A 54,922-nucleotide genomic window follows, 5' to 3' on the forward strand; every position below is an offset into this window, starting at 1 on the left:
CCAGCACGAGGATGACGCCGAGGCCGGCCAGCAGCAGTGCGGACGGCGTCCGCCACAGCAGGCCGTAGGTGGCGTAGTAGGCGACGAGGCCGATCGCGGCCGTGACCAGGGCCGCCTTGAGGACCGATCGGTTGCGCAGACCGGAGATCACCGCGGTGGCGCCGACGGCGGCGGCCAGGCCGATGACCAGCTGCACGACCGGGCCCATCTGCGGATGCCGCCAGAAGTCGACGGCGAACAGCACCCAGCCGGCGAGCAGGATGAACGCGGCGGTGGCGCCGAACGTGAAGGCGCGCCGCCTGAGGTCGCCCGCCATGACGGCCTGCAGGACCAGGCCCGCGAGGACGGCGACCCCGATGAGGAGGGGCCAGTTCAGCTCGGGGCTGCGGATCCAGTCGTTGAACCGGATCCCCATGTACTCCTTCAGGAGCACGGCCGCCCAGAACACGGGCAGCGAGAAGAAGAGGAAGATCAGGAACGTGACCACGTAGTCGAGGCCGGAGTACTGGCGGATCGCGGTGACGATGCCGATCGCGATGCCGATGATGATCGCCAGGACGGTCGCGAGCACCACGAGGCGCAGCGTGGAGGCCGCGGCGTTGCTCAGCAGGTCGGCGACGGACTGACCGTTCCGGCTGAGGCCGAGGTCGCACTGACCGGTGACGCAGCCGCCGATGCCCTGGAGCCAGTCCCAGTACCGGGCGTACCAGGGCTGGTCCAGCCCCATGAATTCGGTGCGGGCGGCGATGAGTGTCTCGCGGTTGGGGTTCTGTGACTCTCGCAGGTCCTGGAGGGGGTCACCCGAGTGGGCCACGAGGAAGAAGAGCAGGATCGACGCGCCGAACAGCACCAGGAGGGAGCTGCCGAGGCGCTTGAGGATGAATTTCAGCACAACAGGGGGTGACCTTCCGTGCGAGTGCAAGGGAAAGGGAGGGGTGCGGGTTCGCCGCGGTTCACGGCCAGAGCCCGGCCGGTGCCCGGCCGGGCTCTGTCCTCGATCCCGACGCCGGCGGTCCGCGGGAGGCGGACCGCCGGGTCAGAGGTCAGCGGGGTGTCACTCCTGGACGCGGACCCACTGCTCCACGTTCCACAGCGCACCCGACTGGGCGGCGGTGTCGCGCACGTTGGCGACGTCGGCCTTGTGGCCGACCAGACCCGGGTGCGCGTACAGCGGGATGGCCTGGAAGTCCTCCCACAGCAGCTTCTCGATGGTCTTGACCTGCTCGAGCTGCTCATTCTCGTCCAGCGAGGTGGCGAGCTTGTCCCAGGCCGCGTCCACCTCGGGGTTGTTGTAGCTCTGCTGGTTCTGGGCGCCGTCCGACTGGTAGATGTTCGCGCCGGAGGCCTTCTGGCCCGAGCCGGCCCAGGCGTAGAGGGCCGCGTCGTAGTCACCGGCCGGCATGACCTCCTTGAAGAACACCGGCGAGTTGGCGTCCTGCACGTCGAAGCCGGCCTGGTCGCAGGAGCTCTTGATGAGCGCGACGGTCTCGGTGCGACGCTGGTTGCCGGCCTGGTAGCCGAGGCGGACCGTGGGCGTGGAGACGCCCGACTCCTCGACGAGCTCCTTGGCCCGCTCGATGTCCGGCTGGTCCAGCTCCGTCGGGTAGGCCGCGTCCACGACCTCCTGGTACTTGTCCTGGAAGGGGAAGACCTCGCGCAGGTTCATGACCTGGGCGTCCGCGTAGATCGGCTTGATCAGGTTGTCCACGATCTGCTGGCGGGGCAGGCACAGGGCGAAGGCCTCGCGCAGCTCCGGGGAGTCCGCGAAGACCGAGCCCTCGCCGCGGTTGTAGTCCACGTGCTCCCAGGTCAGCTGGTCGCCGGTCTGGACGTTGACGGAGTCGCCGAGGCCCTCGAGCTGCTGGAGGGTGTCCACGGTGGCCTGCGGCTCGATGACGTCGAGGTCGCCGTTCTGCAGGGCCTGCACGTGGGTCTTCGGGTCGGCGAAGCGGAGGACGAGCTCCTTGGTGGCCGCCGGGGTGCCCCAGTACTCGGGGTTGGCCTCGAGGGTGATGGACTGGCCGGCCTGCCAGCCACCGTCCTTGAACTTGTAGGGGCCCATGGAGGGCACCAGCGAGGCGTCCGGCAGCTCGCCTGGGCTGAAGTCCCAGCCGTCGTTCCAGAACTCGGCCGCCGGGGTGAGCGCCTCGACGTCCTTCTCCTTCGCGGCGGTGACGAGCTCCTCGAAGCTCATGCCCGCCTCCTCGGCGATGACGTGCGCCGGCAGCGCGGTGCTGATGAGGATCTCCCAGTCCGCGTAGGGCTCCGCGTAGGTGACGGTGAACTCCTTGCCGTCGGCCTCACCCTCGGGCGCCTCCGGGATGTACTTGCCCTGCTCGAAGGAGATCGAGTCGAACAGCGGGGTCTCGGAACCCTCGGCCTTGACCGTGTCGTTGTTCGCAGCCCAGTGCACGATGAAGTCGCCGGCGGTGACGGGGGTGCCGTCGGACCACTTGGCGTCGTCGCTAATGGTGTACTTCACGGTCAGCGGGTCGTCCGAGGTCTTCTCGTACGTGCCGAAGTCCTCGTTCGGGATGATCGAGCCGTCGGTGCCGAAGTACCAGAAGGACGAGAACATGCGGTCCGCGACGGCCGAGTTGTACGTGGTGTACGTGTTCGACTGCAGGCCGTTGTAGGACAGGAAGTCGTCGGCGCCCACCGAGTAGGCGATGGAGCCGTCCTGGGTCTTGACGTCGCCCAGGTCGGCCTTCCCCGGCCCGGAGGCCTCGGCGGTGAGCTTCTGGCCCTTGTCCCCTTCGATGACGTTGCCGGCGCCCGAGTCGCCGCCCTGGCTGGCGCCGGAGCCGTTGCTGGATTCGCCTGCGTTGCCGCCGCCCGGGGCGCACGCGGAGAGGATGAGGGCCGAGCCGGCGGCCAGGGCCGCGGCAGCGGAGAGCTTCGTGTACTTCATGGAAGGTGCTTCCGTTCATGAGAGGTGCAAGGACGTCGCGCGCCCGCATCCCTGTGGGGATCCGATGGTGCGAGACGACCCCCGGGCCGTTCCGCCGAGACGGGACGTTCCGTGAGATGGACCACACTGTAGCGGGCACATTCCGATTCGCGAAAGTCCGGATCCGGATCCGTCTCAGCCGTGTCGCACAGCGGTCGCCGACACCCCGGCAGGCCCCGGCCCGGCGCCGCTGCACCCGGGCGCCGGCGCGGTCAGCGACGACGGTCCGCCAGCAGCGTCCGCACGGCCCACGCCCCGCCCATGCCATGGACGCCGGCGCCCGGCGGGGTGGAGGCGGAGGCCAGATACAGCCCGGTCCGACCCGCCCGGTGCGGCCGGGGCGACGCAGTGGGGCGCAGGAGCGCGCGCGCTCCCGCGAGCGATCCCCCCGCGATGTCGCCGCCCACGAGGTTCGGGTTCCACGCCTCCAGATCGGCCGGGCGCATCGCGACCGCGGCCTGGATCCGGTCCCGGGAACCGGGTGCGTGCCGCTCCACCTCCGCCTCGATCAGCGGACGGACGTCGCCGGGGTGGCCGTGGGGCACATGGGCGTAGGACCAGACGACCGTGTGCCCCCGGGCGGGCCCGGTGGCCCGTGAGGGGTCTGCCGCCTGCTGCTGACAGAGCATGACGAAGGGCCGCGCCGGCATCCGGCCGGCCGCGACGTCGTCCTCGGCCCGCCGGATCTCGGTGGCGGTCCCGCCCAGGTGCACCGTCCCCGCGCCCGCCAGCCGGGCGTCGCGCCACGGGATCGGCCCGTCGAGCAGGAAGTCGACCTTGGACACGGACGGCCCGGGGCGCCACCGGCGCAGGGCCGCGGCGTAGCGCGGCGGCAGGCCCGTGCCGGCGACGCGCAGCACCTGGCGCGGGGTCAGGTCCAGCACGACGGCGTCCGCGGCGGGCAGCGCGCGCAGGTCCGTGACCTCGTGACCCAGGTGCAGGCGCCCGCCGTGCGCCCGCAGCACCGCCACGAGCGCGTCGACGATCGCCCCCGACCCGCCGCGCGCCACCGGCCAGCCCGAGCTCATCCCGAGCGCGCCGAAGAGCGCACCGAACGCCGCCGTCAGGGGCCGGCTCGAGGGCAGGATCGCGTGGGCCGCCGAGCCCGTGAACAGGGCGCGGGCGGCCTCCGTGCGGAACATCGCCCGGCCCAGCAGATCGGCCGGCCACGGGGCGCGCAGGCCGAAGCGGGCCATCGCCACCGGATGGGGCGGGGGTCGCAGCACCGGGCCGAGCGCGCCCGCCAGGATCTCGTCGACGTGCGCGACCAGGGCCCCGTGCACGGCCCGCCAGGCCCGCGCGTCGACGCCGAGACCCGCGGCGGTGGCCTCGAGGTCCCGGTGCAGGAGGGCGGCCGGCCCGTCCGGCAGCGGATGTCCCATCGGCATGGCCGGGTGCAGCCAGGCGAGCCCGTGGTCCGTCAGCCCCAGCTCCCGGAACACGGGGCTGGCGACGCCGAACGGATGGCCCGCCGCCCCGAGGTCCACCACGGTCCCCTCCCCCAGCACCGGCGCGGACGCGCACGCGCCGCCGGGCACCGGGGCCCGCTCGAACACGTCCACCTCCCAGCCCTCGCGGGCCAGCAGGGCGGCGGCGGTCAGGCCGTTGGGGCCGGCGCCCACGACGACGGCGCGGCCCGGCTCGACGCCCCGGGGCAGGGCGAATCCGGGGCCGGTGGCGGTGTCGGTCATGGTCTCCTCCTGTGGTCCCTAGGATGGTCGCACCCCGCCCGCCGCCCGTCAGGAGGCCCTCCCCCGTGGACCCGTTCTGGACCGCGCTCGCTCTCACGACGTTCGCCGGGCTGGCCACGGTGCTGGGCGGCGTCCTGGCGATCGTCGGACGCGCGCCCTCGGGCCGCGGGCTGGGGGCCGCCCTCGGCCTCGCCGCGGGCGTCATGCTCGCGGTCTCCTTCCTGGAGATGCTGCCGGCCGCCGTCGAGGGGCTGGGCGGGGCGGTCGGCCCCGCGGCGACCGCCGTCGCGGTGGCCGCCCTGATCCTCGGCGCAGGCTCCTACGTGCTGCTCGAGCGCGCCGTCCCCGACCCCGTCTCGGAGATGCCGGGCGACGTCGACGACCCGGCCGGCCTGGACCGGCGGCGGATGCTGCGCCTGGGCACGGTGACGGCCCTGGCGATCGGCCTGCACAATCTGCCGGAGGGCTTCGTCACCTTCGCCGGCACCCTGCAGGATCCGTCGGTGGGCCTCGCGCTGGCCGTCGCGATGGCCGTGCACAACGTTCCCGAGGGCGTGGCCGTGGCCGTGCCCGTGCGGCAGGCCACCGGATCGCGGCGCAAGGCCTTCGCGTGGGCCGCGTTCACGGGGATCGCGGAGCCGCTGGGCGCGCTGATCGGCTGGCTGCTGCTGGCCCCGTTCCTCACACCCGCGCTCCTGGCCGCCGTCTTCGCGGCCGTGGCGGGCGTGATGGTGACCGTGAGCCTCGACGCGCTGCTGCCCGCCGCCCGGGCGGCCGGGGGCCGCGCCGCGGCGCTGGGCGGCGTGCTGCTGGGCGTGGCCGCGATGGCCCTCTCACTGGACCTGCTCTCCTGAGCGCCGGGGGGCCGGTCAGTTCACGAGGGCCGGCTGCAGGACCGCCTCGGCCTCGCGCACCTCGCCGTCGGCGGTGCGCCACTGGACGGTGATCCGGTCCCCCACGTTGTGGTCGTTGACCAGGCGGGACATCCGGGAGGCGTCGTCGCCGACGGCCCGCCCCTCGATCTCGAGGATGACATCGCCCTCGACCAGGCCGATCTGCTCGGCGGCGGAGCCCGCGTCCACCTGCATGACCACGACGCCGACGTCGGGATCCGCGCCGACCATGATGCCCAGGGCGCCGTCCGCGCCGATGCTCACGGTGTCCGTCTCCTCGCCCGTCAGGACCTGGTCCGCCACGTCGAAGGCCACCTCCAGCGGGATCGCGAAGCCGTCCACCTCGTCTGCGGTGGTCCCGTCGCTGGCTGCCACGGTCACGCCGACCACCTGGCCGGCGTCGTCCACCACCGGGCCGCCGGAGTAGCCGGGCACGACGTCCGCGTCCGTCTGGATCAGGCCGGACAGGCGCGCGTACTGATCGGTGCCCTCGGCCGCGGCCATGATCGAGCGGTCCGTGCCGAGCACGGTGCCGCGCACGGCCGTCAGATAACCCTGGCCTCCGCCGTTGCCGACGGCGGCCACCTGGTCCCCGCGCCGCACCGGGTCCAGCGAGACGCTGGCCACCGGCAGGTCTGAGACGCCCTCGACGTCGAGCACCGCGATGTCGTGCTCGGCATCGCGCCCGAGCACCGTGGCCGTGTGCCGCGCGCCGGTGTCCGCGACCACCACGTGCACCTCCGAGGAGTCCTCGACCACGTGGTAGTTGGTCACCGCCAGCCCGTCCGGGGAGAGCACCATGCCCGTCCCCGTGCCGGTGCGGGCGCCGAGGGCGGTCTCCACGAGGAGGATGCCCGGGGCGTCCGCGACCGGCTGGCCGGGGTCCAGGGACGATCCGTCGTGGGCCGATGCGGACCAGTCCACCGCCACACCGTCGTGGATGTGGGTCAGGCCCGCCGCGAGCTCGCCCGCCTCCCGGGCGGGGGCCTCGGCGGCGGGCACGGTCGGGGCGGAGTCCGCGGCGACGTCGACCATCCGGCCGGCGAGGAGGGCGGTGAGGCCCCCGGCCAGGACCAGCGCGCCGAGCACGCCGAACAGCGCGATGACGAACGCCAGGGGCGAGCGTCGTGCGCGCGGCGGCCAGCCCGGCGGCGTCACGCTCAGCCCCGGGCGGCCGCCAGGGCGGCCTCGTAGTCCGGCTCCTCGGAGATCTCGGGGACGAGCTGGGCATGACGGACCACGCCGTCGGCATCGACCACGACGACGGCGCGGGCCAGCAGGCCCTCGAGCGGACCGTCGGTCATGCGCACGCCGTAGTCGTCGCCGAACGACGAGCGGAACACAGAGCCGCTGCGGACGTGGTCGATGCCCTCGACCGAGCAGAAGCGCGCGGCGGCGAACGGCAGGTCCGCGGACACGGCCACGACGGTGGTGTCCCCGAGGTCCGCGACGCGGGAGTCGAACTCGCGGACGGAGGCGGCGCACACGCCGGTGTCCAGGGACGGGAAGATGTTCAGGATCACGCGACGGCCGCGCAGCTCCCGCAGGGTCACCGGGGACAGGTCCGCCCCGGTGAGGGTGAAGTCGGGGGCGGGGGCACCCACCTGGGGCAGCCCACCGACGGTGTGGACGGGGGTGCTCTTCATGTGGGTCGTCGCCATGGGGACAGCCTAGGATGGGCGCGGCCGGACGGGAGCGCCCCGCGCCCTGCTCGGCGGACGGCGAACACGGAGGGACCGACCATGACCGAGCCCATGACGTCCAACGTCACCGACACGGCGCTGCTGTTCGAGGGCGGGGGGATGCGCGCCGCGCTCACCTCGGCCGTGGTGGCGGAGCTGCTGCGCGAGCGGATCCACGTGGACTTCGTGGCCGGCATCTCGGCGGGCTCGTCCAACGCCGTGAACTACCTGTCCCGCGACCCGGCCCGTGCGCGGCGCTCGTTCGTGGACTTCGCCGACGATCCTCGGTTCGGCAACTGGCTGAGCTTCCTGCGCGGCAAGGGCCTGTTCAACGCCGAGTACATCTACGAGCACGCCGGCCTGCCCGAGGCGGACCTGCCCTACGACTTCGCCACGTTCCGCGCGAACCCCGCCCGGCTCGTCCTGGGCGGGTTCGACGCCGCGAGCGGCGAGACCCGCTGGTGGGACCGCTCCGACATGACCACCCTGACCGACCTGATGGTCCGCGTCCGCGCGTCGTCCACGATGCCGGTCCTCATGCCCCCCGTGCACGCCGAGGGCACCGTGTTCGTGGACGGCGCCCTCGGCGTGGACGGTGGGATCCCGCTGACCGCGGCGGAGGACGCGGGGTTCGAGAAGGTCCTCGTGGTCCTGACCCGGGAGCGCGGGTACGTGAAGCGGCCCGAGCGGTTCCCCTCGTTCTACCAGCGCACCTTCCGGCGCTACCCCGCCGTCGCGGACGGCCTGCTCACGCGCTGGCGCCGGTACAACGCGACCCGCGAGCGCCTGTTCGAGATGGAGCGGCAGGGCCGGGCCTATCTGTTCGTGCCCGAGACCATGCCCATCTCCAACGGCGAGCGGTCCGTGGCCAAGCTGGCCGCCGCCCACGAGCTCGGCCTGGACCAGGTGCGCCGCGAGATGCCCGCGATCCGCGCGTTCCTGGGGCTGCCGGCGTCCCGCTGAGCCGCGCCTGCTCCGAGCGGCGGGTCAGGCCTCGGCGCGGGCGGCCGAGTCCGGCAGGCCGAACACCGAGTCGAACGCATAGGCGTACACCGCGGCGTAGACGAGGAAGAACACGAGCAGGCCGGCCTCGATGAGGAACGCCTCCCCCAGCCCGATGCCGAGGATCAGCGCCACCGCGGGCACGAGGAACACGATCAGCCCGCCCTCGAAGCCGACGGCGTGGGCCACGCGCACCCACCAGGGCCGGCCCGTGATCCCGAGGCGGCGTTCGAGGGTCTCGAACACGGAGTTGAACACGATGTTCCACAGCAGGGCCACGGTCGAGGACACGACCGCCACGGCGAGCGAGGGCCCGCCGCCGTTGCCGAGCGCCGCCAGGATCACGGTGGTGAAGAGGATGGCGAGCAGCTCGAAGACCACCGCGTAGACCACGCGGCGCAGCAGGGGCGTCCGGAACACGCGGCGGCGCACGAGCGCGTCCCGGCCTCCCGGTCCTCGCGGCGCGTCGGAGGGCGGCGTCGACACGGGGTCGACGCCCGGGCGGGCGTGGTGGGTCTCGGACACGGCGCCCAGCCTAGGGCCGGGGCCGCGGGGCGCCGAATCCGGCGGGACCGGCCGCCCGCCGTCGTCGTGCCCCGATGACGGGGCGGGCGCGCCTTCACCGCGCCCCGGTCGCCTGCCTAGAGTTCGAGGCATGAAGCTCACCGATGACCTGCTGCAGAAGTTCAACGACCAGATCACCCTCGAGTTCGAGGCGTCCATGGTCTACCGCCAGCTCGCGATCGCCGCCGACGACCTGGACCTGTCCGGGATGGCCGCGTGGCTGCGGCACCAGGCGGACGAGGAGATCGTCCACGCGAACAAGTTCATCGACCACGTCGCCGACCGGGACAGCTTTCCGACGATCGGTGCCATCCCGGCCCCGCCCGTGCAGGCCAGCGTGTCGGCCCTGGAGATCTTCCGGGCCGCGCTCGCTCACGAGCAGAAGGTCTCCGAGGCGATCCGCGAGCTGTACCGGGCCACCGAGTCCGCGGGTGACCTCAACTCGCGCCCGCTGCTGAACTGGTTCCTGGACGAGCAGATCGAGGAGGAGGCCACCGTCTCCGAGATCGTGGGCCAGCTCGAGCTCGTGGGCGACGACGGCTCGGGCCTGCTCCGCATCGACGGCCGCCTGGGCTCCCGTCCCGTGGAGACCACCGAGAACGACGCCTGAGCCCACCGGCGGCTACGTCGGCCGCGCATGCACCGGCCCGGTCCCCCGCGGGACCGGGCCGGTGCGTGTCCGTCCTCGCCGCTATGCTCGACCTGCGCCCTGCCCGCGCACCGGCGTGCCCGTCGGCCCCACCCCAGGAGGAACCATGGTCGGACTCGTAGCCCTGCTCGACGACGTCGCCGCCCTCGCCCGCCTCGCCGCCGCGAGCGTGGACGACGTGGCCGCCGGAGCGGGACGCGCCGCGGCCAAGGCGGCGGGCGTGGTGGTCGACGACGCCGCGGTGACCCCGCAGTACATGGCCGGCGCGGCCGCGGCCCGCGAGCTGCCGATGATCTGGCGGATCACCAAGGGCTCCCTGCGCAACAAGCTCGTGATCATCCTGCCCGCGCTGCTGCTGCTCGACTGGCTCGCCCCCTGGATCCTGCCGTGGCTGCTGCTGGCCGGCGGCACCTACCTGTCCTACGAGGGCGCGCACAAGGTGTGGGGCAAGCTCACCGGCCACGGGCATGCCGACGATGCGGAGCCCGCCGTCGAGCGGGGCCCGGAGGCCGAGGACACCGTGGTGCGCGGGGCCATCACCACGGACTTCATCCTGTCCCTGGAGATCATGGTCATCTCCATGAACGAGGTGACCGACCTGGGCTTCTGGATGCAGACGGCGGTCCTGGCGGTGGTGGCCGTCCTCATCACCGTGGGCGTGTACGGGGCGGTGGGGCTGATCGTGAAGATGGACGACGTCGGCCTGCACCTGCACCAGAACGCCTCGACCTCCGGCGGCCGCTCGTTCGGCGCCGGGCTGGTCAAGGCCATGCCGCACGTGCTGCGCGTGGTGACCGTCATCGGCACCGTGGCGATGCTCTGGGTGGGCGGCCACATCGCCCTCGTGGAGCTGGACGCGCTGGGCGTGCCGTGGCCCTACGCCGTGCAGCACGGGATCGTCGAGCCCGTCACGCACGCCGCCGGCGCGTTCCTCGGCTGGCTCACGGAGACCGCGACGTCGGCCGTGTGGGGCCTGCTCTGGGGCTCGGTCGCGCTCGGGGTGGTCCTGCTCGTCGGACGCCTGCGCGGGAAGAAGGCCGCGCCCGCCCACTGACGCGGCGGCCGACGGGTCCATTCCCACCCACGCCCGACGCCGAGGCCCGCAGACGCGCCGCTACGCACGGAATGTAGCGGCGCGTCTGCGGGCCTCGGCGCTGGGTCCGTCTCCCGGCGGGCCCCGTCAGTCGGCGGTGAGGAAGGTGCGCACCGCGGAGACGAAGGCCTCGGGCTGGTCGGCGTGCAGCCAGTGGCCGGCGTCGCGGACGGTCACGCGCACGACGCGCGGGAACAGCTCCTTCATCCGCGGCACGTCCTCGTCCTGGACGTAGTCCGACTCGGCGCCGGCCAGCCACAGGACCGGATGGTCGAACACGCGCTCCGGGTCCTCGGGGACCACCGGGTCCGGGAACGAGCCGATCTCCCGCAGGTGCTCGAAGAGCATGGCCACGTTGGGCTGCCACACGAAGTGCCCGGCCGTGCGTCGCAGGTTCTGCAGCAGGAAGCCGCGCACCCGCGCGTCGTGGACGTGCTCGGCCATGGCGGCGTCGGCCTCGGCCCGCGTCTCGTACGCGTCCAGGTCCATGCGCAGCATGGTGCCCAGCAGGTGGACGAACTCGTCCGTGGCCTGCGGCGAGACCCGCGGGGAGATGTCCTCCACGATCAGCCGGTCCACGAGGTCCGGGTGCCGCAGGGCGAGCACCATCGCGACCTTGCCCCCCATCGAGTGGCCCAGCAGATGGACCGGCCCGTCGGCGGCGAGGCCGGCGCGCAGGTGGGCGGCCACCCGGTCCGCGATCTCGCGGTAGTCCACCCGGTCCGTCCAGGGCGAGGCGCCGTGGTCCGGCAGATCGATCAGCTCCACCGTGAAGTCGTCGCCCAGCTCCTTGGCCGGGCCGGTGAAGTTCCGGCCCCGGCCCATGAGGCCGTGCAGGAACGCGACGCGGCGCGGGCCCTCCCCGATGCGGGTGGAGGCCAGGGGGGCGTCGGACGGGTCGGAGGCGGCGGCGGTCGTGTTCACCCGACTCAGGCTAGCGCGGGACCGCGCCGGCGCCTCCCCCGCCTTACAGTCATCTCGACCCTCTGAGATGGGCGCGAACAGTGTCATACTGACCAGAACAGCCCCGCCAGTCCGCCCCGGGAGGTCCCATGCCGGTCGCTGAGGCCCGCGTCAGCGTGGCCGTGTCCACGGCCGTCTTCGGCGTGCGCCCGGACCCGCACGGCGTGCCCCGCCTCTGTGTCGCCCTCGTCCCGCGGATGCGCGAGCCGTTCCTGGACCGGTGGGCGCTGCCGGGCGCGTGGCTCGGCGCGGACGAGGAGCTGGCCGACGTCGCCGCACGCGTGGCCGCCGAGTGCGTGCCCGGTCCCGTCCGTCGCCTCGAGCAGCTGGCGGCGTTCGGCGCCGTGGACCGTTCCCCCACCGGACGCGTCCTCACGGTGGCCCACTGGGCGCTCAGCCCCGCCCTGGACGACGACGGCGCCGCCCCGGCGTCCAGCCCGGACCCGGACGTGGCCGGGCTGCCCATCGGGGTCCATGTGCGCTGGCACCGGGCCGACGCGCCGCCCGCGCTGGCGTTCGACCACGCGCAGATCCTGGCGGCGGCCGTGGCGCGCCTGCGCGCGGACCTGCCGCGAGCCGGCGTCGGGCACGCGCTGCTGGGGCCCTCCTTCACCCTCGCCGAGCTGCGCGCCGTGCACGAGGCCGTCCTCGGCCGCGGCCTCGACGCCGCCAACTTCCGCCGCGCCACCCTCGCCGCCGGGACCCTCGAGGAGACCGGCGAGGTCCGCGGCGGCACCCCGCACCGCCCGCCCAAGCTCTACCGGTACCGGCCCGCCGGGCCCGGGACCGACCCCGATCCCGCCGGGCCGGACGCCCGCCGCTGACCCACCAGCCCCGACCCAGGAGTCACCCATGACCACCCCGACCGGGACCACCGCCTCGGTGGCCCGCACCCTGACCCTGATCGACAAGGACGCCGCGCGCGGCTCCTCGTGCTCCCCCGACCTGACCCGCGGCCCCTGGGCGTTCGACGCCGGCCTGCCCGCCTACGGCCCCGGCGCATCGCAGGACGACGTCGTCCCGGCCGACGCCCCCGTGCAGGGCCGCATCCCCGAGGAGTACCAGCGGGCCTCCGACGAGGAGCTCCACGCCCGGATCAGCGCGGCGCGGCAGACGCTCGGCGAACGCGTCGTCGTGCTGGGCCACTTCTACCAGCGCGACGAGGTCGTCCAGCACGCCGACTTCGTGGGCGACTCCTTCCAGCTCGCGCGCGCCTCCCAGGGCCGGCCCGAGGCGGAGGCGATCGTGTTCTGCGGCGTGCACTTCATGGCGGAGACCGCGGACCTGCTCTCCACCCCGGACCAGGCCGTCATCCTGCCCAACCTCGCCGCCGGCTGCTCCATGGCGGACATGGCCGACCTGGACTCGGTCGAGGACGCGTGGGAGCAGCTCGAGGCGGTCTACGGCACCGAGCCGGACGACGACGGGCGCGTGCCCCTGCTGCCCGTGACCTACATGAACTCCTCCGCGGCCCTCAAGGGCTTCGTCGGCGAGCGCGGCGGCATCGTGTGCACGTCCTCCAACGCCTCGGCCGTGCTGGACTGGGCGTTCGAGCGTGCCCAGCGCGTCCTGTTCTTCCCGGACCAGCACCTGGGCCGGAACACGGGCCGCGCCAGGGGGATCCCACTCGAGCAGATGCCGACGTGGAATCCCCGCCTGCCGCTGGGCGGGAACTCCGAGGACGCCCTGCGGGACGCGAAGGTCCTGCTGTGGCACGGCTTCTGCTCGGTGCACCGCCGCTTCACGGTCGCGCAGATCGAGCAGGCCCGCGCCGAGCACCCGGACGTCCAGGTGATCGTGCACCCCGAGTGCCCCCTGCCCGTGGTGGAGGCCGCGGACTCCTCCGGGTCCACCGACTTCATCGTCAAGGCCATCCAGGCGGCGCCGGCCGGCTCGACCTTCGCGATCGGCACCGAGATCAACCTCGTGCAGCGCCTGGCCGCCCAGCACCCCGAGCACACGATCTTCTGCCTCGACCCCGTGATCTGCCCGTGCTCCACGATGTACCGCATCCACCCCGGCTACCTCGCGTGGGTGCTCGAGGAGCTCGTGGCCGGCCGCGTGGTCAACCGGATCACCGTGCCCGCGTCCGTGGCCGACCCGGCCCGCACCGCGCTCGAGCGGATGCTGGCCGTCGCGCCGAAGCAGTCGGCCGCGCAGTCCGCCGGGGCCGGGACGTGACCCCGGCCGACCGCGCCCCGGCGACGCCGGCCCCGCAGCCGGACGTGGAGCGGATCGTGACCGCCGCGCTCGCCGAGGACGCGCCCTGGGGTGATGTCTCCTCGGAGGCCTTCGTCCCGGAGCAGGCCCGGATCACCGCGCGCGTGGTGGCCCGCGAGCCCGGGGTGCTCTCCGGCACGAACGCCCTCGAGGCCGCCTTCCGGCTCGTCGACCCGGCCGTGTCCGTCACCCTGCACCTGACCGACGGCGCCGACCTGTCCCCCGGCGCCGTCGTCGCCGAGGTCGCGGGCCCCGCCCGCTCGGTGCTGCGCGCCGAGCGCGTGGCGCTGAACCTCGTCCAACGGCTGTCCGGGATCGCCACGACGACGGCCGCCCACGTGGCCGCCGCGCGCGCCGGCGGCGGGCACGCGCGGGTGGTGGACACCCGCAAGACCACCCCGGGTCTGCGCGTGCTCGAGCGGCAGGCGGTGCGGGACGGCGGCGGGCACAACCACCGCTCCAGCCTCTCAGATGCCGTGATGCTCAAGGACAACCACCTGGCCGCGCTGGGGTTCGGCGGCGCCGGCGACCCGGGCGAGGCCCTCACCGCGGCCCTGCGCGCCGGGATGGCACGCCTGCCGCACACCACCCACGTGGAGGTGGAGGTCGACCGGCTCGAGCAGATCCCGGCGGTGCTCGCCGCCGGGGTCGGCACGATCATGCTGGACAACTTCTCGCCGGCCGAGCTGCGGGCCGGCGTCGAGCTCGTGGCGGGCCGGGCCGTCGTCGAGGCCTCCGGCGGGGTGAGCCTGGAGACGATCGGGGCGATCGCGGCCACGGGCGTGGACGTGATCTCGGTGGGGGCGCTGACCCATACCGTCCGGTCCCTGGACCTGGGCCTGGACGCCGTGGTCGAGGAGGGCTCGCCGCGCCGATGAGCACCACCCTCGACCTGGACCACGCGGCCACCGCGCCCGTCCGGCGCAGCGCGCTGGAGGCGATGTGGCCCGCGCTCACCGGCGTCTACGGCAACCCGTCCTCGGCGCACGAGGCCGGCCGGGCGGCGGCGGCCCTGCTCGAGGACGCCCGCGCGCGGGTGGCCCGCCTGATCGGCGCCCGGGCCGGGCAGGTCGTGTTCACCTCGGGCGGCACGGAGGCCGACGCGCTCGCCGTGCTCGGCACGGTGCGCGCCCGGATCCTCGCCGGCCGCCCGGCGGGCCACGTGCTGACCACGGGGATCGAGCACAGCGCGGTGCGGCAGTCCTGTGACCAGCTGGCCCGGCTGCACGGCGTCGAGGTCGAGCACCTCGCGCTGGACCGGGACGGCCTGACCTCGGCGGACGACCTCGCCGCCCGCCTGCGCCCGGACACCGCGCTGGTCAGCGTGCACCTGGCCCACAACGAGGTGGGCACGGTGCAGCCGGTGGCCGAGCTGGCCGCCGTCGCCCGGGAGGCGGGCGTGCCGGTGCACGTGGACGCGGTGCAGGCCGCGGGGCAGATCCCGGTGGACGTGCGCGCCCTCGGGGCGGATCTGGTGGCGCTGTCCGGGCACAAGGTGGGCGGGTCCAAGGGGGTCGGCGCGCTGTGGGTGCGCCCGGGTCACGCCCTGGAACCGCTCGTGCCCGGTGGCGGCCAGGAGCGGGGCCGGCGGTCCGGGACGCAGAACGTGGCCGGCGCGGCCGGGTTCGCGGCCGCCTTCGAGGAGGCCGAGGCGGAGCGCGCCGCGGCCGCGGACGCGTGGGCCGGGCTGCGGGACCGGTTCGCGGCGCGCGTGCTCGACGGCGTCCGGGAGCTCGTGCCCGACGCGCGGCTGACCGGCCATCCCGCCCGACGGCTGCCACGCCACGCCTCGTTCGTGCTGCCCGGCGTGAACGGCGAGTCGGTGCTGGAGGAGGCGGCCCGCCGGGGCGTGCTGGCCTCGGCGGGGTCCGCGTGCTCGGCCCACGACGCCGAGCCGTCCCCGGCCCTGCTCGCGCTGGGCCTCAGCGAGGACGAGGCCCGCACGGCCCTGCGCTGCACGTTCGGCCCGGACGCCGACGCCCCGCTGCTCGACGCCGCGGCGGACGCGATCGTCGACGCCGTCCGGACGGTCACCGCCCTGCGCTGAGCGGCCCCGGGCCGGTCGACCCCGCTGCCGCCGGGGGCCGGCGTCGGACGTTCACCCGGGGGTCAGCCCGAGGCCACATGTCCCTCGCCTGCGTGCCCCACCCTGGCCCCGTGAAGCAGACCACCGCACCCCTGTCCCACTCCGCCTCCCGCCGTTCGGTGCTCGCCGCGGCGTCCGCCGCCGTACTCGCCCCCGCCGCCCTCGCCGGCCCCGCCGCCGCCCGTCCGGCCCGCCACACCCCCGGTGGCCTGGTCGCGTCCCGTCTGACGCTGCCGTCCGGCGTCGCCACCGGCGACGTCACCTCGAACTCGGCCGTGCTGTGGGCGCGCTCGTCCGGCCGTTCGCGCCTGCACGCCACGCTGCGCGCGGTCGACGAGGACGGGAAGGTGCTGCGCGGCCGCTTCGCTCGCGGGCTGACCCTGCGCTCCGGCTGGGTCGACGGGGCCACCGACCACACCGCGAAGATCCTCGCGGACACGCTGCCCTCCGACACCCGCTTCGAGGTGACGTACGCGTTCGAGGACGAGGCCGGCCGCCTGGGCGAGTCGGCCGTGGCCCGCTTCACGACGGCGCCCGGCGCGCGGTTCGGCCGGAAGACCTCCGCCGCCCAGTCCTTCGTGTGGACCGCGGACACCGCGGGGCAGGGCTACGGCATCAACCCGGAGATCGGCGGCATGCGCGGCTACGCGGCGATGCACGCCACGATGCCCGACTTCTTCCTGCACTCCGGCGACACGATCTACGCGGACAACCCCATCCCGGAGACCCTCGAGGTGGCCGGCGAGCCCACCTGGCGCAACCTCGTCACGGAGGAGACGTCCAAGGTCGCCGAGACGCTGAACGAGTTCCGCGGCCGCCACCGCTACAACATGATGGACGACAACCTCCGCGCCCTGTACGCGGACGTCCCCGTCATCGCCCAGTGGGACGACCACGAGACGACCAACAACTGGTGGCCGGGTGAGGTCCTCGAAGACCCGCGCTACACCCAGGTCCGTGACGTGGACACGCTGGCCGCCCGCGCCCGCCGCGCGTGGCAGGAGTACATGCCGATCGCCGACTCCACAGCCCTGCGCCGCGGCTCGGGCTTCGAGCCCGCCCGCATCTACCGCAGGATCCCCCGCGGCGCGACCCTCGACGTGTTCGCCCTGGACATGCGCACCCACAAGGGCGAGAACACCCCGGGGCTCGAGACCCACGAGACCCCGATCCTGGGCGAGGAGCAGCTGCAGTGGCTCATCCGTGGGCTGCGCGCGTCGACCGCCACGTGGAAGGTCATCGCCAACGACCTGCCTCTGGGCCTGATCGTCCCCGACGGCACGGGGCAGGAGTCCCTGTCCAACGGCGACGACGGCGCCCCGCTGGGCCGCGAGCTGGAGATCGCCCGCCTCCTGAAGGCGATCAAGGACCACGGCGTGAAGAACGTCGTGTTCCTCACCGGCGACGTCCACTACTGCGCGGCGCACCACTACTCCCCCGACCGCGCGGCGTTCACCGACTTCGAGCCGTTCTGGGAGTTCGTGGCCGGCCCCATCAACGCCGGATCGTCCGGCCCGAACACGCTGGACGGCACCTTCGGCCCGCGCCTGGACTTCGAGGCGCACGGGCCGGTCATGGGCTCGCCGCGCTCCGGCGAGCACCAGTACTTCGGCCACGTCGAGATCCCCGAGGACGGCCGCGAGTTCCGGGTGCGTCTGATCAACGCCGTCGGCCGGACGGTCTACTCGCGCACGCTGACGGCTGCCTGATCCGCCGTGCCGGCGGCGTCGGCGGACCGTCAGTCGGTGATCAGGCCCTCCTCGCGGAGCCAGTCCCACGCGACCTGGGTGGGCTCCTCGCCGTCGACGTCCACCCGGGCGTTCAGGCGCGCGGCCGTCGCGTTGTCCAGGCGCGCGGTCACGGGCGCCAGCAGGTCGGCGATCTCGGGGTGCTCGGCCAGGACCTCCTCGCGCACGATGGGGGCCGCGTTGTACTTCGGGAAGAAGCTCAGCGGGTCCTGCAGGGTCGTCAGGTCCAGCGCGGCGATCCGCCCGTCCGTGGAGTACGCCTCCCCGAAGGTGCACGACCCGTCCGCCACCGCGGCGAACACCGCCCCGATGTCCATCTGGCGCAGCCGGGATCCGGTGGGCCGTTCGATCCCGTAGGCCTCGAGCATGGGCAGGAACCCGTCGTTGCGGGCGGCGAATTCGGCGCTCACGCAGAAGGACTGGTCCTCCGTGGGGAGGTCCTTGATGTCCGCGAGGGTCTCCAGGCCGAGCTCCTCCGCCCGGTCCTGGCGCACGGAGAAGGTGTAGGTGTTGTCGAGTTCGGCCGGCGGCAGCCACACCAGGCCCTGCTGCGCGTCCTCGTCCCGGACCGCGGCCCACTGCGCCTGGGCGTCCGGGATCGGATCGGTGTGGCCCAGGTACGTGATCCAGGCCGTCCCCGTGTAGTCCCACTCGACGTCCACGACGCCTGCGACCTGGGCCTGGCGCGCACTGAGCGAACCCGGCATGTTGGTCAGATCCTCGACGTCGGCCCCCGCGGAGCGCAGCAGGATCGCGGTGATCTTGCCGAGCACGACGCCCTCGTTGAAGTTCTTGGAGCCCACCGCCACGTGGGCGCCCTCGAGGTCGATCCCGGCGACGTCGCCGGCGGGCGTGCCCGAGGGCAGGTAGCCGCCGGCGGTGCTCAGCCCGCACCCGGACAGGACCAGGGAGGCCGCCAGGCCGAGCGCGGCGAGCGCGGCACGAGCGGGGGTCCGGCCGCGGCGGCGGGACGGGAGGGTCGCGCGCGGGGTGGTCATGCGAGCCCCCTCGGCGTGGCCAGCGTCTCGACGAGGCGGCCGATCCACTCGATCATCAGGGCGAGGGCGGCCACGAGGATCGCCCCCGAGACGAGCAGCGGGAAGCGGAACAGGACGATCCCGGTCTGGATGAGCAGGCCGAGGCCGCCGGCGTCGATGAACGTCGCGAACGCCCCGGTGCCCACCAGCAGCACCAGGGCGGTCCGCAGACCCGCCATGATCACGGGCAGGGCCAAGGGCAGCTCCACCCGGAGCAGGGTCTGCAGCGGCGACATGCCCATGCCGCGGGCCGCCTCGACGACGGTGGGGTCGACACCCCGCAGCCCGGCCAGCGTGTTGGCCAGCACGGGCAGGAACGCGTAGAGGGACAGGGCCAGGACGGCGACCCGGAAGCCGAACCCCCACGCCATGGCGAGCAGGACGATCACACCGATCACGGGAGCGGCCTGGCCGGCGTTGGCCAGCCCCATGGCGACGGGGGTGAACCGCCGGGCGGCGGGGCGGCTCAGCAGCACGCCGAGCGGGACGGCCGTCGCCACGACCAGAACGGTGGACACGCCGACGAGGGCCAGGTGCTCGGCGGTGATGCGCAGGACGGTGGGCCAGGTCAGCAGCCGGGCCTCGACGTCGTCGAGGGCGGCTCCGCGCACCCAGACGGTCCACCCGATCAGCAGGGCGGCCACCAGCAGCGGCAGGCCGATCAGGAGCAGGCGGTCCTCGGCGGAGGCCGCACGCAGCCGGGCGATCACGGCCGAGCCTGCTCGTCGCCGGCGCGGGCGTGCGCGCGCAGTGTCGGATAGTCGAGCAGACCGATGACCGTGCCATCACGGACCACGGCGATCTCCTCCGCCGGGGCCGTGACCAGCACGGCGAGGGCCTCGCTGATCGGGGTGGCCGCGTCGAGCACGGGCCCGCCCGGCAGCGTGCCCGTCGGGTGCTGTGCGATCGGGCGCAGCGGCAGCGAGTCGACCGACCGCAGCCCCAGCCGCTTGAGCCCCGCCCCCGACCCCACGAAGTCGGCCACGAACTCGGTGGCCGGCCGCGCCAGGACCTCTTCGGGGGTGGCGTACTGGGCCACGTGCGCGCCGGGTTCGAGCACCAGGATCCGGTCGCCCAGGAGCACGGCCTCGTCCACGTCGTGGGTGACCATCACGATGGTCTTGCCCACCCTGGCCTGGATGTCGAGCATCTCCTGCTGCAGGCGCTGGCGGGTGAGGGGGTCCACGGCGCCGAAGGGCTCGTCCATGAGCAGCACGGGAGGATCCGCCGCGAGGCCCCGCGCCACGCCGACGCGCTGCTGCTGTCCGCCGGACAGCTCGCGCGGGAAACGGTCTCGATAGATCGCCGGGTCCAGGCCGACGAGGTCGAGCAGCTCGTCCACACGGTCGGCGATGCGCCGGCGGTCCCACTTGAGCAGGCGCGGCACCAGGCCGACGTTCTCGGCGACGGACAGGTGGGGCATCATCCCGCCACCCTGCACGACGTAGCCGATCTGACGGCGCAGCCGGGTGGGGTCGCGGCGTGTGATGTCCTCCCCACCGATCAGGATCCGCCCGGAGGTGGGCTCGATGAGGCGGTTGATCATCTTCAACGAGGTGGTCTTGCCGCAGCCGGACGGGCCGACGAACACCACGGTCTCCCCCGCGGGGATGATGAGGTCCAGGGCGTCCACGGCGGGACGGTCCTGCCCCGGATAGAGCTTCGTCAGGGACTCGAGACGGATCTCGGCCCCGGCGTCACGGTCGGTGCTCATGCGCGCAGTCCCTTCGAGATGGTGAGCCGGCCGAGCAGCACGAGCAGCCCGTCCAGGACGAGGGCGACGACGACGATGCCGAGGGTGCCCACGAGGGCGTAGTTCAACGCGTTGGCGCCGCCCAGGGAGACCAGCCCCGTGAAGATGTACGAGCCCAGTCCGGGCCCCAGGACGTAGGCCGCGACCGCGGCCACGCCCATGCCGAGCTGGCCCGCGACCCGGATGCCGGTGAGGATCACGGGCCAGGCCAGCGGGAGACGCACCCGGGTGAACAGCGCCACCGGCCCCATGCCCATCCCCCGGGCGGCCTCCAGCACCTCCGGGTCCACGCCGCGCAGACCCACGAGCGCGTTGCGGAGGATGGGCAGCAGGGCATAGAAGACCACCACCACGACGGCGGGGACGGTCCCGATGCCCACCAGGGGGATCAGGACGCCGATGAGCGCGAAGGAGGGCAGGGTCAGCCCGACGGCCGTGAAGGCGTTCGCGATCGGGGTCAGGGCCTTGATCCGCGTGGCGATCACGGCCAGCGCGATGGCGAGCACGGTGGCGATGGCCAGCGCCTGCAGCACGAGCCACCCGTGCTGCCACGCCCGGAAGAGGATGTCGGGCCAGCGTGAGGCGAGGAACTCGCTCATGCGGCCTCCACGCCGGCAGCGCACCCCTGGGCGGCCCGGGCGTCTGCGGGGCGGGGCAGGACCGTCATCGTCGTCTCCTTCGGTCCGGGTGGGTCGGGCGTGCTCTTGCACGCTCCCCGAGATGGTGGCGCTCCCTGTGTTCTGCGCCACGACGGGGGTCACCGGCACCGCCAAGGATGGCCTACCGACCGGGCGACGGGCAGGACGGCCTGCGCTAGCGTGTCGGCCATGTCTCGCTCCCACTCCGATGCCCTCGACGCGTCCGGCCCCGACTCCGGGGGCGCCGTCGCCACGCCCCGCCGCCGCTTCGGCCTGCTGCCCCGCATCCTCGTCGCGATCGTGGCCGGCGTCCTCGTCGGCCTGGTCGCGCCGACCTGGCTCGTGCAGGCCTTCGCCACCTTCAACGGGCTGTTCTCGAACTTCCTGGGTTTCATCGTCCCGGTGCTGATCCTGGCGCTCGTCGCCCCCGCCATCGGCGACATCGGCCGGGGCGCGGGGAAGCTGCTGGCCCTGACCGGCGGCATCGCCTACGGCTCCACCCTGGTCGGCGGCTTCGGCGCCCTACTGGTCTGCCTGCTCGTCTTCCCGCTGATCCTCACGCCCGGGTCCTTCGAGGGGATGGCCAACCCTGAGGACGCGCTGCTCGGCCCGCTGTTCGAGGTGCAGATGGACCCGCCCTTCGGCGTGATGACGGCCCTGCTGCTCGCGTTCGTGCTCGGCATCGGCCTGACGATGCTGCCGCGCGGCGCCCTGCACGAGAGCTTCGACCAGCTGCGATCGATCATCGAGCGGGTCGTCATGGGCCTGATCGTGCCGCTGCTGCCCGTCTACATCTTCGGCGTGTTCCTGAACATGACCGCCGCCGGCGAGGTCTTCAAGGTCATCACCACGTTCCTCGGCGTGATCCTGCTGGTCTTCGGCCTCACCGTGGTGCTGCTGCTCCTCCAGTACGTCGTCGCGGGCGCGATCGCGGGCCGCAACCCGTTCACGGCACTGAAGACGATGCTGCCGGCCTACGCGACGGCCCTGGGCACCTCGTCCTCGGCGGCGACCATCCCGGTGACCCTGCGCCAGACCCTGCTGCTCGGCGTGCGCCGGCCGATCGCCTCGTTCGTCGTGCCGCTGTGCGCGACGATCCACCTGGCCGGCTCCACGGTGAAGATCGTCTCGTTCTCCATCGCAGTGCTGTTCCTCTCGGGCCAGTCGATCGACATCCCGGTGTTCGTGGGCTTCATCTTCATGCTGGGCGTTACCATGGTCGCGGCGCCCGGCGTGCCCGGCGGCGCGATCGTGGCGGCCTCGGGCCTGCTGTCCTCGATGCTCGGCTTCACCGAGCCGCAGGTCGCGCTCATGGTCGCCACGTACATCGCCATCGACTCCTTCGGCACCGCCACCAACGTGACCGGTGACGCCGCCATCGCGCTGATCGTCGACAAGATCGCCGGGGACCGTCTCATCGAGGACTCCGAGGACGAGGGCCTGGATCACCGCGACGACGAGGAGGTCGCCACCGGCGCCGACGCCGGCTGACCCGCCCCGCACACACCACGGCCCCCTCCCTGTCAGAAGCTCTGGGAGGGGGCCGTCGTCGGGACGGGCGGTGTCAGCCGCGCAGGCCCCGCTCGGCCTCGGCGCGCACCGCGCGCCGCTGCCCCGGGGAACGCACGACGACGTCGCTCATCTCCTCGAGCGTCTTGCCCTTGGTCTCGGGGACGAAGGCCGCCACGAAGGCCAGGGACAGCGCCGCCATGACCGCGTACAGACCGTAGGCGAGGGTCAGGCCGATGTCCGCCAACCACGGGAACGTGGTGGAGACGGTGAAGTTCGCCGCCCACTGCGCGGCGGCGGCCACGGCGAGCGCGCCGGCGCGGATGCGGTTCGGGAACATCTCGCCCAGCAGCACCCAGACCAGCGGACCCCAGGTGGCGCCGAAGAACACCACGAAGGCGTTCGCGGCCACCAGCGCCACCGTGGACCACGGCTGCGGCAGGGAGACGGACTCGGCGCCGCCGGTCTGCGCGAAGGAGAAGGCCAGTGCCATCAGGCCGAGGCTGACCGTCATGCCGGCGGAGCCGGCGATCAGCATGGGGCGACGGCCGACGCGGTCCACCAGGGCGATCGCGATGAGGGTGACGGCGATGTTCGTGACCGAGGTGATCACGGTGACCGTGAGGGCGTCCGACTCCCCGAAGCCCACCGAACGCCACAGGGTGGTGGAGTAGTAGAAGATCACGTTGATGCCCACGGCCTGCTGGAAGACGGAGAGCAGGATGCCGATCCACACGATCGGCTGCAGGCCCGCCGACGGTCCGCGCAGGTCCGCCAGCGACTCGCGGCGCTCCGAGTCCAGCGAGCGCCGGATGTCCTCGATCATCAGGTTCACCCGGTCCACACCGGTGAACTCGTGCAGGACCTCGGCCGCCTCGTCCGTGCGGCCGCGGGCGACCAGGTAGCGCGGGGACTCCGGCAGCTTCAGGGCGAACAGGCCGTACAGCACCGCCGGGACGGCCTCGGCCAGGAACATCCAGCGCCAGGCGTCGACGCCGAGCCAGAACGGCTGCGCCGCTCCCCCGGCCATCGTCGCGAAGAGCGCGTCCGTGAGGAGCGCGGCGAAGATGCCGAGGACGATCGCCAGCTGCTGGAGCGAGCCGAGGCGACCGCGCACATGGGCCGGGCTGACCTCCGCGATGTACGCCGGAGCGATCACGGACGCGGCGCCCACGCCCAGGCCGCCGACCATGCGCCAGACGATCAGGTCGACCACGCCGAACGCCAGACCCGAGCCGATGGCAGAGACCAGGAACAGCATCGCGGCGATCACCATCACGGGCACGCGGCCGCGGCGGTTGGCGATCGGCCCGGCGAACCAGGCGCCGAGTGCGCAGCCGATCAGCGCCGAGGAGACGGCGAAACCCGTGAGACCGGCGCCGAGGCCGAACTCCCCGGCGAGGGCGTCCACGGCGCCGTTGATGACAGAGGTGTCGAAGCCGAACAGGAAACCGCCGAGCGCGGCGGCGACCGAGATGCCGACCACCTTGGCGTTGAGGCGAGACGTCGCGGCGCCGCCGGACCGGGTCGCTGTCATGGTGGGTCCTCTCTGGGTGGCGCCCGACGGCCCGCTGCGCGCCGGTGCGTCCGCACAGTGTGTTCTTCGCTCGGCGAGCGTGCAAGTCGCACAGCCCCTCGCCCCGCCCACGGTGAGGCGGCGGGGCAGAATGAGGACCATGTTCGTCGTCCTGGGCCCCGCCCCCGCCTCCGTCGGCAGCCCCGGCGCCTGGTGGGCCGTGGACGGGGACGACGCCACTCCCCTGGGATCCTGCCCCGCCGGGTCCGTGGCCGGGCTCGTGGCCGGTCTGCCCGCCCGCCTGGGCGTGGACCCGAGCACGGTCCGCTGGGTGCTCGCCGACGTCGGGACGGAGTACGCCGCCTGGCTGGCGGCGGGAGTGCGGGTGGATCGGTGCTGGGATTTGGCCCTCGTCCAGCGGATCCTGCGGCACGCGGCGACGGCGCCGGGCAGCGGGGTGCGTTACACGCCCGTGGCGCAGCTCGAGGTCGCCGACCCCACGGAGCCCGAGCGCCCCGCGCGGGTGCCCGCCGGTCAGGAGTCCTTCTTCGACCTGCCGGACGAGACCGGCCCTGCTCCGGACGTCACCGTGCTCGCGGCCGAGCTGGCCGCGCAGCGGGCCGCCGTCGAGGGCTCGGCCCACCCGCACCGGCTGCGGCTGCTCGCGGCGGCGGAGTCGCAGGGCGCACTCGTGGCCGCGGAGATCCGGGCGGCGGGTCTGCCGTGGGACAGGGGCGTGCACGAGGCGCTCCTCACCGAGCAGCTCGGCCCCCGGCCTGCACAGGGCGAGCGTCCCGCCCGCCTGCAGGCCCTGGCCGAACGCATCGCCGACGTCCTGGGCTCCCCCGGGCTGAGCCCCGACTCGCAGCCCAGCCTGCTGCGGGCGCTGCAGACGGCAGGCGTGGCCGTGGAGTCCACGCGGCAGTGGGACCTGAAGCACTGGATCGACGCCGGCGGCGCGGAACGCGAGGCGCGGGCCGCGCTGCTCGCGCCGCTGCTGGAGTACAAGGCCCTGGCCCGGCTGTGGACGGCCAATGGCTGGCACTGGCTGGACCAGTGGATCGGCGACGACGGCCGGTTCCACGCCGCCTACCTGGTCGGCGGCGTGGTGACCGGGCGGTGGGCCGCCCACGGCGGTGGGGCCATGCAGATCCCAGCCGGGGTACGCGACGCCGTCCGCGCAGACCCCGGGTGGACGCTGACCGTGGCCGACGCCTCCCAGGTGGAGCCGCGCATCCTCGCCGCGATGGCCGCCGACGAGGCGCTGGCCCGTGCCGGGACCACGCCCGACCTGTACCGGGAGGTCGCGGAGCAGGGCCGGGCGGCCGGCACCGCGCTGGCCGACCGCGGGCGCGCGAAGATCGCCCTGCTGGGTGCGATGTACGGCTCGACGACGGGCGACTCCGCGGCGCTCATGCCGCACCTGCGCCGGCTCTACCCCCGAGCGATCGGCCTGCTCGAGCGGGCGGCCACCGTCGGCGAGGGCGGCGGCCAGGTGTCCACGTGGCTGGGCCGCTGGTCCCCCGCACCGGGGCGGAAGTGGCAGGAGTCCGTGTCCGACGTCGGCACCCAGGCCGCCGAGTCCGCGGCCCGGCGACGGCGGCGCTCCCAGGGCCGCTTCACCCGGAACTTCGTGGTGCAGGGCACCGCGGCCGAGTGGGCGCTGTGCTGGATGGGCGAGATCCGCCGTCGACTGCGGTCGGCCGGCATGCGCACGGAACTCGTGTTCTTCGTCCACGACGAGGTCGTCCTGCACGGCCCGGCCGCGGAGGCCGAGGCCGTGCGGACGGTCGTGGCGGAGTCCGCGAGCGCCGCCGGCCGCCTGCTGTTCGGTCCCGCCCCCGTGGACTTCCCGCTCACCGTCTCCAGCGTGGGGTCGTACGCGGACGCGAAGTGAGGGGCGTTGGGGGGTCAGGCGCCGTCGTCGGCTGGCTCAATCTCCGCCCGCCGGGCTCGGATCTCCTCGGCCTTGGCGAGCATGCGCTCCTCGCGCTTGGCCTGCAGGGTCCGACCCAATCGGCTGGCGCCCTGCTTGGCGTCCACGGCGTTGGTCTCGACAGCCGTCTTCACCTCACCCGCGAACCCCTGCGCGGCCTCCAACCACCGCTTCCCGGCGACGCGCCCGAGGGCGTCGAGCTCGATGTCCGTGTGCGTCACGAACTCGACCACCTGATCGGTCACGGCATTCGACCCCCGGGTGACGCGGCGCGAGCTGATCGGGTTGGCGACGTAACCGAGGTTCTTCAGGGTTCCTGCCTCGACGAGGGACTCGTTGATCCGCCGGAGTGCCTCAGCGATCCGCGCGGTGCGGTGCACCCGCGCGGCCACGAGGCCCTCGCGGTGCTCGGCCAGCAGCTCGGGTTCGTCCTCCTCCACACGCGCCAGCTCGAGCAGCTGCTGTCGGTCCTGGACGGCCATCGAGCGGGCGAGCATGCCGAGCCAGAACTGGACGTCCTCCTCGGCCGCGCCGACGACCTTGGCCAGCTTGTCCACGTCTGCCTTGGACGCGATGACGCGGTCCGCGACGGCGGCCAGCTGCGAGACGGCTTCTGCCTGCACCTGCTGCAGCAGCAGCGAGTTCTGCTGAACCTTGGACCAAGTGACGGCGGAGACCCGTCCGGTCGATCCGTGGACGGCCTCGGCCTCTTCGATCGCGAAGACGATGCCGCCCAGCTGACCGGCGATCTCGAGCTTGCGCTGCTTCAGGAGGCGATCGAGCTTCTCGTCGATGACGGCCAGATAGTCCTGGATGTCATCGAGCGCGGCCATGATCTGCAGCTGGGTGTTGGCTGCCGCCAGCGCGGCCACGGCCGCGGGGTTGGCCAGCGGGGTCGCCGTGAACGAGAGGTGCTTCACGATCTGGCCTCCGGAGCCGCCGGCGACGTCCTTGCGCCGCAGCACCCCCGAACTCAGGTTCTTCACGCCCAGGGCTTTGACCGTCTCGTAGGACTTGTCGTCCAGCCGGAGATAGCGTGCCCCCTCCAGCTGCGCCTGGGAGATCCCCTGCACCAGCGTGCTCAGCTTGGCCACGAGCGACGGCGTGACCACCTTGGCCCGCACGTCCTCGGCCTGGTCCAGCAGATCGAGGGCCCGGGACGGGCCCCAGACCAGCAGGCCCTGGTCTGCCGCGAACACCTGCATCTCGTCGTGCGTCTCGCTCATGCGTGAAGACTACGGCCTGACGGAGCAGTTCCGGGCCCCCTCAGTTCGCCTTCTCCACCACCGGGGACCCGAGGTGCCTCTGTCCCGCACCCGACGCCGGCGGGACGGGGCGGCAGGGCGTCGACCGCGGTCATGGCCTCCGTGCGCCGCACCGGGCCGAGGACCCTGGGACCTGGCACGATGCGGGACGAGGGCCGATCCTGGAGAGCGCCCGAGACACCCCCGAGAAGGAGACCGCATGCCCGTCGCCCCGCGTCCGTCCGACGACGCCGCGTCCTCGGTCTTCACCCCGCACCAGCAGCGCATCCTCGCGGTGCTCCTCATCCCGATCTTCATGTCCCTGCTGGCCGTGTCCAGCATCAACGTGGCCCTGCCCGCCCTGCAGCGGGGCCTGGACGCCAGTGACGCGGAGCTGCAGTGGGCCATCTCCGGCTACACCCTCGTGTTCGGCATGGTGCTCGTGCCGGCGGGCCGGGCGGGTGACCTCTTCGGACGACGCCGGCTGTTCATGGTGGGCCTCGGCGTGTTCGCGCTCGGTGCGCTCCTGTCCGGCCTGGCGCCCACGGGCGTCCTGCTCGTGCTCGCGCGCCTGGTCATGGGCGTGGGCGCGGGCCTGCTCAATCCGCAGGTCACCGGCTTCATCCAGGGCGAGTTCTCCGGCGCCTCCCGCGCCCGGGCGTTCGGGGCGCTCGGCGCCGTCGTCGGGGTGTCCGTGGCGGTGGGGCCGCTGCTCAGCGGCGGGCTCATCGCGTGGCTCGGCGGCGACCTCGGCTGGCGCGCGACCTTCCTGGTGAACGTGCCGATCGCCCTCGGCGCCCTCGTCGTGGCCCGCCAGTGGCTGCCGCGCACCGCCCCCGAGCGGGCGCGGCGCCCGGACCTGGACCCGGTCGGCGTCGTCCTGCTGGCCGGCGCCCTCGTGGCCGTCATGCTCCCGTTCCTGGACCGTGAGCTCGGGCCGTGGCGGTTCGTGCTCGTGCCCGTCGGCATCGGCCTGGCCGCCCTCTGGACACGCTGGGAGGCCCGCTACGCCCGACGGGGCCGCGCCCCGATGGTGGACCTGCGCCTGTTCCAGACCCGCAGCTTCGCGTGCGGCGCCCTGCTGATCGCCATCTACTTCACCGGCTCGACCAGCATGTTCGTGGTGATCGCCATGTTCATGCAGAACGGGCTGGGCTACCCGGCGCTGCACGCCGCACTCATCGGCCTTCCCTCGGCGGTCATGTCGAGCGTGATGTCCACCGTGGCCGGTCGCGTGGTGCTGCGCACGGGCCGGAAGATCGTCGTCCTCGGCATCGCGCTGGCGCTGCTCGCCGTCGTGGGCTCCATCGGGGTGGCGTGGGCCAACCGGGAGTTCGGCCTGAGTCCATGGTGGCTGCTGCTCACCCTCGCCATCTTGGGTGCCGGGCAGGGGCTGGTGGTCTCCCCCAACCAGACCCTCAGCCTGGCCGAGGTCCCGCCGCGGCACTCCGGCACGGCCGGCGGCGTCCTGCAGACCGGCCAGCGCGTCGGCACGGCCGTCGGCACCGCCGTGATCGTGGGGGTGTTCCTGGGCGTCGCCTCCGGTGCCGACTGGGACGGGGCGTTCATGGCCGCCTTCACCCTGGTGGCGGGGTGCATGGCGCTCGCGCTCCTCGTCGCACTCGCGGACCTGCGCGGACCACGGACGGCGGCGCCCCGTGGCTGAGCCCCGCCCCGGCGACGTGCGCGTCACCCCCGGCCCCGGCGCACCCCGCGGGCTGGTCATCCCCGCGGGCGAACTCGTCGAGCGCTTCTCCCACGCCTCCGGCCCGGGCGGTCAAGGCGTGAACACGGCGGACTCGCGGGTCCAGCTCAGTCTGGACCTGGCGGCCACCTCCGCCCTCGACGACGTCCAGCGCGCCCGCGTCCTCGCACGGCTGGCGCCCCGGCTGGCCGGCACGGTGCTCACCGTCAGCGTGGCGGAGCACCGGGCCCAGCGGCGCAACCGGGTGGCCGCCCGCGAGCGGCTCGCGGCGCTGCTGCGCGAGGCCCTGGCCCCGCCGACGCCGCGGCGGGCTACCAAGCCGACGCGCGGCTCTCGGCGGCGCCGCCTGGAGGCCAAACACCGTCGCTCCGAGGTGAAGCGCACGCGCCGCCGCCCCGGTCTCGACTGAGGCCGCCCGCCCGCAGGCGGCGGCTCAGTCCCGCCCGGTCACCCCACGGCCGGCGGCCGAGCGGTGACCCCACGCGTCGCCACGCCGGGCGAGGTAGTCCTCTTCGGGCCAGCTGCTCACCCCGGACACGCGCATCCTCACCACCCGGCCGTCGTCGCCGAGGTCGAACGGGATGCGCTCCCCCGACGCGCCGAAGCCGTCCTCGTCCTCGGGCAGGAACGTGGTGGCGTCCAGCGCTCGAAGCTCGTGCATCCTGTCGCGGGGGCCGGGCGTGCCGGGGTCGATCAGCACGAGGCGCTCACCGGCGCGAACCACGTCCGTCTCGCCCCACAGGGAGACGTAGCGGCCGGTCAGCCGGTCGAGGTCGTCGGTCGTGACACCGGCGGGCAGCGCCTGCCCGTCGGCGGCGTCCTGGGCGAGCAGGTCGATGAGCTCGACGAGGCCCACCGCGAGCGCGTCCGCCGGACCGTCCACGGCGTTGGTGAGCACGCTGACGGTCAGACCGGTCGCCGGGTCCATCAGGGTCCGGGTGATCTGCCCGGGGAAGCCGCCGGAGTGGCCCACGAGCCGTCGTCCGCCCACGCTGATCCCGATCAGGCCGAGCCCGTAGGTGCCGGTCCCGGCCCCCCGCGGGAAGGAGGCCTCGGCCCGGTGCATCAGGCGCAGCGCGTGCTCGTCCAGCAGCTCGCGCCGGTCCAGGGCGAGAGCGGAGAAGAAGCGGCTGAGCTCCTCCGCCGTGGAGACGAAGCCGGTGGCCGCGGCCAGCGCGCCGGTGGCGGTCGGTGCCACGGTCACCCGACGCCCACGGCCGTGGGCCCGGGTGTGGCCGACGACGGCCCGGCCCGCCGCGTCGTCGTCGATCTCGGGGCGGGTGTCGGTGAGGCCGAGCGGGACGAGGATGTCCTCCGTGACGTGCTCGGCGTAGCCGCGGCCCGTGACTGCCTCGATGATCGCCCCGAGCAGGCCGTACCCGATGTTCGAATACTTGAAGCGCTCCTGCGGGGCGTAGGTGGCGCCGTGGTCCCGGACGATCGCGCGCAGGGCGTCGGCGTCCGGGAAGGGGCCGTCGAGCTGCCAGTGGTCCGCGTCCACCCCGTCGCGGATGGCGCCGGAGGTGTGCGAGAGCAGCTCGCGGACGGTGACCCGGGCCAGCGGGGTGTCGGCACAGTCGGGCAGTCGTTCGGCCACGGTGTCGTCCAGGCGCAGACGACCGGCGGCGACCAGGCGCAGCACGGCGACGGCCGTGAAGGTCTTGGAATGGCTGGCCACGCGGAACAGGTGGCCGGTGGTCAGCTCCGCCCCGGTGGCCTCGTCGGCCACCCCGAACGCGGCGGAGAGCACCAGCTCGTCGCCGAGCCGCACGGCCACCTGGGCGCCGGGCACGTGCCGCGTCTCCACCTGGGTGGCCAGCCACCGGGACAGGTACGGGGCCGCCTCCCGGAGGCGGTCGAGGGACGGAGCGGGCGGCGGGGCGGGGGTGGTCTGGGTCACGAGAGGCCACTGTACGATGCCGGCCGCGCGGGCTCAGGCGCGGGCGTTCTGCGATTCCGGGTCCAGGGGCGCGTGGGCGGGGTTGGACAGGGAGAGCACGACGGCGGCCACGCGCGGGTGCTCGAGGAGGGCGTCCTCCACGCGCTGGAGCAGGACCGCGGCCTCGCTCTCCCGCTCGTCCCCGGCCAGGTCCACGGCCCCGACGACGAAGAGCTTCTCCGGACCGACGTACTCGAGGTGCAGGTAGCTCACGGAGAGCACCTCGGGCCGCTCCAGCAGCCAGCGCAGCACCCGGGTCCGGACCACCGGGTCGGCGACCTCGCCGACGAGGAACGCCATGTTCCGCGAGAGCAGGAAGATCGCGACGACCCCGAGCAGCACGCCCACGAGGATCGAGCCGGCGGCGTCCCACCGGGGGTCCCCGGTGAGCTGGTGCAGGGCGAGGGCGGCCGCCGCGATGACCAGGCCGATCAGGGCCGAGGCGTCCTCCACCCACACGGCGCGCAGGGTGGGGTCCGAGGTCTGGCGCAGGAACATGGCATCGCTGATGTGCCGCCGCTCCGCGTCGCGGCGGACGCGCCGATGCGCGTTCAGGAAGGAGACGCACTCGAGCACGAACGCGACGGCGAGCACGATGTACGCGATCGTGTACTCCGCCTCCTCCTCGGGGGCGGACCAGGCCGTGATCCCGTGCCAGACCGAGACCGCCGAGCCCACCGCGAACAGGCCGAAGGCCGCGACCATCGACCACACGTAGGCCGCCCGCCCGTAGCCCAGCGGGTGCCGCGCGTCGGAGGCTCGGCCGGCCCGACGCTCCGCCAGCAGCAGGAAGACCTCATTGCCGGCGTCGGCCCAGGAGTGTGCGGCCTCGGCCACCATCGCGGCTGAGCCGGTGACCGCGCCCACGATCGACTTCACGACGGCGATCACCGCGTTCACGCCGAGCGCGATCAGGACGGTCAGCAGGCTCTCGCCGCCGGACTCGTCGGCGGGCGAGGCGGAATGAGCGGGCGGGGCGACGGCGGGCGGAGTGCGGGTCATCCTCCGAGTCTGCTCCTGCAGGCGGGTCCCGGACCAGGCTCGCCGTGTCCGGTTCCGCCGGTCCAGGAGCGCGAGATGGGGTCCACGCGGATCGGCGCCGCCGAGCCCGTGAGGTCTCCGCGTGCGCGGCCTAGCGTGGGGCCCATGACGGATTCTCCCCTGCACCTCGACCGCCCCGACGCCCCCCGCATCATCGTGCTCGGCGCGACGGGCTACGCCGGATCCCTCGTCGTGGACGCCCTCCTGGCCCAGGGTGCACGGCCCGTGCTGGCGGGCCGGAACCGGGACTCGCTCCAGCACGCGGCGAAGCGGCACGACGGGCTGGAGGTCGCCGTCGCCGACGCCGGGGACCCCGCCTCGCTGAGGGCCCTGGTCACGGAGGGCGATGTGCTGGTCTCCACGGTCGGCCCCTTCGAACGCTACGGCCGACCGGTCGCCCGCGCCGCCGCGGAGCGGGGCGCGCACTACGTGGACTCGACCGGTGAGGTCGGCTTCGTGAAGGACCTCAAGGCGGGCCTGGACCCCACCGCCCGACGCACGGGCGCCACCCTGCTGCCCGCCCTCGGCTTCGACTACGCGCCGGGCATGCTCGCGGGCGGGCTCGCGCTGGCGGAGGCCGATGGACGCGCACGGTCCCTGCAGATCGGCTACTTCGCCGACGGCGAGCTGGACCCCCGCGTCGACCTCAGCCACGGGACGCGGCAGACGATGGTGGACGCCCTCACCGAGCGAGCCATCACGTGGCGCGGCGGGCGGCTGGCGACCACGGGCCTGGCCAGCCGGTCGGCGGTCTTCCGGGTCGACGGGCAGGACCGGCGCGGCGTGCTGTTCGGCGGCACGGAGTCCCTGTTCCTGCCGCGGATGCAGCCCGGCCTGGACGAGGTCGAGGTCTTCAACGGCTGGTTCCCGGCCCTGCCCACGCAGATCGGTGCCGCCGCCCTCGGCGCGGTGGGGTGGCTCCCCGGCGTCGCCCGCGGCGTGCAGGCCCTGCTGCGGCCCCTGGCCGGGGACCCGGGTGGCCCCGACGCCGCAGACCGGGCCCGCACGGGCTCCCGAGTCGGGGCGATCGCGCGCGACGCGGCCGGCCGCATCGCGGCGGACGTGGACCTGCGCGGCCCCAACGCCTACACGTTGACCGGGGACCTCATGGCCTGGGGCGCCCGGCAGCTCGCCGCAGGCCGGGCCCGCGAGGCCGGCGTCGTCAGCCCGATCCAGGCGTTCGGCCTCGACGACTTCGAGACGGCCTGCGCCGCGGCCGGCCTGGTGCGGGCATGATCCCGACGGCTGACCCCGCCCGCGGCCCTCAGCGGGGACGGCGGCGGGGGCGGCTGATCCAGGCCAGATAGGCGCTGCCCCCGGTCAGGGCGGCGCCGCCGGCGGCCACCACCGGCCCGGCGAAGCGGCCCAACCGGTCCTTGTACGCCACGAGCACGTTCGTGCCGCCGGTGATCATCGCGGCCACCACCATGGCGGCCACCACCCGGTCGCCCGTCCGCTCGAGGCGCGTCACGAGCGGCTCGAGCTCGCTCGCGCGGACGGTGACGTCGATCCCGCCGTCGTCGATGCGTTCCATCACCTTGCGGGCGTACTCCGGCAGGTCGATGCCGAGCTCGGCCGCCGCGATCGTGGCCCGGCCGATCCGGCCCGCCACCCGCCGGGGGTCGAGGTGCTCCCCCACGAGGCGCATGGCGAAGGGGTCGAGCACGCGGGTGTAGTCGAAGCCCGGGTGCAGGCGGCGGCCGATGCCGTCCACGATGATCAGCATCCGCAGCAGCTGCACGAGCTCGGGCGGCAGGGACAGCCGGTGGCGCCGCACGAGGGCGAAGATCTCCGAGATCAGCTGCGCCACGCGGATGTCCTCGAGCTCGCGCCCCTCGAGGCGGCCGACGATCCGGGCCACCTCCAGCCGGAGCCGACGGCGGTCCACCGGGCCGCGCGGCGGGGCGATGTCCAGCAGGGCCCGCACCAGCCCGTCGGTGTCCTGCCGGGCCAGCGCCATGGCCAGGCCCGCGAACCGGCGTCGAAGGGACGGGGAGATCCGCCCCACGGAGCCGAAGTCGATGAACCCGACGGTCCCGTCCGGCTCGATGAACAGGTTGCCCGGGTGCGGGTCCGCATGGAACACGCCGTGCTCGAACACCATGGCCAGCAGCACGTCGGCGGCCCGGTACGCCAGCTCCTCCCGGTCGATGCCGGCGGCGTCGAGTCCGGCCAGGTCGTCCACGCGCAGCCCGGAGAGCTCCTGCATGGTCAGCACGCGCGAGGTGGTCAGGTCCCACTCGATCCACGGGAACCGCACGCCCGGGGTGTCCCGGAAGCCGGCGGCGATCTCCTCGCAGGCCCGCGCCTCCACCACGTAGTCGAGCTCGGCGCGCAGCGAGCGGTCGAACTCGTCCACCATGGCCGGCACGTCCAGGTCGGCGAAGGTCCGTGAGGCCCGCGACCACGTGGCCGCCAGCGTCCGCAGGATCTCCAGGTCCGCCTGGACCTGCTCCACCACACCGGGCTTGCGGACCTTCACGACGACGGCGCGCCCGTCATGCAGGCGCGCGCGGTGGGCCTGACCGATGGAGGCGGTGGCCAGGGGCGCCCGGTCGAACCAGGCGAACAGGGTGTCGACGTCGGCGCCGAGGTCCTCCTCGACCGTCCGGGCGACGGCCTCGAAGGGCACCGCCGTCGTGCTGTCCGTGAGGCGGGCGAACGCCGCGCAGTAGGCCTCGGGGAACAGGTCCGGGCGCGCCGAGATCAGCTGCCCGAGCTTCACGAAGGTGACGCCCAGCTCCTCGAACGTGCGCACGAACAGCTCGGGGCGGGCCTCGGCGTCGATGCCCAGGTGCGGCTCCCCCTCCTCGAGGGGCAGCCACCGGGAGAGCCCGGCCTGCACGGCCGTGGCCCTGAGGCCGTTGCGGGCCATGACGTGGGCGATCTCGCGGTAGCGCTGCAGGTGGAGGGCCATGACGCCCACGCTACCGACCGCGCGGAGGGGTGAGTCTCGCCGCTCCGTCGGCGTACCGCAGGGCGCCCGGCCGGACCCGCGCGTCGGCCCCGATCCGCATCCCGTCCGCGAGCGCGCCCGCCGCCCGCAGCTCCCGCAGCCGCGCCAGCACCCGGTCCCGCACGTCCCACGGGCTGATCGTGTTGACGTTGATCTTGGTGGCGCCCTCGAAGCCGGCGAGGGTGGAGACGCGCCACTTGAGCATCACGCGCCAGGGCATCGGGGAGGCGACGCCGGGCGGGCGGGTGTGCCATTCCTCGTTGGAGGGGACATCGGGCCCGGTGGCCGCGTGGGCGGCGTGCAGCAGGTCGGAGACGGCGCGCAGCTCGGCCGCGGTCTGCCGCCACGGCTGCCCCACCGGGCTCGTGGAGTAGACCTCGACCGTCGGATACCGGTGACCGAAGCCGGCGAACATCACGGCGTGCTCGTTCGCGGCGATCACGAGGTCGTGCGCCACGGCCACGTCCAGCGCGGCGTGGTTGAACACCTGCGGGTCCTCCCGCAGCCGGTCCAGGGCGGCGACGTTCTGCGCGCCGACCTCGTCGATGGCCACGAGCTGCTTGTGCAGGTGGTCGAAGGAGGCGCCGGCGGGCTTGAGCCAGTTCTGGAACACGGAGACGTACCGCACGGCGGGCGTGGTTGCGTAGAGGTCCCGCATCGCGTCGGCGGTCAGGGCCAGGAACGCGTGGTGCTCGTCCGGGGTGAGGGTGCCCGAGGAGGCCAGCTGGTGGTCGTCCACGGCCCCGTCGACGAAGTGCCGCCGAGCGATCACGACGTCGTGCGTGCCGCCGAAGAATGCGGCCGACGCCCCGATCAGCTCCGCCTCGGACATCGCCGCCGCCTCCTCGGCGGAGCGGCCGGAGGCGCGCAGCTTCGCGGCGACGACGGCGCGCACGTGGGCGCGGCCGGCCTCGGTGGCCAGGTACTCGTCACGGCGGCGGCGCGCGTCCGGGGGAAGTTCATAGCCGTGGTTGAGACGCCAGTAGTCGTAGCTGAGGATCTCGAAGAGGTTGGGGACCCGGCGAAAGGCCGGGGTCGTCTCCTCGAGCCGCTCCGCGGCCGGGTGCCGCAGGATCTGCCAGGCCGGGGCGCCGTCGTCGGCCCTCATGGAGACGATGCGTGACTTCTCCGGCGGCGTCTCCAGCATCCGGTGCTCGCAGAAGGCGCAGTGCCGGCCGTGCTGGGCGGGGTCGAGCGGCTGCGGGGCGGGCCGGACGAGGCCGAGCGGGCGGTGGCCGCGGCCGGGCACGGTCCAGACCTCGGTGCCGGTGAAGGGGTTGCGCTGCTTGACGGTGCCGTCCGGCAGTCGGGTGAGGGGCTCGCTCACAGACGGGTGCACGAGGCCAGGATACGAGGCGGTGCCGGCCCGGAGGGCCGAGCCCTGTTCGCCGTCGTCGATCACGCAGGGCGGGCCCGTGTCCTCCGGCGTGATCATCCCCACGGCCACCCGTGACGCGGGTACGCTGATCGCTGTTCCACGTCACAGCGCTCTCGCTCGACTCGTCTCACCCGCACGGAGGCCTCACCCATGTCGTCCCGCATCCACCACCCCGGCCTCCGGTCGAAGGTGATGTCCGCCGCGGAGGCGGCGGCGTTCATCCAGCACGGCACCACCGTGGGCATGAGCGGGTTCACGGGGTCCGGCTACCCGAAGGCCGTGCCGACGGCGCTGGCCGAGCGGGCCAAGGAGCTGCACGCGCGCGGCGAGGAGTTCCGCATCAACCTCCACACGGGGGCGTCCACCTCCGCGGAGATGGACGGTGCGCTGGCCGAGGCGGACGCCGTCGCGCTGCGCACCCCGTTCCAGTCGGACCCGACGATGCGCGCCAAGATCAACGCGGGCGCGATCGAGTACATCGACACACACCTGTCCCACCTGGCGCAGACCGTGTGGAACGGCTTCTACGGGCCCATGACCACCGCGGTGATCGAGGTGTCCGGGATCCGCGAGGACGGCCGTCTCGTCCCCAGCTCCTCCGTGGGCAACAACAAGTCCTGGATCGACCTGGCGGATCAGGTGATCCTCGAGGTCAACTCGTGGCAGAGCGAGGACCTCGAGGGTCTGCATGACGTCTACTACGGCACCGCGCTGCCCCCGCACCGCACGCCGATCATGCTCACCCACCCCGCGGACCGCATCGGTGAGACGTACCTGCGGTGCGATCCGGCCAAGGTGGTGGCCGTCGTCGAGACCCACGCCCCGGACCGCAACTCCCCCTTCAAGCCCGCCGACGCGGACTCGATCGCGATCGCCCAGCACCTCGTGGAGTTCTTCGAGCACGAGGTGGCCCAGGGCCGGTACGACGAGCGACTGCTGCCGCTGCAGTCGGGCGTGGGCAACATCGCGAACGCGGTGATGTCCGAGCTGGTGAAGTCCCGGTTCACGGGCCTGTCCGCGTTCACCGAGGTGGTGCAGGACGGCATGCTCGACGCCCTGGACTCCGGCACCCTGGCGACCGCGTCCGCGACCGCGTTCTCCCTGTCCACCGAGGCCGCCGAACGGTTCAACGACAACGCCGCGAAGTATCGGGACAAGCTGATCCTGCGCACCCAGGAGATCTCCAACCACCCCGAGCTCGTGCGTCGCCTCGGCATCCTCGCCATGAACGGCATGCTCGAGGCCGACCTGTACGGCAACGTGAACTCCACGCACCTGATGGGCACGAAGATGATGAACGGCCTCGGCGGCTCCGGCGACTTCGCCCGCAACGCGTTCACCTCGTTCTTCCTCACCCCCTCCACGGCCAAGGGCGGGGACATCTCCTGCATCGTGCCGATGGTCTCGCACGTGGACCACACCGAGCACGACGTGCACGTGGTGGTCACCGAGCAGGGGCTGGCCGACCTGCGCGGCCTCTCCCCCAAGCAGCGCGCCCGCACGATCATCGACACGTGCGCGCACCCGGACTACAGGGAGCAGCTGCGGGACTACTTCGACCGCGCGATGCGCGGGTCGGACGGCCTGCACACCCCGCACCTGTTGGGCGAGTCCCTGTCCTGGCACCAGCGCTTCCTCGAGACCGGGACGATGCGTCAAGGCTGACGGCCCGCCGGACCGGACACCTGCGGGACACCTGCGACGGGGCACCCTACAGTGGGCCGCGCCTCGCGGCGGGGTGAGATCACGCCGGCTCCGGGCACGTGCCCGGAGCCGGCCCAGGGCCGCAGGACCGGCGACGGCGTCAGCTGCGCCCGCCCTGCTCCCGCTCGGGGATTCCCGCGGCCCACAGGGCGGCCGCGATGAGGGCGGGCTGGCCGAACAGCCGCGCCAGGCGGCGGCCGTCCGTGTCCAGCCCGAAGCCGTCCTTGCGCTCGGCGTACTGCCCGATGTTCCCGGGGTAGATCGCGGTGTAGAAGGCCGCCAGGGCGGTGCCGGTCAGGCGACGCTGCCCGGGGAGCGCCAGCAGAGCGGCCCCGAGGCTGATCTCGGCCACGCCGGATCCGAGCACCACGAGGTCCGCCGGGAGCGGGACCCACGAGGGCACCTGGGCGCGGAACTCACGGCGCGCCACGGTGAGGTGGGACAGCCCCGCGGCGGTCATGAACCCGCCGAGGCCGAGGCGGGCGGCGGTCTGGGAGAGGGGGGCGGACTGCCGGCGCTTCGTCATCACGCCTCCCCGAGCTCGAGGACGACGTCGATGTTGCCCCGGGTGGCGTTCGAATAGGGGCACACCTGATGCGCCTGCTCCATGAGGGCGCGGGCCTGGTCCGCGGGGACGTTGGGCAGCACGACCTCGAGGGTGACCTCCAGGCCGAAGCCCTCACCCTGGCGGCCGATGCCCACGCGCGCGCCGACGGAGGAGTCGGTGATGTCGGCACGGGAGGCACGGGCGACCATCTGCAGGGCCGAGTGGAAGCACGCGGCGTAGCCGGCGGCGAACAGCTGCTCGGGGTTGGTGCCCTGGCCGGAGCCGCCCATCTCGGTGGGCACCGCGAGGTCGAGGTCGACCCGCCCGTCGGTGGTGCGGACATGGCCGTCGCGGCCGGCGCCGGTGCTGAGCGCCTCGGCGGTGTAGATGGTCTCCATGAGAGGTCCTTTCATCCGCCCGCCCCGTGCGGGACGAGTCGGCTCCAGCCTGCCACCCGGTTAGGTCGCGCGCAACCAAGTCGCTCCCCAGCGACCACTAGAATCGCTCCCATGGATGCCGCGCCGACCCCCAGCCTCGCCCTCGAGGACCAGCTCTGCTTCGCCCTGCACCGGGCGGCGCGCGCCGTCACGCGCGGCTACGGCCCCCTGCTCTCCCGCCTCGGCCTCACCTACCCGCAGTACCTCGTGATGCTCACCCTGTGGCAGGTGGAGAGTGACGCCTCGGCTGAGACGGAGGCGTCGACATCGGACGCCGCCGGCGCGCTGGGGGTCGGCGCGCTGCGGGACCGGCTCGGCATGGACAACGGGACGATCACACCCCTGGTGCGGCGCCTGGCCGGCATGGGGCTCGTCACGCGGGAGCGCGACGTCCACGACGAGCGACGCGTGCTGGTCCGGCTGACGGACGAGGGACGAGCGCTGCGGGCGTCCGCCCGGACGGTCCCGGTGGACGCCCTCACCCGGATCCCCCTCGACGCCACCGAGCGCCAGGTCCTCATGGGCCTGCTGAACCGGATCACCGAGGCCGCCGGGCCGCGCTGAAACGGCGGGAGCGGCCCGCGCGGAGCGCGGGTCAGCGCACCCGGTCCAGGATCGCCCGGGCGACGGCGTCCGCCTCGCGCTCGGGCAGCCAGTGGTCCGCGTCGAGCGCCACGAACCGGTACTCCCCCGCCGCCTGCCCCGCCGTGAGCTCGGCGGCCCGCGGCCCCAGGGCCGCGTCCCGGGTGCCCCACACATACGTGGTGGGGACCGACACGGGCGCGCTGCTCGTGGTGGTCACCAGATCCGGGTTCGCCCGATACCAGTTCACCGGGCCGCGCAGGCTCTGCGGGGTGGAGAACCGGCGGGCGTAGTGCTCCGCCCCGGGGACCTGCCCCCGTTGCAGCAGGGAGCCCAGCCGTCGGGCGAGGATTCGTTCGGGGAGGGCCGGCGCCTGGAAGGCGGCGATGTACCAGCTGCGGCGCAGCTGGTCCGGGCCGCGCAGGGCGCGGGCCAGGGCGGCCGGGTGCGGCGTGGACAGGACCGTCAGGGACGCGACGCGCTCGGGGTGGGCGGTGGCCAGCGCCCAGGCGACGGCGCCACCCCAGTCATGGCCGACGACGTGGACGCGCCGCGCCCCCGCCGCGTCCGCCAGCGCGACGGCGTCCCCCACGAGCGCCGGGAGGCGATAGGCCGCCGTCGCCCGCGGAGCGGCCCCCGGGGAGTAGCCGCGCTGATCCGGGGCGAGCGTGCGCAGCCCCGCGGCGTGCAGCAGCGGTTCGACATGCCTCCAGGACGTGGCGTCCTGCGGGAAGCCGTGCAGCAGCAGGACCACCTCCCCCTCGGCCGGCCCGCCGTCGCGGACGTCGAAGGTCAGGCCCTGATGCCGGAAGGTGTCCATGCCGCCCCCGAGTGCGCCGTCGCCCGTCACAGCCGGACGAGCATCTTCCCCGTGTTGGCACCCTCGAGCAGGTCGATGAACGCCTGGGGTGCGTTCTCCAGCCCCTCCCGGACGGTCTCGTCCCACTGGATCTTCCCGGCGGCGACCCACGGGCCCACGCGCTCCAGGAACTCGGGGCGGACCTGCGCTGCGTACTTCTGCAGGACGAAGCCGCGCAGGGTCAGGCACTTGCCGATCGCCAGGGCGAGGTTGCGCGGGGCGGCCGGCGGCTCCGTCGAGTTGTACTGGGCGATCGCGCCGCACATCGCCACGCGGCCGTCGACCCGCATCGCGGCGATGGCGGCCTCGAGGTGGTCGCCGCCCACGTTGTCGAAGTAGACGTCGATGCCCTCCGGCGCCGCCTCGGCCAGCAGATCGGTGGGCGAGCCGTCGTGGTAGTCGAACGCGGCGTCGAAGCCCAGCTCCTTCACCCGCGCCACCTTCTCGGGCGTGCCCGCCGAGCCGACCACGCGCGAGGCGCCCAGCAGGCGGGCGATCTGGCCGGCGACCGAGCCGACGGCCCCCGCGGCGCCCGAGATGAAGACGGCGTCGCCCTCCTGCATCTCGGCCACGTGCACGAGGCCGGTGTAGGCGGTCAGACCCGTCATGCCCAGCACGCCCAGGTAGGTGCTGTCCGAGAACTGGGAGGTGTCCACGACCTGGACGGTGTCGCCGTCGAGGACGGCGTGCTCGCGCCAGCCGCGGCCGTGGAGCACGGACGTGCCCTCCGGCACGTCCGCGTGGCGCGAGGCGATCACGGTGCCCACCGCGCCGCCGTCGAGGGGGGCGTCGAGTTGGAACGGAGGCACGTAGGACTCGACGTCGTTCATGCGGCCGCGCATGTACGGGTCCACGGACATCACGGTGTTGCGCACGAGGACCTGGCCCTCGGCGAGCTCGGGGAGCTCGACCTCCGTGAGGCGGAAGTTCTCCGGCGTCGGGGCGCCGTGGGGGCGGGAGGCGAGGTGGATCTCGCGCGTGTGGGTGGGGGTGCTCATGGTGGTCTCCTCGGGGTCGAAGCGGCGGGCTCGGCGGGGGGTCAGCGCGCGAGCAGGTCCAGGAGGCGGCGGGCGGCGTCGCCGGAGGAGGCCGGGTTCTGGCCGGTCACCAGGGTGCCGTCCGTGACCACGAAGCTCTCCCCGTCCGGGCCCTTGCGGTAGTCCGCTCCGGCGGCGATCAGCGCGTCCTCGACGAGGAACGGGACGACGTCCGTCAGCTGGGCGGCCTCCTCCTCGCCGTTGGTGAACCCGGTGACCTGACGGCCGCGCACGAACGGGGTGCCGTCGGCGGCGGTGATCGGGTGCAGGATCCCGGGCGCGTGGCAGACGAGGCCGAGCGGGCGCCCGGCCGCGTCGCTGTCGAGGATGATCCGCGTGGAGTCGGCGTCGGACACCAGGTCCCACAGCGGGCCGTGACCGCCCGGGTAGAAGACGGCGTCGAACCCGTCCACGTCCACCTGCGCCAGGGGCGTGGTGTGGGCCAGGGCGGCCTTGGCCTCCTCGTCCTGGTCGAACCGGCGGGTGGCCTCGGTCTGCATCTCCGGCTTCGAGCTCGTCGGGTCGATGGGCGGCTGGCCGCCGCGGGGCGAGGCGAGGGTGACCTCGTGGCCGGCGTCCGTGAAGACATAGTAGGGCGAGGCGAACTCCTCGAGCCAGAACCCGGTCTTGCGGCCGGTGTCGCCCAGCTGGTCGTGCGAGGTGAGGATCATCAGGATGCGGGACATGTCTGGGGCCCTTTCGTCGGTGGGGACTGAACTCTCATGGTCGTACACAACCGAATCTCGGGCAAGGGTGACGGTGCCCGGGTCGTCAGCGCTCCGTCACCCGCCCGTCCTGGACCTGCCAGCGACGGTCGGTGCGGACGGTGTCCAGCATGCGGCGGTCGTGGGTGACGAGCAGCAGGGCGCCCTCATAGGTCTCCAGGGCCTGTTCGAGCTGCTCGATGGCCTCCAGGTCCAGGTGGTTGGTGGGCTCGTCGAGCACCAGGACGTTCACCCCGCGGGCCTGGAGCAGGGCCAGGGATGCCCGGGTGCGCTCGCCGGGCGAGAGCTCGTCCACGGGGCGGTTCACGTGGTCGGCCTTGAGGCCGAACTTGGCCAGCAGGGTGCGCACCTCCCCGGAGGCCATCTCGGGCACGAGCGCCTCGACGGCCGCGGCGAGCGGGACGGTCCCGGCCAGCAGCGAGCGCGCCTGGTCGATCTCCCCGATCTGCACGCTGGAACCCAGGGCGGCCGTGCCCTCGTCCGGGGCCTGGCGGCCCAGCAGCCCGCGCAGCAGGGTGGACTTGCCGGCCCCGTTGGGCCCGGTGATGCCGATCCGCTCCCCCGCGTTCACCTGGCGGGACACCGGGCCGAGCGTGAAGCCGCCCTGCCGGAAGACGGCGTCGTTGAGGGTGGCGACCACCGAGCTGGAGCGCGGCGCCGCACCGATGGTGAACTCCAGCCTCCACTCCTTGCGCGGCTCCTCCACCTCCTCCAGGCGCGCGATGCGGCTCTCCATCTGCCGGACCTTCTGGGCCTGCTTCTCGCTCGACTCACTGTTGGCCCTGCGGCGCAGCTTGTCGTTGTCCGGGGACTTCTTCACCGCGTTGCGCACGCCCTGGCTGGACCACTCCCGCTGGGTGCGGGCGCGGGAGACGAGGTCCTGCTTCTGCTCGGCGAACTCCTCGTACTTCTCCCGGGCCTGGCGGCGCAGGGTGGCCCGCTCCTCGAGGTAGGCCTCATAGCCGCCGCCGTAGACGCGGTTGGTGCGCTGGGCGAGGTCGAGCTCCAGGACGCGGGTGACGCAGCGGGCCAGGAACTCGCGGTCGTGGCTCACCAGCACGACGCCGCCGCGCAGCTCCTGCACGAAGGCCTCCAGGCGGGTCAGGCCGTCGAGGTCCAGGTCGTTGGTGGGCTCGTCCAGGAGCACGACGTCGAAGCGGGACAGCAGCAGCGCGGCGAGGCCGACGCGGGCGGCCTGCCCACCGGAGAGGGAGGTCATGAGGACCTGTTCCGGGGAGGCGGAGAGGTCCAGGCCGAGGTCGGCCAGGACGGCGGGGATGCGCTCCTCCAGGTCCGCGGCGCCGGAGGCCAGCCAGCGGGTGAGGGCGGTGTTGTAGCGGTCCGCGGCGGCGTCGGCGACGTCCGGGTCCGCCAGGGCCTCGGCGGCCTCGTCCATCTCGGTCTGCGCGGCGGCGCACCCGGTGCGGCGGGCGATGTACCCGGCGACCGTCTCCCCCGGCACCCGCTCGTGCTCCTGCGGCAGCCAGCCCACGAACGCGTCGGCCGGGGCCAGGCTGACCGTGCCGGCCTGCGGCGCGAGGTCCCCGCCGAGGATGCGCAGCAGGGTGGACTTGCCCGCGCCGTTGGCCCCCACGACGCCGACGACGTCCCCGGGCGCGACCGTGAGGTCCAGATCCTCGAAGAGCGTGCGGTGGCCGTGGCCGCCGGCGAGGCCGGAGGCGACAAGGGTGGCGGTCATGGTGCTCCTGACGGAAGTGCGGCGGGCGTCAGGCCATTCTGCCGCGACTGAGCTCCACGAGCTTCTCGGCCCGGGCGCGCGTCGCCTCCTCTCCCGCCGCGATGGCGACGCCGGAGCTGCGGAAGTCCGCGACCGTCATCCCCTCGATCGGCGGGCTGATGAGCACGTCCGGCCGGTAGAGCGAGAGCCGGACGGTGGTGAGCTGGGCCTGCATGACGTCAATCGCCCGCATGGCCTGGCGCAGCGACGTGGCGGGCGAACGGCGGGTGCGGGTGCGCGCCCCGGGCTCCGGCCGCTCCAGGGGCTCGAGCGTGGTGGCATCGACGGCGATCACCCGCTGCGCGCCCAGGAAGCGCACCCCGTCCACCGGGATCTGGTTGAGGATGCCGCCGTCCACCAGCACGGAGTCCCCCACGGTCACCGGCTCCAGCGCGCCGGGGTAGGCGGTGGTCGCCTGGATCGCGGTGATGAGGTCCCCGGTGTGCAGGTAGCGGGTCTGGCCCTCGACGACGTCGGCCGCGGTGAGCACCAGGGGAATCTGCAGCTCCTCGAAGGTGTCCGGGAGCAGCTCGCGGAGCCAGGCCCGCAGCCTCTCGCTGGAGAGGATGCCGCCGGTCAGGCCCCAGTTGATGAGCCGCGGCCAGTCCACGCTCCGCTCGATCTTCTCGAGCGAGGCGGCGTCATGACCGGCGGCTATGAGCGCGCCGAGGAGGCCGCCCATGCTCGTTCCCGCGAGCACGTCCGGGCGGATGTCGAGCTCCTCGAGCACCCGCCAGACCCCGATGTGGCACAGCCCGCGCGCTCCTCCGCCGCCCAGGGCGAGGCCCAGCCGACCCGTGGGCCGTTCGTCATGCATCATCGGCCCAGTGTGCCACGGACATGACCGTGAAGGGAGCGATGCCGGTCAGTCCGTCTCCGGCAGGCCGGCGGCCCACAGGGCGGCGGCAGACGAGGGCGCGGAACGCCTGCATCGGTCCCTCACCGTCCTGACGACCACCGGGTTCCTGGGCGGCGTCGAGATCACGATCGGCCTGCTCGCGTACCTGCTCACGCTCCACGAGACGGGCAGCCACCTTCTGGCCGGACTCGCGTTCTCCATCGGCCTGGTCAGCCTGTTCCTCGCCCACTCCGAGCTCTTCACGGAGGGGTTCTACTACCCGATCACCGCGATCGCCGCCGGCCGAGGCACGTGGATGGAGCTGCTGCGTCTGTGGGCGGTGACCCTCGTTATGAACCTCCTCGGCGGCACCGTGATGATCGCCCTCGTGGTGGCGGGGTTCCCCGACCTGCACGGCACCCTGGCCGAGAGCGCCCACCACTTCCTGGACATCGGCTTCAGCTGGCAGGGCGCCGCCCTGGCGGTCCTGGCCGGGGTGGCGATCACCCTCGTGACGCGGATGCAGGCCGGGACGGACAGCCCGACGGCGATGATCGTCGCGTCCGTCGCCGGAGCCATCGTCCTCGCCGGCGGTTCGCTCTTCCATTCGGTGATGGACTCGATCCTCATCATCGGAGCCATCCTGTCCGGAGCGCACGGCGTGGGGTGGCTCGAGTGGCTCAGTTGGGTGTGGTGGGTGATCCCCCTGAACATCCTCGGCGGGCTGGCGCTGACGACGGCGCCGCGCCTGCTGCGTTCCAAGGAGGTGCGGGAAGAGACGGGGCGGTGAGGGCAGGGCCCGAATGACAGGGATCAGACGGCGTCCCGCGTCCCGTCGGCGGCGGGCTCGGGCAGCTCCTCGGTCACCCGGGAGGTGTTGGGGAAGACGAAGCGGTAGCTGAGACCGGCGACCGCGGCGCCCAACAACGGGGCCACGAAGAACAGCCAGACCTGGCCGAGGGCGTCCCCGCCCGCGAACAGGGCCACGCCGAAGGAGCGAGCGGGGTTCACGGAGGTGTTCGACACGGGGATGGAGATCAGGTGGATCAGCGTGAGGGTCAGGCCGATGGCCAGCGGCGCGAAGCCGGACGGAGCACGGCGGTCCGTGGCGCCGAGGATGACGTAGAGGAACACGGCGGTCAGCAGCACCTCGGTCAGGAACACCGCGCCCATCGAGTAGCCCGCGGGCGAGAGTTCGCCATAGCCGTTGGTGGCCAGGCCGTTCTCCGCAAGCGAGTAGCCCGGACGACTGGAGGCGATCGCCAGCAGCACGCCGCCGGCCGCCACGCCGCCCACGAGCTGGGCGATCCAGTACGGCACAGTGAGCTTCCACGGCAGACGACCCGCGAGCGCCGCACCCAGCGTGACGGCCGGGTTGAAGTGACCGCCGGAGATGTGGCCTACGGCGTAGGCCATGGCCACCACGGTCAGGCCGAAGGCGAGGGCGACGCCGAGGAAGCCGATGCCCATGTTGACGCCTGTGGCGTCGTCGATCACGGAGGCGGAGAACACGGCCGCACCGTCCGTGGGACCGTCCCGCCGTTGCCTGGGCGCACCGTCTCGTCCCGCGTCCACCCTCCTGACCGCGCCGCCACGATCACGCCCGCAGATCAGGCAGCGGCCCTCATCCGGGACGGGGACGCCGCCGGGCACCGCTCGTCCGGCCGGGGGCCGGGCCTCAGCCCGCCGGCTGATCCACCCCCGCGGCGGGACGCCCGTCCTCCAGGTAGACGCAGTGCGCGGCGTCCCAGGCGGCGTCGACGCGGCGGGCGATCGCCGGGCGCAGGAGCTTCCGGGCCTCCTGGCACGTCACGAAGCGATGCTCGGAGGCCTCGTCCTCCTGCAGGCGGATGGCGGCGACGTCCGCGGCAGTGAGCGGGTGGACGGCGCGGAAGAGGAAGCGCAGGCCGATCCGGCCGTCGGCCTTGCTGGGCCGCGTGTCGACGGCGACGAGCCGCCCGGCGGTCACCTCCAGCCCCGTCTCCTCCCGGACCTCGCGGCGGCAGCCGTCCCAGGGGGTCTCGCCGTCGTCCTCCATGATCCCGCCGGGGATGGTCCACCCCTTCTTGTAGGTGGGCTTGAGCACGAGCAGGCGGCCGGCCTCGTCGAAGAGGAGGCAGCCGCAGGAGACGGGGACGGAAGGGATCAGGAAGGACATGGCGCCAGCCTAGAGGCCGGCGCCGGCGGGGCGCTGGCCGGCAGACTTATGCCCCGCGCGGCGGGCGCGCACCGTGCGGACGGCCAGGATCAGCCAGGCGAGCACGGCCAGCGCGGCGAACACCGCGGGCAGCACGTGCCCCAGGAGCACGGAGGAGGCGACGGCGGCGAGGAACGCGGCCAGGTTGAGGACGACGTCGTACATCGGCGCGATGAACCGCCGGTTCACCACGTGGAGCCCGGCGATCGCCACGCCGCACGCGAACGTCACCGAGAGCAGGAGGTTGACCACCGGGGGAGGGTATCAGCGGCGGTCTAGGCGGACGGCCTCGAGCATGCGGCGGTCGTGGGTGACCAGCAGCAGGGCGCCGTCCTAGGCCTCGAGGGCCTGCTCCGGGCGTTCGAGGCCTGCAGACGGGCGTCAGCCTTGCCGGGCATAGGCGTGCTCGCGTTGCGTCACTGACCCTTTGCGTCATGGCCGCGAGGCTTTGTCCGCGAGAGGCGGGCATCCCCTCGCTACGCTGAGGCCATGGCGACGGTACTTCTCGTGCGGCACGGCCGCACCACGGCCAACGCGACCGGACTGCTGGCGGGCCGCACCCCCGGGGTCAGCCTGGACGACCACGGACGGGAGCAGGCGGCCCGCACCGGGGATCGGGTCGCGGCCGTGCCCGTGGCCGCGGTGGTGGCCAGTCCCCTGGAGCGGTGCGCGCAGACGGCCCACGCCCTCCTCGATCGCCAGCCGCGGACGGTGCCCTCGCTGGTCGACGACGACCTCACCGAGTGCGACTACGGCCAGTGGCAGGGGCGCGCGCTCAGCGACCTGGCCACCGAGCCCCTGTGGGCGACGGTGCAGACCCAGCCGTCCGCCGTCGTCTTCCCCGGCGGGGAGTCCATGGCGGGCATGCAGGCCCGCGCGGTGGCGGCGATCCGCCGGCACGACGCCGCCGTCGAGGCCGAGCACGGGCCCGGGGCGGTGTGGGTGGCGGTGAGCCACGGGGACGTCATCAAGTCGATCCTGGCCGACGCGCTCGGCACGCACCTGGATCTGTTCCAGCGGATCGAGGTGGGACCCGCCTCCGTGTCCATCGTGAGCTACGGGCCGAGCCGCCCGCGGGTCTGGGCGACCAATACCGACGCCGGGGACCTGTCCTGGCTCTCGGCCCTCGGCCCGTCCGACGACGCCCCGGTGGGCGGCGGCGCGGGCACCGGCCCCGGCGCGGTGGACGAGCGGACGCCTAGGATCGTGGCATGAGTGATGCACCTGCCCCCGCCCATGAGTTCGACTGGCCGGATCGGGTCGTGATCGGGACGCTCGGGCGTCCCGGAGCCCGCACGTTCTACCTGCAGGTGCGCACCGGGCCCCGGCTGGTGAGCCTGGCCCTGGAGAAGCAGCAGTCGGCCCTGATGGCGGAGATGCTCGACGAGATCCTCGACGATCTGATGGCGTTGGAGGGCAATCCGCACAGCGTCCCGGCCAGCACGCCCGTGGAACTCGTGGACAACGATCCGCTGGACCCGGTGCAGGAGTGGTTCCGGGTGGGGGCCATCGGCCTGGGCTGGGACCCCACCACCGCGCAGGTGCTCATCGACGCGCACCCGCTGACCGACGACGACGCCGCCCCGGCGCTCGAGGCGGACGCCGAGGCCGTGCGCGTGCGGATGCCCGTCGGTGCCGCCCGGGCGTTCGCCCGCCGCACCCGGGAGGTCGTGGACGCCGGGCGCCCGATCTGCTCGGACTGCGGCCAGCCCATCGACCCCGACGGCCACGACTGCACTCTCCCCGACTCCTGATGAGCGCCGCGGACGTGCCCGCCGGCGAGCTGATGTCCGGGGAGCTGACGCTCACCGGCCGCATCACGACGGCGTCCAACGCCACGTTCCTCGGCGCGATCGGTGACACCCCGGTGGTCTACAAGCCGGTGGCCGGCGAGGCCCCGCTCTGGGACTTCCCCGCCGCAACCCTGGCCCGCCGCGAGGTGGCCGCGCACCTGGTGTCCGAGGCACTGGGGTGGGATATCGTGCCGCGCACGTGGCTGCGCGACGGCCCCTTCGGCGAGGGCATGGTGCAGCTCTGGCAGGAGCAGGATCCTGGGCAGGACGCCGTGGGCCTGTTCCCGGCGGACGAGGTACCGGCCTCGGGATGGCTCACGATCCTGGAGGGCGAGGACGAGGACGGGAACCGGCTGGCCCTGGCCCATGAGGACTCGGCGGCGCTGCGCCGCATGGCGGTGTTCGACGTGATCGTCAACAACGCCGACCGCAAGGGCGCCCACATTCTCGCCATGCCCGGCGGGCACCGGTACGGGGTGGACCACGGGCTCACGTTCCATGTGGAAGACAAGCTGCGCACCGTGCTGTGGGGGTGGCTGGGCGAGGCGCTGAGCGAGGAGGAGCGCGACGGCGTCGCCCGGGTTCTCCACGGGCTCGACGGTGAGCTGGGGTGGGGGCTGGCGGAGCTGCTGGGTGCCGAGGAAGTCGACGCCCTTGCCGAACGCTGTGCCCGGTTGCTCGACGGCGGGATCTTCCCGGCCCCGAGCGGGCTGACGCCGGCCGTGCCCTGGCCGCTCTTCTGACGGGCCTGAGGCGTCAGCGCGGCCGCAGGGACAGCGGGCGCACTCAGTCCACGAGCCCCGCCGCGGCACCGGCCGCACGGTAGTCCGCGGCGAGCGAGTCCAGGGTGGCGTGAGCGTTGAGCCCGCTGGGGTTCGGCGCCACGAACAGCCGCGTGCCCGGCCACGGCGTCTGCTGCTCCCCCAGCACCGCCTTCGGGCGTCCGAACGCCTGCCGGTAGGCCGTCACCCCCAACACAGCGACGACGGCCGGCGCATGCGCTGCCACGAGCGCGTCCAGGCGGGCGGGGGCGGCGGCGAGCTCCTCCGCGGTGAGCTCGTCGGCGCGGGCGGAGGCCCGCGGGACGAGGTTGGAGATCCCGATGCCGCGGGCGTGCAGCTCGGCGAGGTCCTCGGCCTTGTAGCCGTCGGAGGCGTCGATCAGGTGTCGGGTGAGCCCGGCGCGGTGCAGGGCCGGGTAGAAGCGGTTGCCGCGGCGGGCGAAGTGCGCACCGGTGGCGGCGCTCCACAGGCCGGGGTTGATGCCGATGAACAGCAGCCGCAGCGGGTCCGGCAACAGGTCGGGGACGGTGCGGTCGCGGAACTGCTGGAGCTCGGCCTGGGTGAAGCGCATGTCAGTAGTGATACCTCGCCTGGAGGATGATCAGGTCCTCGCCGTCGACGAGGTAGACGAGCCTGTGCTCCTCCGTGATGCGTCGGGACCATGCCCCGGGCGCGCCGTACTTCAGCTGCTCGGGCTTGCCGATCCCGTCGAAGGGATCACGCAGGGCGGCGTCGATGAGGGTGTTGATCCGCTTGAGGACCTTGCGGTCCGTGGTCTGCCAGTGCGTGTAGTCCTCCCAGGCCGAGCGGTCCCACACGAGGCGCACTCAGGCGTCCCCGTCCATGCGGTCCAGAGCGTGCTCCTCGACGCTCCCTGCGCGGGCGCGCTCGTAGGCGTCCAGCAGCCGGCGGGCGTTGGCCGGGGAGCGGAACAGGTAGGCGGTCTCCTGCCAGGCGGCGTACTCGTCCGCGGGCATGAGGACGGCATTCCCCTTGCGGGAGACGATCTCTACGGCGTCGCGGTCCGCATTCACTCGCTCGATGAGCGGGAACAGGGTCTTGCGGGCTTCACTGGCGCTGATGGACATGCTGGCCTCCTCGGGTGCGATGTGGTACTTGCTTATGGTACCAGTTGGGGCTGTCGAACTCGAGGGGTGCCGTGCGGGATGCAGATCTCCTTGCCCTCGTGGTCCGTGGGCGCGGCGACGGCGTCCCCTGCTCTCCCAGGAGCGCCTTGGGCTTCCCGAAGATGTCCACACCCGCTCTCCTGACGCAGGCCCCCGCGGGCCGTTCTATTGTCCTGAGGACCATCGAGACGGCCGAACCCTGTTCGCCACAACATCGCCGTTGAAGTCCCATCTGCCCTAGGGCGTGTCTCCCTTATCGGTGGTGAGGCTCGCGGCAGGCTGGTCGGGTGAGGTCGACAGGGTCGCGGTATCAGGTGTTCACGGACGAGCAGTGGGAGCGGATCGAGCCGTTGCTGCCCTCGAATCAGGGCCGGCGTGGGCATCCCTTCGGGGAGCACCGCAGGGTGGTGGAGGGCATCGCCTACCGGTATCGGACCGGGGTCCCGTGGCGGGATCTGCCCCGGGAGCAGTTCGGGCCCTGGCAGACGGTGTGGAAGCGCCACCGCCGCTACGCCGCGGATGGGACCTGGGATCGGGTGCTGACCCACGTGCTGGCCGAGGCCGATGCGGCCGGGATGATTGACTGGGCCGTCTCGGTCGATGCGACCATCGCCCGGGCCCATCAGCACGCCACGAACACCACTCGTCCGGACCAGGACACAGGGGGCCGGGGCGAATCACAAGAAACTGCCGCTGGATGAGGTTGAGCCGCCCGGGCACGGCATCGGGCGTTCCCGCGGCGGGCTGACGACCAAGATTCACCACGCCGTCGATGGCCGCGGCCGGCCGCTGGCCGCGATCGTCACCGGCGGGCAGCGCAACGACGAGGCCGTGCTGGCGCAGGTGCTGGCCGAAATCCAGATTCCCCGACTCGGCGCCGGCGCCGCCCGAGCCCGCCCGGAGGCGGTGATCGCCGACCGGGCCTATGCCACCGGAGTGATTCGCAACGAGCTGCGCCGCCGCCGAATCACCGCGGTAATTCCGGAGAAACGGGACCAGATCGCGGCCCGAGCCCGTCGCGGCAGCCGCGGCGGGCGGCCGCCGGCCTTCGACGCCCAGGCCTACCGCGGGCGCAACGTCGTGGAACGCCACTTCGCCCTAGCCAAGCAATGGCGCGGCTTGGCCACTCGTTACGACAAGCTAGCGATCACCTACCGCGCCGCCGTCACCCTCTGCGCCATCTTCACCTGGCTACGCGCATAAGGGAGACACGCCCTAGCCCAGAGAGGAAGGGGTCGCTGTGCGCGGTGACTGCGGGCTTACACAGCCCGCTGACGTCGTGGCAGCGGCCCTTCTCCTGCGGCGTATCGCTCATCACCAACAGATCGAGGAACCGCGATGACAGGAACTGACGACGGCGTTGCCACGACGCGTTCACCCGAGGTAGCAGCGATCGGGGGTGGGATCGTTGGTCTGTCGACGGCGTACGCGCTGCGGGAGCAGGGCGTGCCGGTGCGTTTGTACGAGGCTGGTCTGCCCGGGACGGGTCAGTCCGGAGGCGAGTCGCGGATCTTCCGACATGCCCACGACGACCCGCGACTCGTTGCTTTCGCGTGCGAAAGCCGCGGCGTCTGGGATGAGTGGGCCGAACACTTCAACGTCGGGCTGGTCTCATCAGACGGTGTCCTGGCGATCGGAGACAGCGCCCTGGCGCGGCTGCGGGTGCTCAACCAGGTCGGCGGCGTGGAAGCGCACGAGATCGACGCGGTCGCGGTCACCCTGCTCAGCGCCGTGGCCCGGACCAGCTGACCGGCGCACCACTCCCCTTACGTGACTTGGACGGGGGCTCTCCATGCACCGGGGTCCTGGGCACCGCACACCGCAACCCACTGGGACTGCCGGGCAGAACTGGTCCTGCCCGAAGGCTCCCGCCCCGGCGGCCGAGAACCCGGTGTACCGTTCCGAGCACGAGCCCGACTGACAGGAGCGATGTGATGGAGAATCGATCGGAAGGCCTGCCCGCGGAGCAGCCGGTGGGCGAGCTGGAGGAAGTGGCCCATTTCCACGGCGCCATGCTCACCGGCGTCACGGTCTCGCACCGGGGGCGGATCTTCGTCAATTACCCGAAGTGGGGCGATGACGTCGCCTTCACGGTGGCCGAAATTCGCGACGGCGAGGCGGTGGCCTACCCGAACGAGGCCATCAATCGCACCGATTCCGACGACCTGGCGAACACCCTGGTCTCGGTGCAGAGCGTGGTGGTGGACCCTGCCGATCGGCTGTGGATCCTGGACACCGGAAGCCCGCTATTCAAGCCCACGACCTACGGCGGGCCCAAGCTCGTCTGCGTCGACCTGACCAGCGACACAGTGGTCAAGACCATCCTGTTCCCCCAGGATGTCGCGTTGCCCACCAGCTACCTCAACGACGTGCGCTTCGACCTGCGCCGCGGAGCCGAGGGCGTCGCCTACCTCACCGACTCCTCCGACCAGGGACCCAACGCGCTGGTGGTGGTGGACCTGGCCACCGGTCAGAGCTGGCGGCGGCTGCACGAGCACCCCTCCACGAAGGCCGAGCCGCTCACAGACTTCATGCCGGTTGTCGAGGGCCGCCCGATGGTCGCCCGCCAGGAGGACGGGACCGTGGCGCCGGCGATCGCGATGGGCGCGGACGGAATCGCCATCGGCGCCGACGGCGCCCGCCTCTACTACTGCCCGCTGGCATCCCGGCGGCTCTACAGTGTGGCTACCGACGCGCTGGTGGACCGAGCCCTGGATGAGGCGGCGGTGGCCGCGACCGTGCGTGATGAAGGCGACAAGGGCGGGGCCGGCGACGGCCTGGAGTCCGACGCACAGGGCAACGTGTATGCGACGAACTACGAGCACAACGCGGTGCTGCGGCGTCGGGTCGACACCGTCGGGGCGTGGGAGACCGTGGTCAGCGACCCTCGGTTGCTGTGGCCGGACACGCTCTCGGTCGCGGCCGACGGCTACCTCTACATCACCGCGAACCAGCTCCACCGCCAGGCCGACTACCGGCAGGGGCAGGATGAACGGGTCAAGCCCTACACCCTCTTCCGCACCCGCATCGACGCCCGACCCGTCCTGCTGCGCTGACCACAGCGGGACGGAACTGGATGCAGCCATGCACAAGTGAAGCGCCCTGTCTTTGACACGTCGAGTTCTCCTCCTGCGGGGATGTTCTTTTACCGCCGGGCCAGTCAGGGACAGCAGCACATGTTCCACGCCTGCTGGCCCTGACTGGCATTACGGCATGGGCCTGGACTGCGCTCAGCCCAGGGAGGCGAGCAACTCGGCGCAGGCCCGCTCGCAGCGCCGGCAAGCCTCAGCGCAGATCTTGCAGTGCTCGTGCATTTCAGCGTGGGAGGCGCACTCGTCCCCGCACGTCTTGCAGGCGGTCCGGCAGGCCTCCAGCAGGGCACGAGTGGTCTCGACGTTGTTGCCGGTCTGCCTGGACAGCACCGCCCCGGTGGTGGCGCAGATGTCGGCGCAATCCAAATTGAACCGGATGCACTGCCTCAGTTCTGCGACCATGTCCTCGGCCAGGCACGCGTCCGCGCAGGCCGTACAGGTCTGAGCGCACTCGAAACAGGCCTCGATGCACTCGGCCAGCTTCTGCCGGTCGATGTCCCCCAAGTCTTTCGGGTAGGTCTCCAGCATCGAGCTCACGTGATGGGTCATGGCTTACTCCTTCATCGGTGCGGTTCGGAAAACGAACCGGCTGGAACCGGCCCGCCATGCAACCGACCATAGACCCCCCGCCCGGCCCGGAAAAGGGGCTCAACTTTGAAGATTCCGTAAAGATCCCAGCCGGCCACGGGCTCCGCCCGAGCCGTTCGAGCGGGCGGCTAGGTGTTGTGGGTCATGAGGTTCTTGCCACGGGGTACGGGCTGAGATGAGACGAGTGGGCCTCTCCCGCAGGATGGAAGTTCCTACACCACCCACCTGCCCGAGAAGACCCACTCATGACTCACGCTAACGCACCCCTGACCCCCACCGGCCGACTCAGGATGGTCCACCGCCACCTGCACGACGGGATCCCGCAGTCCCACGTGGCCGCCGAGTTCCGGGTGAGCCGGCCCACGGTGGCCACCTGGGTGGCCCGCTACCGCGCCCAGGGAGAAGCCGGCCTTCAGGACCTGCCCAGCCGGCCGCACCGTTCACCTGCCCAGCTCGATCCGGTCCTGGTGGCCCAGATCCACGCCCTGCGGCGGGAGCGCAAGTGGTCCGCACGGCGCATCCATCACCACCTCGTCTCCGAGGGCCACCGGGTGTGTCTTCGTACCGTGGGACGGTGGCTGCACCGACTCGGGATCTCCCGCCTACGGGACCTGACCCCGGCCGGAGAAGACCTGCGCCAACGACCCCAGAAGATCACCGCGAGAGGGCCGGGGCACATGGTG

At 73.2% G+C, this 54,922-nt stretch carries 55 protein-coding genes and 1 pseudogene (2 of these 56 running past the window's edge); 24 read left to right on the forward strand and 32 right to left on the reverse strand.

Annotated features, from left to right (window positions below; genetic code table 11):
- From O3T09_RS07480 to O3T09_RS07490, 3 genes are all read right to left on the reverse strand, one after another.
- A protein-coding gene (locus tag O3T09_RS07480; protein WP_049147577.1) for an ABC transporter permease crosses the window boundary here: on the reverse strand, positions 1-892 show its 5' portion. The gene continues 629 nt to the left of window position 1, outside the view; only the first 892 of its 1,521 coding nucleotides appear in the window; it begins with the start codon at positions 890-892; its stop codon lies off the left edge, out of view.
- 162 nt (positions 893-1,054) lie between these two features.
- Positions 1,055-2,911 carry an ABC transporter family substrate-binding protein gene (locus tag O3T09_RS07485; RefSeq protein WP_060973539.1) on the reverse strand — a complete coding sequence of 619 codons (1,857 nt, stop codon included), beginning with the start codon at positions 2,909-2,911 and terminating at the stop codon, positions 1,055-1,057.
- Between the two features lie 251 nt (positions 2,912-3,162).
- Positions 3,163-4,641: a phytoene desaturase family protein gene (locus O3T09_RS07490; protein WP_221844992.1), complete on the reverse strand. Its 1,479-nt coding sequence runs from the start codon at positions 4,639-4,641 to the stop codon at positions 3,163-3,165.
- A 65-nt stretch (positions 4,642-4,706) separates the two neighbouring features.
- Here O3T09_RS07490 and zupT point away from each other — a divergent pair, with 65 nt between their 5' ends.
- On the forward strand, positions 4,707-5,495 hold the full coding sequence (zupT, locus tag O3T09_RS07495) for a zinc transporter ZupT (protein ID WP_044659390.1): 789 nt from the start codon (positions 4,707-4,709) through the stop codon (positions 5,493-5,495).
- Between the two features lie 15 nt (positions 5,496-5,510).
- Here zupT and O3T09_RS07500 read toward each other — a convergent pair whose 3' ends face one another.
- Together O3T09_RS07500 and tpx are read right to left on the reverse strand one after the other, a co-directional pair.
- Positions 5,511-6,692, reverse strand: coding sequence for a S1C family serine protease (locus O3T09_RS07500; RefSeq protein WP_049147478.1), 1,182 nt, complete (start codon positions 6,690-6,692; stop codon positions 5,511-5,513).
- 2 nt (positions 6,693-6,694) lie between these two features.
- Positions 6,695-7,195 carry a thiol peroxidase gene (tpx, locus tag O3T09_RS07505; protein WP_049147477.1) on the reverse strand — a complete coding sequence of 167 codons (501 nt, stop codon included), beginning with the start codon at positions 7,193-7,195 and terminating at the stop codon, positions 6,695-6,697.
- An 81-nt stretch (positions 7,196-7,276) separates the two neighbouring features.
- Between tpx and O3T09_RS07510 the strand changes: the two genes are divergently transcribed.
- Positions 7,277-8,179, forward strand: a complete 903-nt coding sequence (locus O3T09_RS07510) for a patatin-like phospholipase family protein (RefSeq protein ID WP_269295467.1) — start codon at positions 7,277-7,279, stop codon at positions 8,177-8,179.
- Positions 8,180-8,203: 24 nt separating this feature from the next.
- Here O3T09_RS07510 and O3T09_RS07515 read toward each other — a convergent pair whose 3' ends face one another.
- Positions 8,204-8,743, reverse strand: coding sequence for a PACE efflux transporter (locus O3T09_RS07515; RefSeq protein WP_260849675.1), 540 nt, complete (start codon positions 8,741-8,743; stop codon positions 8,204-8,206).
- Between the two features lie 130 nt (positions 8,744-8,873).
- Here O3T09_RS07515 and O3T09_RS07520 point away from each other — a divergent pair, with 130 nt between their 5' ends.
- Together O3T09_RS07520 and O3T09_RS07525 are read left to right on the forward strand one after the other, a co-directional pair.
- Complete coding sequence (locus tag O3T09_RS07520; protein WP_069941603.1) at positions 8,874-9,392, forward strand: ferritin; 519 nt, start codon at positions 8,874-8,876, stop codon at positions 9,390-9,392.
- A gap of 145 nt (positions 9,393-9,537) precedes the next feature.
- Entirely contained in the window at positions 9,538-10,485 is a 948-nt protein-coding gene (locus O3T09_RS07525) for a DUF808 domain-containing protein (RefSeq protein ID WP_069941602.1), read from the forward strand.
- A gap of 126 nt (positions 10,486-10,611) precedes the next feature.
- Here the strand turns inward: O3T09_RS07525 and O3T09_RS07530 are convergent, their stop codons facing one another.
- Entirely contained in the window at positions 10,612-11,448 is an 837-nt protein-coding gene (locus O3T09_RS07530) for an alpha/beta fold hydrolase (protein WP_144818672.1), read from the reverse strand.
- A gap of 128 nt (positions 11,449-11,576) precedes the next feature.
- Here O3T09_RS07530 and O3T09_RS07535 point away from each other — a divergent pair, with 128 nt between their 5' ends.
- The 5 genes from O3T09_RS07535 (at position 11,577) to O3T09_RS07555 (ending at position 17,502) form a co-directional block, all read left to right on the forward strand.
- Positions 11,577-12,311, forward strand: a complete 735-nt coding sequence (locus O3T09_RS07535; protein ID WP_073117454.1) for an NUDIX hydrolase — start codon at positions 11,577-11,579, stop codon at positions 12,309-12,311.
- A gap of 28 nt (positions 12,312-12,339) precedes the next feature.
- A complete protein-coding gene (nadA, locus tag O3T09_RS07540) occupies positions 12,340-13,668 on the forward strand; it encodes a quinolinate synthase NadA (RefSeq protein ID WP_113913746.1) in 1,329 nt (442 codons plus the stop codon).
- Positions 13,665-14,585: a carboxylating nicotinate-nucleotide diphosphorylase gene (gene nadC, locus O3T09_RS07545; protein ID WP_101967543.1), complete on the forward strand. Its 921-nt coding sequence runs from the start codon at positions 13,665-13,667 to the stop codon at positions 14,583-14,585. The genes nadA and nadC overlap by 4 nt, the downstream gene beginning before the upstream one ends.
- The gene (locus O3T09_RS07550) at positions 14,582-15,754 is read left to right on the forward strand and encodes a cysteine desulfurase family protein (RefSeq protein WP_144818670.1); all 1,173 of its coding nucleotides are present in this window, start codon (positions 14,582-14,584) and stop codon (positions 15,752-15,754) included. The genes nadC and O3T09_RS07550 overlap by 4 nt, the downstream gene beginning before the upstream one ends.
- A gap of 110 nt (positions 15,755-15,864) precedes the next feature.
- Entirely contained in the window at positions 15,865-17,502 is a 1,638-nt protein-coding gene (locus O3T09_RS07555) for an alkaline phosphatase D family protein (RefSeq protein ID WP_049145952.1), read from the forward strand.
- 29 nt (positions 17,503-17,531) lie between these two features.
- Here the strand turns inward: O3T09_RS07555 and O3T09_RS07560 are convergent, their stop codons facing one another.
- Genes O3T09_RS07560 through O3T09_RS07575 form a run of 4 tightly spaced genes read right to left on the reverse strand, consistent with a single transcriptional unit; the run spans position 17,532 to position 20,930 of the window.
- Positions 17,532-18,539: a glycine betaine ABC transporter substrate-binding protein gene (locus O3T09_RS07560; RefSeq protein WP_041104962.1), complete on the reverse strand. Its 1,008-nt coding sequence runs from the start codon at positions 18,537-18,539 to the stop codon at positions 17,532-17,534.
- Positions 18,536-19,288, reverse strand: a complete 753-nt coding sequence (locus O3T09_RS07565) for an ABC transporter permease (protein ID WP_269295468.1) — start codon at positions 19,286-19,288, stop codon at positions 18,536-18,538. Before O3T09_RS07565 ends, O3T09_RS07560 begins: the two co-directional genes overlap by 4 nt.
- The gene (locus tag O3T09_RS07570; protein ID WP_049145928.1) at positions 19,285-20,292 is read right to left on the reverse strand and encodes an ABC transporter ATP-binding protein; all 1,008 of its coding nucleotides are present in this window, start codon (positions 20,290-20,292) and stop codon (positions 19,285-19,287) included. Before O3T09_RS07570 ends, O3T09_RS07565 begins: the two co-directional genes overlap by 4 nt.
- Positions 20,289-20,930, reverse strand: a complete 642-nt coding sequence (locus O3T09_RS07575; RefSeq protein WP_002855197.1) for an ABC transporter permease — start codon at positions 20,928-20,930, stop codon at positions 20,289-20,291. The genes O3T09_RS07570 and O3T09_RS07575 overlap by 4 nt, the downstream gene beginning before the upstream one ends.
- Before the next feature lie 228 nt (positions 20,931-21,158).
- Here O3T09_RS07575 and O3T09_RS07580 point away from each other — a divergent pair, with 228 nt between their 5' ends.
- Complete coding sequence (locus O3T09_RS07580) at positions 21,159-22,460, forward strand: dicarboxylate/amino acid:cation symporter (protein ID WP_269295469.1); 1,302 nt, start codon at positions 21,159-21,161, stop codon at positions 22,458-22,460.
- 73 nt (positions 22,461-22,533) lie between these two features.
- Here the strand turns inward: O3T09_RS07580 and O3T09_RS07585 are convergent, their stop codons facing one another.
- Entirely contained in the window at positions 22,534-24,015 is a 1,482-nt protein-coding gene (locus O3T09_RS07585) for a sugar porter family MFS transporter (RefSeq protein ID WP_269295470.1), read from the reverse strand.
- A gap of 139 nt (positions 24,016-24,154) precedes the next feature.
- Between O3T09_RS07585 and O3T09_RS07590 the strand changes: the two genes are divergently transcribed.
- Positions 24,155-25,891, forward strand: a complete 1,737-nt coding sequence (locus O3T09_RS07590; protein ID WP_041104973.1) for a bifunctional 3'-5' exonuclease/DNA polymerase — start codon at positions 24,155-24,157, stop codon at positions 25,889-25,891.
- Positions 25,892-25,905: 14 nt separating this feature from the next.
- Here O3T09_RS07590 and O3T09_RS07595 read toward each other — a convergent pair whose 3' ends face one another.
- Positions 25,906-27,156 carry a hypothetical protein gene (locus tag O3T09_RS07595; protein WP_041104976.1) on the reverse strand — a complete coding sequence of 417 codons (1,251 nt, stop codon included), beginning with the start codon at positions 27,154-27,156 and terminating at the stop codon, positions 25,906-25,908.
- A 238-nt stretch (positions 27,157-27,394) separates the two neighbouring features.
- On the opposite strand from O3T09_RS07595, the gene O3T09_RS07600 reads away from it, so the two are divergent.
- Both O3T09_RS07600 and arfB read left to right on the forward strand, forming a co-directional pair.
- Positions 27,395-28,840 (forward strand): MFS transporter, encoded by a 1,446-nt coding sequence (locus O3T09_RS07600; RefSeq protein WP_144818660.1) that lies wholly within the window; start codon positions 27,395-27,397, stop codon positions 28,838-28,840.
- Positions 28,833-29,288, forward strand: coding sequence for an alternative ribosome rescue aminoacyl-tRNA hydrolase ArfB (gene arfB / locus O3T09_RS07605; RefSeq protein ID WP_036338705.1), 456 nt, complete (start codon positions 28,833-28,835; stop codon positions 29,286-29,288). Before O3T09_RS07600 ends, arfB begins: the two co-directional genes overlap by 8 nt.
- Before the next feature lie 24 nt (positions 29,289-29,312).
- Here arfB and O3T09_RS07610 read toward each other — a convergent pair whose 3' ends face one another.
- Both O3T09_RS07610 and O3T09_RS07615 read right to left on the reverse strand, forming a co-directional pair.
- Positions 29,313-30,779, reverse strand: coding sequence for a serine hydrolase (locus O3T09_RS07610; protein WP_144818658.1), 1,467 nt, complete (start codon positions 30,777-30,779; stop codon positions 29,313-29,315).
- A gap of 33 nt (positions 30,780-30,812) precedes the next feature.
- On the reverse strand, positions 30,813-31,820 hold the full coding sequence (locus tag O3T09_RS07615; protein ID WP_144818656.1) for a cation diffusion facilitator family transporter: 1,008 nt from the start codon (positions 31,818-31,820) through the stop codon (positions 30,813-30,815).
- A 144-nt stretch (positions 31,821-31,964) separates the two neighbouring features.
- Here O3T09_RS07615 and O3T09_RS07620 point away from each other — a divergent pair, with 144 nt between their 5' ends.
- Positions 31,965-33,095: a saccharopine dehydrogenase family protein gene (locus O3T09_RS07620; RefSeq protein ID WP_269295471.1), complete on the forward strand. Its 1,131-nt coding sequence runs from the start codon at positions 31,965-31,967 to the stop codon at positions 33,093-33,095.
- Between the two features lie 28 nt (positions 33,096-33,123).
- Here O3T09_RS07620 and O3T09_RS07625 read toward each other — a convergent pair whose 3' ends face one another.
- Complete coding sequence (locus O3T09_RS07625) at positions 33,124-34,776, reverse strand: ABC1 kinase family protein (protein ID WP_129867128.1); 1,653 nt, start codon at positions 34,774-34,776, stop codon at positions 33,124-33,126.
- A gap of 10 nt (positions 34,777-34,786) precedes the next feature.
- The gene (locus tag O3T09_RS07630; RefSeq protein WP_070708857.1) at positions 34,787-36,217 is read right to left on the reverse strand and encodes a DUF4921 family protein; all 1,431 of its coding nucleotides are present in this window, start codon (positions 36,215-36,217) and stop codon (positions 34,787-34,789) included.
- Positions 36,218-36,343: 126 nt separating this feature from the next.
- Between O3T09_RS07630 and O3T09_RS07635 the strand changes: the two genes are divergently transcribed.
- The gene (locus tag O3T09_RS07635; protein WP_036338687.1) at positions 36,344-37,858 is read left to right on the forward strand and encodes an acetyl-CoA hydrolase/transferase family protein; all 1,515 of its coding nucleotides are present in this window, start codon (positions 36,344-36,346) and stop codon (positions 37,856-37,858) included.
- A 139-nt stretch (positions 37,859-37,997) separates the two neighbouring features.
- On the opposite strand, the gene O3T09_RS07640 is transcribed toward O3T09_RS07635, so the two are convergent.
- Complete coding sequence (locus O3T09_RS07640; protein WP_102708430.1) at positions 37,998-38,423, reverse strand: DoxX family protein; 426 nt, start codon at positions 38,421-38,423, stop codon at positions 37,998-38,000.
- Complete coding sequence (locus O3T09_RS07645) at positions 38,423-38,842, reverse strand: organic hydroperoxide resistance protein (RefSeq protein ID WP_002855232.1); 420 nt, start codon at positions 38,840-38,842, stop codon at positions 38,423-38,425. Before O3T09_RS07645 ends, O3T09_RS07640 begins: the two co-directional genes overlap by 1 nt.
- 111 nt (positions 38,843-38,953) lie before the next feature.
- Between O3T09_RS07645 and O3T09_RS07650 the strand changes: the two genes are divergently transcribed.
- Positions 38,954-39,445 carry a MarR family winged helix-turn-helix transcriptional regulator gene (locus O3T09_RS07650; protein ID WP_136940154.1) on the forward strand — a complete coding sequence of 164 codons (492 nt, stop codon included), beginning with the start codon at positions 38,954-38,956 and terminating at the stop codon, positions 39,443-39,445.
- 31 nt (positions 39,446-39,476) lie between these two features.
- Here the strand turns inward: O3T09_RS07650 and O3T09_RS07655 are convergent, their stop codons facing one another.
- The 5 genes from O3T09_RS07655 to O3T09_RS07675 all read right to left on the reverse strand — a co-directional run bounded on the left by O3T09_RS07655 (position 39,477) and on the right by O3T09_RS07675 (position 44,642).
- Complete coding sequence (locus O3T09_RS07655; RefSeq protein ID WP_036316503.1) at positions 39,477-40,283, reverse strand: alpha/beta fold hydrolase; 807 nt, start codon at positions 40,281-40,283, stop codon at positions 39,477-39,479.
- Positions 40,284-40,309: 26 nt separating this feature from the next.
- Positions 40,310-41,320, reverse strand: a complete 1,011-nt coding sequence (locus O3T09_RS07660; protein ID WP_036316402.1) for an NADP-dependent oxidoreductase — start codon at positions 41,318-41,320, stop codon at positions 40,310-40,312.
- Between the two features lie 41 nt (positions 41,321-41,361).
- Entirely contained in the window at positions 41,362-42,045 is a 684-nt protein-coding gene (locus O3T09_RS07665; protein ID WP_036316400.1) for a type 1 glutamine amidotransferase domain-containing protein, read from the reverse strand.
- 85 nt (positions 42,046-42,130) lie between these two features.
- The gene (locus O3T09_RS07670) at positions 42,131-43,783 is read right to left on the reverse strand and encodes an ABC-F family ATP-binding cassette domain-containing protein (protein ID WP_144818648.1); all 1,653 of its coding nucleotides are present in this window, start codon (positions 43,781-43,783) and stop codon (positions 42,131-42,133) included.
- 28 nt (positions 43,784-43,811) lie between these two features.
- On the reverse strand, positions 43,812-44,642 hold the full coding sequence (locus tag O3T09_RS07675) for a patatin-like phospholipase family protein (protein ID WP_010080497.1): 831 nt from the start codon (positions 44,640-44,642) through the stop codon (positions 43,812-43,814).
- Between the two features lie 7 nt (positions 44,643-44,649).
- On the opposite strand from O3T09_RS07675, the gene O3T09_RS07680 reads away from it, so the two are divergent.
- Positions 44,650-45,450 carry a formate/nitrite transporter family protein gene (locus tag O3T09_RS07680; RefSeq protein WP_078025878.1) on the forward strand — a complete coding sequence of 267 codons (801 nt, stop codon included), beginning with the start codon at positions 44,650-44,652 and terminating at the stop codon, positions 45,448-45,450.
- A gap of 23 nt (positions 45,451-45,473) precedes the next feature.
- Here the strand turns inward: O3T09_RS07680 and aqpZ are convergent, their stop codons facing one another.
- The 4 genes and pseudogenes from aqpZ to O3T09_RS11890 form a co-directional block, all read right to left on the reverse strand.
- Positions 45,474-46,172 carry an aquaporin Z gene (gene aqpZ / locus O3T09_RS07685; RefSeq protein WP_136940223.1) on the reverse strand — a complete coding sequence of 233 codons (699 nt, stop codon included), beginning with the start codon at positions 46,170-46,172 and terminating at the stop codon, positions 45,474-45,476.
- A 166-nt stretch (positions 46,173-46,338) separates the two neighbouring features.
- Positions 46,339-46,818 (reverse strand): NUDIX domain-containing protein, encoded by a 480-nt coding sequence (locus O3T09_RS07690; RefSeq protein WP_102708427.1) that lies wholly within the window; start codon positions 46,816-46,818, stop codon positions 46,339-46,341.
- Between the two features lie 9 nt (positions 46,819-46,827).
- Complete coding sequence (locus O3T09_RS07695) at positions 46,828-47,109, reverse strand: hypothetical protein (RefSeq protein WP_231119487.1); 282 nt, start codon at positions 47,107-47,109, stop codon at positions 46,828-46,830.
- A 12-nt stretch (positions 47,110-47,121) separates the two neighbouring features.
- A pseudogene (locus O3T09_RS11890) lies at positions 47,122-47,223 on the reverse strand (ATP-binding cassette domain-containing protein); the annotation flags it as partial.
- A gap of 123 nt (positions 47,224-47,346) precedes the next feature.
- Between O3T09_RS11890 and O3T09_RS07700 the strand changes: the two are divergent.
- From O3T09_RS07700 to O3T09_RS07710, 3 genes are read left to right on the forward strand one after another with little or no spacing between them, the layout of a single operon-like run.
- Positions 47,347-48,072 (forward strand): histidine phosphatase family protein, encoded by a 726-nt coding sequence (locus O3T09_RS07700; RefSeq protein WP_169577815.1) that lies wholly within the window; start codon positions 47,347-47,349, stop codon positions 48,070-48,072.
- The gene (locus tag O3T09_RS07705; RefSeq protein WP_036340843.1) at positions 48,069-48,611 is read left to right on the forward strand and encodes a DUF3090 domain-containing protein; all 543 of its coding nucleotides are present in this window, start codon (positions 48,069-48,071) and stop codon (positions 48,609-48,611) included. Before O3T09_RS07700 ends, O3T09_RS07705 begins: the two co-directional genes overlap by 4 nt.
- The gene (locus O3T09_RS07710; protein ID WP_144818646.1) at positions 48,611-49,393 is read left to right on the forward strand and encodes an SCO1664 family protein; all 783 of its coding nucleotides are present in this window, start codon (positions 48,611-48,613) and stop codon (positions 49,391-49,393) included. The genes O3T09_RS07705 and O3T09_RS07710 overlap by 1 nt, the downstream gene beginning before the upstream one ends.
- Positions 49,394-49,436: 43 nt before the next feature.
- Here O3T09_RS07710 and O3T09_RS07715 read toward each other — a convergent pair whose 3' ends face one another.
- From O3T09_RS07715 to O3T09_RS07725, 3 genes are read right to left on the reverse strand one after another with little or no spacing between them, the layout of a single operon-like run.
- Entirely contained in the window at positions 49,437-50,003 is a 567-nt protein-coding gene (locus O3T09_RS07715; RefSeq protein ID WP_041103934.1) for a mismatch-specific DNA-glycosylase, read from the reverse strand.
- A 1-nt stretch (position 50,004) separates the two neighbouring features.
- Positions 50,005-50,259: a Txe/YoeB family addiction module toxin gene (locus O3T09_RS07720; protein WP_041103932.1), complete on the reverse strand. Its 255-nt coding sequence runs from the start codon at positions 50,257-50,259 to the stop codon at positions 50,005-50,007.
- Positions 50,260-50,520, reverse strand: coding sequence for a type II toxin-antitoxin system Phd/YefM family antitoxin (locus O3T09_RS07725; RefSeq protein ID WP_036340860.1), 261 nt, complete (start codon positions 50,518-50,520; stop codon positions 50,260-50,262).
- Positions 50,521-50,846: 326 nt separating this feature from the next.
- Here O3T09_RS07725 and O3T09_RS07730 point away from each other — a divergent pair.
- From O3T09_RS07730 to O3T09_RS07740, 3 genes are all read left to right on the forward strand, one after another.
- Positions 50,847-51,762 (forward strand): IS5 family transposase gene (locus tag O3T09_RS07730; protein WP_201292392.1). Its coding sequence is split into 2 segments (ribosomal slippage): positions 50,847-51,221 and positions 51,223-51,762, totalling 915 coding nucleotides; the frame shifts between segments, so codons are not numbered across the junction.
- Positions 51,763-51,897: 135 nt separating this feature from the next.
- Positions 51,898-52,308, forward strand: a complete 411-nt coding sequence (locus tag O3T09_RS07735; protein WP_070708869.1) for an FAD-dependent oxidoreductase — start codon at positions 51,898-51,900, stop codon at positions 52,306-52,308.
- Positions 52,309-52,532: 224 nt separating this feature from the next.
- The gene (locus O3T09_RS07740) at positions 52,533-53,615 is read left to right on the forward strand and encodes a major royal jelly family protein (protein ID WP_236601339.1); all 1,083 of its coding nucleotides are present in this window, start codon (positions 52,533-52,535) and stop codon (positions 53,613-53,615) included.
- A 174-nt stretch (positions 53,616-53,789) separates the two neighbouring features.
- On the opposite strand, the gene O3T09_RS07745 is transcribed toward O3T09_RS07740, so the two are convergent.
- Positions 53,790-54,200, reverse strand: a complete 411-nt coding sequence (locus tag O3T09_RS07745; protein ID WP_002855901.1) for a four-helix bundle copper-binding protein — start codon at positions 54,198-54,200, stop codon at positions 53,790-53,792.
- A gap of 284 nt (positions 54,201-54,484) precedes the next feature.
- Between O3T09_RS07745 and O3T09_RS07750 the strand changes: the two genes are divergently transcribed.
- Positions 54,485-54,922 carry the start of an IS481 family transposase gene (locus O3T09_RS07750; RefSeq protein ID WP_269295472.1) on the forward strand. 570 nt of this gene lie beyond the right edge of the window, so only the first 438 of its 1,008 coding nucleotides appear in the window; it begins with the start codon at positions 54,485-54,487; the stop codon falls past the right edge of the window.

Origin of the sequence: Micrococcus sp. H39-S4 (genome assembly GCF_027158145.1) — a bacterium.
Lineage (GTDB): Bacteria > Actinomycetota > Actinomycetes > Actinomycetales > Micrococcaceae > Micrococcus > Micrococcus luteus.

Bases quoted from the DNA above. Each gene is read 5' to 3' on its own strand.
- O3T09_RS07485 (WP_060973539.1), bottom strand. From the start codon at position 2,911: ATGAAGTACACGAAGCTCTCCGCTGCCGCGGCCCTGGCCGCCGGCTCG.
- O3T09_RS07490 (WP_221844992.1), bottom strand. From the start codon at position 4,641: ATGACCGACACCGCCACCGGCCCCGGATTCGCCCTGCCCCGGGGCGTC.
- tpx (WP_049147477.1), bottom strand. From the start codon at position 7,195: ATGGCGACGACCCACATGAAGAGCACCCCCGTCCACACCGTCGGTGGG.
- O3T09_RS07510 (WP_269295467.1), top strand. From the start codon at position 7,277: ATGACCGAGCCCATGACGTCCAACGTCACCGACACGGCGCTGCTGTTC.
- O3T09_RS07520 (WP_069941603.1), top strand. From the start codon at position 8,874: ATGAAGCTCACCGATGACCTGCTGCAGAAGTTCAACGACCAGATCACC.
- O3T09_RS07525 (WP_069941602.1), top strand. From the start codon at position 9,538: ATGGTCGGACTCGTAGCCCTGCTCGACGACGTCGCCGCCCTCGCCCGC.
- O3T09_RS07535 (WP_073117454.1), top strand. From the start codon at position 11,577: ATGCCGGTCGCTGAGGCCCGCGTCAGCGTGGCCGTGTCCACGGCCGTC.
- nadA (WP_113913746.1), top strand. From the start codon at position 12,340: ATGACCACCCCGACCGGGACCACCGCCTCGGTGGCCCGCACCCTGACC.
- O3T09_RS07550 (WP_144818670.1), top strand. From the start codon at position 14,582: ATGAGCACCACCCTCGACCTGGACCACGCGGCCACCGCGCCCGTCCGG.
- O3T09_RS07560 (WP_041104962.1), bottom strand. From the start codon at position 18,539: ATGACCACCCCGCGCGCGACCCTCCCGTCCCGCCGCCGCGGCCGGACC.
- O3T09_RS07570 (WP_049145928.1), bottom strand. From the start codon at position 20,292: ATGAGCACCGACCGTGACGCCGGGGCCGAGATCCGTCTCGAGTCCCTG.
- O3T09_RS07575 (WP_002855197.1), bottom strand. From the start codon at position 20,930: ATGAGCGAGTTCCTCGCCTCACGCTGGCCCGACATCCTCTTCCGGGCG.
- O3T09_RS07580 (WP_269295469.1), top strand. From the start codon at position 21,159: ATGTCTCGCTCCCACTCCGATGCCCTCGACGCGTCCGGCCCCGACTCC.
- O3T09_RS07585 (WP_269295470.1), bottom strand. From the start codon at position 24,015: ATGACAGCGACCCGGTCCGGCGGCGCCGCGACGTCTCGCCTCAACGCC.
- O3T09_RS07590 (WP_041104973.1), top strand. From the start codon at position 24,155: ATGTTCGTCGTCCTGGGCCCCGCCCCCGCCTCCGTCGGCAGCCCCGGC.
- O3T09_RS07595 (WP_041104976.1), bottom strand. From the start codon at position 27,156: ATGAGCGAGACGCACGACGAGATGCAGGTGTTCGCGGCAGACCAGGGC.
- O3T09_RS07600 (WP_144818660.1), top strand. From the start codon at position 27,395: ATGCCCGTCGCCCCGCGTCCGTCCGACGACGCCGCGTCCTCGGTCTTC.
- O3T09_RS07615 (WP_144818656.1), bottom strand. From the start codon at position 31,820: ATGACCCGCACTCCGCCCGCCGTCGCCCCGCCCGCTCATTCCGCCTCG.
- O3T09_RS07620 (WP_269295471.1), top strand. From the start codon at position 31,965: ATGACGGATTCTCCCCTGCACCTCGACCGCCCCGACGCCCCCCGCATC.
- O3T09_RS07625 (WP_129867128.1), bottom strand. From the start codon at position 34,776: ATGGCCCTCCACCTGCAGCGCTACCGCGAGATCGCCCACGTCATGGCC.
- O3T09_RS07635 (WP_036338687.1), top strand. From the start codon at position 36,344: ATGTCGTCCCGCATCCACCACCCCGGCCTCCGGTCGAAGGTGATGTCC.
- O3T09_RS07640 (WP_102708430.1), bottom strand. From the start codon at position 38,423: ATGACGAAGCGCCGGCAGTCCGCCCCCCTCTCCCAGACCGCCGCCCGC.
- O3T09_RS07645 (WP_002855232.1), bottom strand. From the start codon at position 38,842: ATGGAGACCATCTACACCGCCGAGGCGCTCAGCACCGGCGCCGGCCGC.
- O3T09_RS07650 (WP_136940154.1), top strand. From the start codon at position 38,954: ATGGATGCCGCGCCGACCCCCAGCCTCGCCCTCGAGGACCAGCTCTGC.
- O3T09_RS07655 (WP_036316503.1), bottom strand. From the start codon at position 40,283: ATGGACACCTTCCGGCATCAGGGCCTGACCTTCGACGTCCGCGACGGC.
- O3T09_RS07660 (WP_036316402.1), bottom strand. From the start codon at position 41,320: ATGAGCACCCCCACCCACACGCGCGAGATCCACCTCGCCTCCCGCCCC.
- O3T09_RS07665 (WP_036316400.1), bottom strand. From the start codon at position 42,045: ATGTCCCGCATCCTGATGATCCTCACCTCGCACGACCAGCTGGGCGAC.
- O3T09_RS07670 (WP_144818648.1), bottom strand. From the start codon at position 43,783: ATGACCGCCACCCTTGTCGCCTCCGGCCTCGCCGGCGGCCACGGCCAC.
- O3T09_RS07675 (WP_010080497.1), bottom strand. From the start codon at position 44,642: ATGATGCATGACGAACGGCCCACGGGTCGGCTGGGCCTCGCCCTGGGC.
- O3T09_RS07690 (WP_102708427.1), bottom strand. From the start codon at position 46,818: ATGTCCTTCCTGATCCCTTCCGTCCCCGTCTCCTGCGGCTGCCTCCTC.
- O3T09_RS07700 (WP_169577815.1), top strand. From the start codon at position 47,347: ATGGCGACGGTACTTCTCGTGCGGCACGGCCGCACCACGGCCAACGCG.
- O3T09_RS07705 (WP_036340843.1), top strand. From the start codon at position 48,069: ATGAGTGATGCACCTGCCCCCGCCCATGAGTTCGACTGGCCGGATCGG.
- O3T09_RS07710 (WP_144818646.1), top strand. From the start codon at position 48,611: ATGAGCGCCGCGGACGTGCCCGCCGGCGAGCTGATGTCCGGGGAGCTG.
- O3T09_RS07715 (WP_041103934.1), bottom strand. From the start codon at position 50,003: ATGCGCTTCACCCAGGCCGAGCTCCAGCAGTTCCGCGACCGCACCGTC.
- O3T09_RS07725 (WP_036340860.1), bottom strand. From the start codon at position 50,520: ATGTCCATCAGCGCCAGTGAAGCCCGCAAGACCCTGTTCCCGCTCATC.
- O3T09_RS07735 (WP_070708869.1), top strand. From the start codon at position 51,898: ATGACAGGAACTGACGACGGCGTTGCCACGACGCGTTCACCCGAGGTA.
- O3T09_RS07745 (WP_002855901.1), bottom strand. From the start codon at position 54,200: ATGACCCATCACGTGAGCTCGATGCTGGAGACCTACCCGAAAGACTTG.